This window comes from Micromonospora sp. RTP1Z1, from assembly GCF_033804685.1.
Classification (GTDB): domain Bacteria; phylum Actinomycetota; class Actinomycetes; order Mycobacteriales; family Micromonosporaceae; genus Micromonospora.
The window spans coordinates 1-53,060 of sequence record NZ_JAPFQV010000046.1; the positions used below are offsets into that span (position 1 = coordinate 1).

Genomic DNA, 53,060 nt, shown 5'->3' on the forward strand with positions numbered 1-53,060 from the left:
GATTCGTCCGCGGCATCCCACAACCACCCGCCCTACCCGAACCCGCGTGGATCAACAAGCCCAACGACGAGCCGACTCAGTCAACGAACCCCTGAACCATCCGCCCCGAAAAGGTTGACACCTTCCGGATAGGCCCGACCGCATCCGACCACTCCACGTTACAGCGGGTAGCCAACGAGCCGGGCATCGTGTCACGCATCAAGTGGAGCCGCCGTGTAATGCATCAACCGGAGTACGACAGGCCGGCTGCCGGCGTGTGCTGCCGGTGCCGGCGAAGTTCAAACTTTCTGTACGTCTTCAAGGCGGCCCGCAACGGGCCGCACGCGCCGCCGCCTGGGCGCGCGCCGGCCGCTGCCGCTGTCGCTCCACGCCGGCCACGCAACACGCCCGGTGGCTGGCGCGGAGAGCGGGGAGCCCGGGGCCACCGCAGACAGCAGCGCCGAGAGTGGTTGAGATTCGCGGGCCGGCAGCCGGCCGCGCCGCGCCCGAGCAGCGCGGCGCAGGGAAGGGCACGCCGGGTCCGCGTGGCGGGTCGCGGCGGCAAACCGGTCGCGGTCATTGCGCCTCCGGCGGGGGCGCAACGACCCCAGGATGGCCGGGGCTTCGCTGGCGAGTCGCGGTCCGTGGGTGGTTGCGGAAGGAGCCATCCCACCTGCCACCGACCCGGGCAAGCCGAGCAGACCACCGCCCGACCCGCCAGCGTCCGTACGAGCCGTCAAGGTCCGCATGGATGACGTGGCGGGCCGGGCGGCAGCCCGCTCCCCAGGAGGGCGGGTCGGCGGCAGACAGATGGCAGGTTCATCCGTGACTGCTGGCGCGCTGGCTAAAGCAGAAGATTGCGCAGATGAGCGCTGTCGCTGGCAGACCTGCGTCGTCGGGCCGCTGGCGAACCCGGTTGGGAGCTGGGGATGATGTTGCCACGGGTATCGCGGGGCCCTGTGTCGGTGCTGTGTTCGAGTCGAATAGATGGGGGTCGGGGTTGCCGAGCGACTTGGAGGAGGTGCGGGTATGGCGACTAGGTCTCGCGACGCGGACCTTGGCCGGACTGTTGATCGGCGGCATGGCCGTAGTGGTGGTGATGTTCTTCGTTTGGCAAGCTACTGCGCCCGACGGTGACCTGCTCGCGCCGCTCGCCATCGGGGCGACTTACGGCTTGATGGGATTCGTGATGTGGCGGCGAATATTCCATCCTCGACTGTCTGCAGGTCCGGAAGGACTAATCCTGCGCAGGGAGTGGCGCACGATCCGCGTTCCATGGTCAGCCGTTGTGCAGTGTGATGCGGGCTATTACGGAATTACCATCACCTGTGCTGATGGCAGTCGAGTGGTGGCTCCCGCGCCTCAGAAGTCGAACCTGAGCCGCTGGCTTGGGCGTGCTCCCGCCAGGCCGCCGCTTCGTGTTTCACGAAGGTCACCTGCGTGTCCAATGACCGCTCAGCGGCGAGCATGCGGCCCGTGCCAGAGCCGCGTCGTCGGTGTCGACACCGATGCCGGTCGTCGACAATGCGCCAGCTGCTTTGGTGGCAACCGTTCGTAGGAGCAGCTCGCCCCATCCGCATCCGAGGTCCAGCACGCGAGCACCAGCGGGGATGTCGAGCCGGTGGAGGAGTAGGGCGGCGTGGTCCTCCGACAATGGGGTATTCCAACGCATCCGTGTGTGACGCAGGGCGGTGAAGATCATCGGTTGGCGCCATCGACCGAGTGTGCCGGGTCTTGATCCACCGCGGCATCGGGTTTTCGTTGGTACGGCGGTTAGCCCGTGCTGGGCGCCCCCCATCATCACCAGGGCCGCCCGTCCGGACTCACTCGACAAGTCGGCGCTGGTACCGCACGCCGGGGCGACCGTCGAGGACGATCTCCGCCACCGCGGTGAACCCGGTGCGTCCCAGCACCGCCATGGACGACGGGTTGTCCCGGGTGGTGACCGCGGTGAGCACGCAGAGCCCGTACGTCGTGGCCGCCAGCCGGCAGACCTCCTCGACCGCCGCCGTCGCCACGCCCCGGCCCGAGGCCCGCTCACCGATCCGGTAGCCGAGCTCGGCGGTGCCGTCCTCGACGTCCACGAGGTTGACCCGGCCGATCAGGGCACCCTGGTCGCCCACGACGACGTGAAAGTGAATCAGACCGGCGTCCTGCTCGGCCAGCAGGGCGCGGTGCCGGGCCGCGAAGTCGGCGAAGTACGCGTCTCCGCGATCCGGCACGGAACGGGCGAAGTACTCGCGGTTCTCCCGCTCGAAGGCCAGCAGGGCCTCCGCGTGGTCGGCCCGCAGCCGTACCAACTCGATCACGCCGGACAGCCTACGTAGCGGCGGCGACCCGGGCGGCGGCCGACCCGCCGGACGCATACCGTCCCCAGGATGACACGACTGTTCGGCCACCCCGGGTACGCGCGCTTCTGGGCGGCCGACACGGTCTCCACGTTCGGGACGTACCTGACCACCGTGGCGTTGCCGATCATCGCGATCGTGGCCCTGGACGCGACCGACGCCGAGGTGGGGCTCATCAACGGCGCCCGCTGGACGCCGTACCTGCTGTTCGGACTGTTGGCCGGGGTGGTGGCCGACCGGTACCGGCGGCGGCCGATCCTGGTGGCCACCGATCTCGCCCGCGCGGTGTTGCTGACCCTGATCGCGTCGCTCGCCCTGCTCGGAGCGCTGAGCGTGCCCGCGCTGATGGTCCTCGTCGCCGCGTTCGGCGCGCTGTCGCTGCTCTACGAGGCAGCCCACCAGTCCTACCTGCCCCAACTCGTGCCCACCGTGGCGCTCACCCGGGCGAACGCCCGGATGGAGCAGAGCGCGTCGCTGGCCCAGACCACGGGCCCGTTCCTCGGCGGATCGCTGGTGGCGGCGGTGGGCGCGCCCGTCGCCATGCTGGTCGACGCGGTGTCCTACCTGGTCTCCGGCCTGCTGCTGGCGACCATCCGGCGGGACGAGCCGGCCCCGCACCCGGGTCGCCGTCACCTCGGCCACGAACTGCGCGAAGGGCTGGCCTGGGTGTACCGGCACCGGGTGCTGGCGTCGTACGCGGTCACCATGCACGCGCGTTTCCTCTTCGCCAGCCTGGCGTCGACCGTCCTCACGCTCTTCGTCGTACGCGGCCTCGACCCGGGACTGCCCGAGGACCGGGCGGCGTTCGGGCTCGGCGTGGTGCTGGCCGTCGGCGGTGTCGGCGCGGTGGTCGGCAACTCGCTGTCCGACCTCGCGGGCCGCTGGGGAGCCGGGCGCGCCATCGTGCTGGGGCGGGTGGTCGAGCCGCTGGGCTGGGTCCTGGCGGCCCTCGCCGCCTCCGGAACGGCCGGCTGGGTCATGGTGGGGGCGGCGGAGTTCGTCATCTGGTTCGCCTTGGGCGTCGGCGGACCCATCGAGATGGGCTACCGGCAGGCGATCACGCCGGATCGGCTGCAGGGTCGGATGAACGCCACCATCCGCTCGCTCAACTGGGGGATGCTGACGATCGGCGCCCCGGTCGGCGGGCTGCTGGCCGAGCACCTCGGCTACCGGCCGGCGATCTGGGTCGGCGTAGCCGGCACGGCGGTCGCGGCGGCCGTCGCGGCGTTCTCCCCGCTGCGGACGGCCCGGCACCCCGAGCCGGCGCCGGAGCCGGCGCCGAGCCCGGTGGCCGTGGACTGATCAGCCGCGTACGCCCGATCGCGCCCGCCTGCCGGGCCGTCCGGCGCGATCGCCCGACGGTCAGGGCGCGGTGGGTTCACACTCCGCGGCGTACGTGTCGAAGGCGACGGTGACGGTGCCGTCGGCGTTGACGGTGGTGTGGTTCGTGATCCGGATCGACGCGTCGTTCCCCGGCCCCGGCCCGACGATCCGGAACACCAGTTGCTGGGTGGACGTGATCGGCAGCGACCCGGATCCCTGGTTGTAGACGAAGAGGTTGACCCGGGTGCTGACGTACCGGTCCCCGGTCGTCTCGCCGGTGCCCCGCACGTTCGACTGGGTCTCGACGATGTGGACGTGGAACCCGCCGGCCCCGTCGACGGTCACGTGGTACAGCTCGGAGATCGTGCCGGTGAAGTCGACGACCTCGCCGAGGCCGCCGTTGGCGCAGGGCAGGAAGACGGAGAGGTCCATCGGGGCCCGGAGGATCCGGGTGGTGGTCTCCGCGGCGTACGCCGGCGCCGGCCCGGCCACGAGGACGAGCGGCGGCGCGAGCAGCGTCACCGCCGAGGCGAGGCGGGCCGTACCGGTGGCTCTGATCTTGTTCATGGCGAACGTCCTTCCGCGCGGACGTCCCGGCCGTGACCGACCGGGGATCACCCCGGAATCTGCTCGCGGTGGGTGAGGGTGTCAATACCCTTCGCGTGTCGCGCCGGCACCCGGGCCGGTCGTCCGGGAGTGACCAATCCGGTTGCCACCGGCGACGTCCGTCGATTGGCTTGCCACATGGCCGACGTCGACTCGTACTTCATCTGCGCCACCCCCCGGACGGGCAGCTCGCTGCTCTGCGGCCTGCTCGCCTCCACCGGGGTCGCCGGCCGGCCGGAGGCGTACTTCCGGGTGCCCGACGAACCGCTCTGGGCTGGGCGATGGGGGCTGGAAGCCGGCGGTTGGGGCTATGGCGACTTTGTGGCTGCGGCGCTGGCGGCCGGGCGGACGGGCAACGGGGCCTTCGGCGCGAAGCTGATGTGGGGGACGCTGGACCGGGTCGTCGCGGGGTTGGCGACCGTCCACCCCGAACTGGCCGGCGCGGACGACGCGCTGCTGCGGCGGGCCTTCGGCCGGACCGCCTTCGTGTACCTGCGCCGCGGCGACGTGCTCGCGCAGGCGGTGTCCTGGCTGCGCGCCGAGCAGACGGACCTCTGGTACGTCGGCGACGCCGGCGCCAACCACGAGCCGCCCCGGTACGACCCGGACGGCATCGACGACCTGCTCCGGACCATCGACGCCCACAACGCGGCCTGGGAGGAGTGGTTCGCGCGGTACGACGTCCGCCCGCACCGGGTGCGCTACGAGGACCTGGCCGCCGACCCGACCGGGGTGGCCCGGGGGACCCTCGACGTCCTCGGGCTGGACCTGCCGGCCGACGCGGTGATCCGTCCCCGGCACCGGCGGCGGGCCGACGCGCTCAACCAGGAGTGGATCGCCCGGCACCGGGCCGGGGCCACGACCCGGTCTCCTGGGCGGTCGGCTGACGGTGACGTTCCCCACCCCGCCGCGGGCGTAGGCGTAGGGGCAGGTCATCCGGCATTACCCGGCAGTTAAGGTGGTGGGGCGAAGTCGCTCCCCGACCGGGGTGCGGCTTCGTAGTGCTTCACGGGATCCGTGGAGCCCAGCCGTTCCGACGTTCTCCGGGCCAACCGCTCCGGGACGGCTGCACCCCCTCGCCCGACCGGCATGTCCGGCGGGCCAACCCGGAACGGAGTACGCCACGCCATGAGCGTGACTACGCAGGATCCTGCTGTCCTGGCCGAGCCGACGGAACCCGCCGAACGCGGCCGTCTCGACCGCTTCTTCGAGATCACCCGCCGGGGCTCGACCGTCAAGCGCGAGGTGCTCGCCGGGCTCACCACCTTCGCGACGATGGCCTACATCGTCGTGCTCAACCCGCTCATCATCGGCACCGCGCCGGACGCCGACGGCAACCTGCTCGGCATCGCGCCGGTCGCCGGGGTCACCGCCCTCGTCGCGGCGGTGATGACCATTCTGATGGGCATCGTCGGCCGGGTGCCGTTCGCGGTGGCGACCGGCCTGGGCCTCAACGCCTTCGTCGCGTACGCCGTCGCCTCCCAGATGACCTGGGCTGAGGCGATGGGCCTGGTCGTCATCGAGGGTCTGATCATCACCGTGCTGGTGCTGACCGGCTTCCGGAAGGCCGTGTTCCGCGCCATCCCCGCCGAGCTGAAGGCGGCCATCGCCGCCGGCATCGGCCTGTTCATCGCGCTGATCGGCTTCGTCGACGGCGGCCTCGTCCGGCGGGTGCCGGACGCCGTCGGCACCACCGTGCCGGTGCAGCTCGGCGGCGACGGCACCCTGCGTGGCTGGACCACCGTCGTCTTCCTGGTCGGCCTGCTGGTCACCGGCATCCTGGTCGCCCGCAAGGTGAAGGCCGGCATCCTGATCGGCATCGTGGCGACCACGGTCGTCGCCGTGATCGTCAACGCGCTGGCCCAGCCGGGTCCGGCGTTCGTGAACGGCAAGCCCAACCCGACCGGCTGGCAGCTCAACGTGCCGACCCTGCCCGACCCGCTGATCAAGGCGCCCGACCTGCACCTGGTCGGCAACGTCTCGTTCACCGCGTTCGCGCACGTCGGCGTGATGACCGCCGTGCTGCTGGTCTTCACCCTCGTCCTCGCCGACTTCTTCGACGTGATGGGCACGACCGTGGGCCTGGCCAAGCAGGCCGGCCTGGCCACCGCCGACGGCACCGACATGCCGCGGCTGGGCAAGGTGCTCTTCGTCGACGGTGTCGCCGCGGTCGCCGGTGGCGCCGGCAGCGCCTCCTCGGCCACCACGTACGTGGAGTCGTCCTCGGGCATCGCGGACGGCGGCCGTACCGGCCTGACCAGCGTGGTCACCGGTCTGCTCTTCCTCGGCGCGCTGCTGCTCACCCCGCTGGTGTCGCTGGTCCCCAGCGAGGCCGCCGGTCCGGCGCTGGTCGTCGTCGGCGCCCTGATGATCCGTCAGGTCAAGGACATCGACTTCACCGACGTCGGGGTGGCGGTCCCGGCGTTCCTGACCATGACCCTCATGCCGTTCACGTACTCGATCACCAACGGCATCGGCGCCGGCTTCGTCAGCTGGGTGGCGATCCGGGTGGCGCAGGGCAAGGCCCGGCAGATCCACCCGCTGATGTGGGCGGTCGCCGTCGCGTTCGTGTGCTACTTCGGCATCAACCTGGTCAAGGCCGTCACCGGCGTCAGCTGACCGGACCTCCGCCGCGCCCCCGCCGCCCCTTGGCCCGAGGCAGCGGGGGCGCGGCGTATCCGGATCATGGGTCAGAGTGCCGACGCGCGGACACGCGACCGTCTCGTGCTGCAGCCCTGGCCGGCCGAGGAGGCCGCCGCCGCCGTCGCCGGTGAGCGCCGCCCGCACTGGGCGTCGGGCTTCCCCGGCGAGGCCGACCGCATGATCGCCGGCTTGCTCACCCGCGAGCCGGAGCGGCCGCACGGGCACTACCTGATGATCGAACGGGTGACGCAGGTCGTCGCTACGGTGGACCCGGCCAACGTGCCGTCCGTCGGGGTGCTGGAGAAGGCCGGCCTGCGCCGGGACGGCACCGTGACCTCGGACGAGGGGACGTTGCACCGGTACGCCGCCGGATCGCACCGGCGCACGGGTTCGGGTGCGTCTGTGGTCTCCCCGGCGACGACAGACGCACCCGGAGACGGGCCGCGCCCGCTCCTCGTTGTACCGGGTGGGCGAGGAGACGGGAGGGGCATGAGCTACGCCGACGTCAACGGCGTGCGCCTCTGGTACGAGGTCCACGGGGCCGGCCGGCCGCTGGTGCTGCTGCACGGCGGCTACGGGTCGGTGGAGATGTTCGCCCCGATCCTGCCCGCCCTGGCCACGCGCCGCCGGGTGGTCGCGGTGGACCTGCAGGGCCACGGCCGCACCGCCGACGTGGACCGGCCGCTGCGCTACGAGTCGATGGCCGACGACGTGGCCGCGCTGATCCGGCACCTCGACCTGCCCGAGGCGGACGTGCTCGGCTACTCGCTCGGCGGCGGGGTGGCGCTGCGGACCGCGATCCAGCACCCGGAGCTGGTCCGGCGGCTGGTGCTGGTCTCCACCCCGGGCAAGCGGCAGGGCTGGTACCCGGAGGTGCTGGCCGCGATGGCGACCCAGGACGAGCGGGTCGCCGAGCAGATGCGCGGCACCCCGCCGCACGAGTTGTACGCCCGCGTCGCGCCGCGCCCGGAGGACTGGCCGCAGCTCTGGGTGAAGACCGGTGACCTGCTCCGCCGTGAGTACGACTGGTCGGCGGAGGTGGGCGGCCTCGTCATGCCGGTGCTCCTGGTCTTCGCCGACGCCGACTCGATCCCGGTCACCCACATGGCGGAGCTCTTCGGGCTGCTCGGTGGTGGTCACCGGGACGCCGGCTGGGACGGCTCGGACCGTCCGGCCGCGCGACTGGCGGTGCTGCCCGGCCTGACCCACTACGACATCGTCACCTCACCGACGCTGCCCGCCGCCGTCCTGCCCTTCCTCACCCACCAGGTCCGCCCGCCGACCTGACCGCCTGCCCCGCCGGCTCTCAGCCCAGGCGCTCGGCGAGCCAGGGCAGCAGCGCGTCGCCCTGCGCCCGCTGGAACGCCCGGACCGTCGGGATGCCGAGCGGCGGCGGCTGCCGGGCCGCGTCGAGGAAGTAGCCGGCGAGACCGGCCAGCACCCCGGTCAGCGCGGCCGGATCCACCCCGGCGGTGAGCGGAAGGCCGCGCAGCAGCGCCTCGGTGTCGTGCCCGCCGTGCAGCCGGACGTTGACCAGCAGGAGGACGGTGTCCAACCAGGCCGGCCCGCGGCACGCCCACGGCCAGTCGACCACGCTGACCGCGCCGTCCCGGCCGATCAGCAGGTTGTCGGCGCGGACGTCGAGGTGGCACAGGGTGTCACCGGCCAGCGCGGCCAGCCCCCGCTCGGCCGCGGCGCATAGCTGCGGCAGGCGCGTGCGGGCCCACGGGTCCAGGTCCGCGGGCGGGTCCGCCGCGATCCGTCGCCAGCCGCCGAAGTCGTACGACAGCTGCTCGGCTGCGGTGGGTACGGCCGCGACCGCCGCCGGGGTGAGTGCGGCGGCCATGGTCTCCAGGGCGGTGAGCACCGCGCCCAGTTCGGTGGTCAGCCACGGGGTGGCCGGGTGCCGGCCGTCGACGTCGTCGAAGACCAGCGCCACCCAGTCGCCGTCGTCGTGCGAGCCGAGCAGGCGCGGCGCCGGCGCGTGCGGCGGCAGCGCGGCGGAGATGAGCGCCTCGGCGCGGTGCAGTGCCGGGCTGCGGTCGTTCTGCGCCGGGCTGACCGCCTTGACGAAGGCCCGCCGCCCGTCGGCGGTGCGGACCCGGTCGGCGGTGCCGGGGGAGTAGCCGCCCGGCTGGGACACCGCCTCGACGACCGGGGCGCCGAGGATCTCCTCGACGGACGCCCGGACCCGGTCGGGCAGGTCGACCCAGTCGATCCGGGTCTTCGTCGTGCTCTGCATGGACCCACGGTGCGGGAGGCCGCACCGGCCGGGCAAGCCGATTAGCGTCGGCGGTCGGCCGGCCGGCGGATCGGCGTGGTTTCCGCCCCGGCGTCCCGTCCGGCCGTCGACGGCAGGGCCAGGTATGTCCACCGGCGCAGCGGGAACCCGCCCGGGGACGCACCTGGGGAGGAGCGACGGATGACGGATGGCGCCGCACTGACGATCGGCGTGCTCGGCTCGTACGGGGGCCGCAATCTCGGCGACGAGGCGATCCTCAGCGGGCTCCTGGCCGACCTGCGGCACCAGGAGCCGGAGGCCCGGCTCATCGTCTTCTCCCGCAATCCGGCGCACACCGCGCTTGCCCACCCGGACGTGGAGGCGGTGCCCTGGGAGGGCGTCAGCCGCGCCGACTCGTCCCTCGTCCTGGCCGAGCTGGACCTGCTGATCCTCGGGGGCGGCGGCATCCTCTACGACCGGGAGGCCCGGCGCTACCTGCGGGTGGTCCGGGTCGCCCAGGAGCGCGGCCTGCCCCTGCTCACGTACGCGGTGGGGGTGGGGCCGCTCAGCGATGGGGTGGACACCGGCATGGTCCGGGAGACCCTGGCCGGGGCGGCCGAGGTCACCGTGCGGGACCAGGAGTCCCGGATGGTGCTCGAGGAGGCCGGCCTGGTGAACCCGATCACGGTCACCGCCGACCCGGCGTTCCTCCTCGAACCGGAGGACTTCCCGGAGAGCTGGCTACGCGAGGAGGGGGTCCCGGCGGGCAAGAGGCTCGTCGGGCTGAGCGTCCGCGAGCCGGGCCGGGCCGCGGAACGCCTCGACGTGGACGGCTACCACCGTCTGCTCGCCCAGATCAGTGACTTCCTGGTGCACCGGATCGACGCGTACGTGCTCTTCGTGCCGATGGAACGCGACGACATCCGGCACTCCCACGGCGTCATGTCGCACATGGTCGCCGCCGAGCGGGGTCGGATCCTGCACGCCGACTACTCACCCCGGCAGGTCCTCGGGCTGATGCGGCACTTCGACCTCGCGGTGGGCATGCGGCTGCACTTCCTGATCTTCGCCGCCATGGTGGGCACGCCGTTCCTGCCGCTGCCGTACGCCGGGAAGGTCTTCGACCTGGCCCAGCGGCTCGGGGTGCCGGCGTTGCGCGGCGTGGCACGGGAGGTGGAGGGCCCGCTGCTGGCCGAGGTGGACCGGCTGTGGGACGAACGGGCGGCGCGGGCGGCGGAGACCGCCCGGCGGGTGGCCGAGGTGTGCGAGCAGGCCCACGGCACCTCCCAGGTCACCCGGGGGGTGCTGGAGAGCATCCGCTCCCAGCGAATGACCCGGGTCAACGCGGCCTGAGCCGGCCCGGACCGAGCGGCGGTCGCTCAGACCGCCGGCCCCCGCCAGGTGTAGAGCCACGGCTGGCCCGCCTGGTCGTCCGACTCCAACTCGTAGATCTGCGCCTCGGCCAGCCCCTGCTCGCCGAGGTGATGGTGGGTCAGCGGCGGGCGGCCGTTGCCGTCCAGCTCGACCGTGACGGTCTCGCCATCGGCCGTGCCGCCCACCAGGGGGATCTGCACCGTGGATGCCATGCGCCCATCCTGCACCGAAGATCGTCGGCCCGCAGCGGATAGCGGGGCAGCGGGCGGTCCGCGCCGGGACTGCCAGCTTCACACCTGATCGAGGAGACCGCCCGGCACTCCGGCCCACGCCGACATCCTGCGCGAGCTGAACGACGGCCAGACCGGCGCGATCTGAGCGCTCCCCGGCTCAGTCCCGGGGCAGGAGACCGGCCGGGTACTCCATCCCGTCGTGGGTGCACGCCGCGGCGGCGACCCGGGCCGCGTACCGGGCCGCGTCGAGCGGGGACGCGCCGCGCCGGCGGGCGGCGATCAGACCGGCCGCGAAGGCGTCGCCCGCGCCGTTGGTGTCGACCACCGGGCCGGGCGGGGCCGCCGCGGGCACCCGTACCGATGGAATGTCCGGGGTGTGCAGCGCCGCGCCGGCCTCCCCGCCGGTCACCAGCACGGTCCGGGGCGCCAGCGCGGCCGCGACCTTCCCGGCCCGGTCGCCGAGCCGGACGTCGCTGACGAAGACCAGGTCGGCCGCGTCGGCGAAGGGACGATGGTACGGGTTGTCGCCGTCCCAGTCGTGCAGGTCGGTGGAGAGCACCACCCCGTCGCCGAGACCCGCGCGCAGCGTCGGCAGCGCGTCCCGCGCCCAGTCCATGATCGATACATGCACGTGCGCCGCGTCGGCCAGCAGCGCGGCCAGCTCGGCCGGGGCGAACGGCGGCGGCCCCGCCCAGGGCCGCGGATCGTAGAGGGACATCCGCCGGCCGCCCGAGTCGACCAGGTTGACCGACCGGCGGGTACCGGCCGGGGCGTCGGCGAGCACGGCGTGCACCGAGGTGCGGGCCAGCGCCGCCCGGACCACGTCCCCGGCCGGGTCGGTGCCCAGCACGTCCACCAGGGCCACCCGCAGCCCCAGCGCGTGCGCGGCCAGGGCCACCCCGGCGCCGGTGTTGCCGATCCGGAAGTCGATGGGGGGCACGGTCAGCGAGTCGGCGGCCGGCAGCGGAAGCGCGGGCACCCGGGTCCGCACATCGACCCCGAGGCCGCCGATCACGAGCAGATCGAACATGGCGCCGACAGTAGCCGCCCGGGGCCGCCTATCCTGGCCCCGGGCGTCGACGAGGGGGAGTGCGTGCTGGTCATCCACGGGGCGTGGCTGTCCGCCGTCGGGCTCGCCGTCTGGGCCGAGGACACCACGCTGCCGGCGCGGGCGCCACGCCGGCCCGGTCGGGCCCCGCGCGAACGGCCGCACCCGTTCGCCGCCGGGCACGCCACGCTGGCCGCCACGCTCGGCGACCTCCCGGCCGAGGCCACGTCCGTCCTGCTCACCCTCCCCACCCGGGCCGGTTCGCCGGTCGACTCGCCGGAGCTGGTCCGGACCGCCGTCGCGGAACCGTTCCGCGGGCCGGTCACCCTCGCCGGCTGGCGGGTCCCCGCCCTGACGTACGCCCCGGACGCCGCGTTCGCCCTGCTGCGGGAGATCGACCTGGGCGCCGCCGTGCCGGGGGCGGACCTGCGGCAGCTGGCCGAGCTGGCCGACTTCGCCGCCGACCTGGTCACCCGCGGCCGGGTCCTGCCCGGCGTCGCGTCGCCGGCCGGCGCCGCGCGGACCACCACCGAGGAGCCGGGCACCCGATCGGGCGTCGCGCCGACCGCCACCGCGGGTCGGTGGACCCGGTCCGGTGTCGTGGGCGCCGCCGACAGGGTGACCGCCCGGGCCGTCTGGCGGCCCCTGCTCACCGGCACGGACGCCGGCTGGGCCCGGTCGCTGGCCCTCGCGCTGCCCCCGGCCGCCCGCGCCGCCGCCGCTCCGCCCGCCCTGGTCGAGCCGGGTGCGCTGGTCGCCGACGCGTTGGACGCGCTGACCGACGCCGCGGCCCGGGCCGCCCTCGCGGAGACCGTGCTGACCCGTGGCCTCCGTCCGGGCGGGCCGGTGCCGGCCTGGCTGGCCGCGCTCACCGGCCAGCGCCGCGAGTTCACCGTCGACCCGGCCGGGCTAGACACCCTCCGCGCCGAGCTGGACGCCTGGCAGCGCGACGCCGCCCGAGGGCCGGTGCGGGCCAGCTTCCGGCTGGTCGAGCCCGATCCCGACGAGATCGCGGAGCCACTGCCGGTGGTGCCGGCCGACCCCACGGCCGTGGTGGCGCAGGACGGCCGGTGGCGGGTGGAGTTCGGCCTGCAACCGGCCGACGAGCCGGGGCTGCTGGTCGAGGCGGGTGACGTGTGGCGGTCGCCGGGAAACCTGCCCGGGATCGCCGGGGACGACCCGCAGGAGACCCTCCTCGCCGAGCTGGGCCGGGCCAGCCGGCTCTGGCCGGAGCTGGACGACGCGCTGCGGACCGCCACGCCGGAGGGGATGGAACTCGACCCGCAGGGAGCGCACCGCTTCCTGCGGGAGGGTGCCCCGGTGCTGCACGCGGCCGGCTTCGGGGTGCTCCTGCCGTCCTGGTGGCGGCGGCCGTCGACCCGGCTCGGCGCCCGGCTGCGGGCCCGGAGCCGGACCGCCCCGGGCACGGTGGCCGCCGCCTCCGGCGGGCTGGGGCTGGACGCGCTGGTCGACTACCGGTGGGAGGTCGCCCTCGGCGACCAGCCGCTGACGGCCGAGGAGCTGGCCGCCCTGGCCGAGCTGAAGTCCCCGCTGGTCCGGCTGCGCGGGCGCTGGGTCGAGCTGGACCCGAAGCGGCTCGCCGCCGGCCTCCGGCTGCTCCGCTCGGCCGGGGAGCTGACCGTCGCCGACCTGCTCCGGCTCGGCCTCGCCGAGACCGACCGGCAAGAGGAGCTGCCGGTGCTGGAGGTCACCGCCGACGGCGCGCTCGGCGAGCTGCTCGCCGGGACGGCGGAGCGGCGGATCGCCCCGGCCGACCCGCCACCCGGGTTCCACGGCACGCTGCGGCCGTACCAGCGGCGGGGACTGGCGTGGCTGGCCTTCCTCCAGTCGCTCGGGCTGGGCGGGATCCTCGCCGACGACATGGGGCTGGGCAAGACGGTGCAGCTGCTCGCCCTGCTGGCCGGGGACCCGCCCGAGGCCGGACCGACCCTGCTGGTCTGTCCGATGTCGCTGGTCGGCAACTGGCAGCGGGAGGCGGCCCGGTTCACGCCGGAGCTGCGCGTACACGTGCATCACGGGGCCGAGCGGGCGCGGGGGGCGGAGTTCCGGACGGCCGTGCACGGCGCGGACCTGGTCCTGACCACCTACTCGGTGGCCGCGCGGGACGCGTCCGAGCTGGCCGGCATCGACTGGCACCGGGTGGTGGTGGACGAGGCGCAGGCGATCAAGAACGCCTCGACCCGGCAGGCCGAGGCCGTCCGGTCGCTGCCCGCGCGGCACCGGGTCGCGGTCACCGGTACGCCGGTGGAGAACCGACTGGCCGACCTCTGGTCGATCATGCAGTTCGCGAATCCGGGCCTGCTCGGTCCGGCCGCCACCTTCCGCAAGACGTTCGCCGAGCCGATCGAGCGGCACGGCGACGACGAGGTGGCCGGACGGCTGCGCCGGATCACCGGCCCGTTCGTGCTGCGCCGGCTCAAGACCGACTCGTCGATCATCTCCGACCTGCCGGAGAAGCTGGAGATGGAGGTGCTCTGCAACCTCACCGCCGAGCAGGCCGCGCTCTACCGGGCGGTGGTCGACGACATGATGGCGAAGATCGAGTCCAGCGACGGGATGGAGCGCCGCGGCCTGGTGCTGGCCACCATGACCCGGCTAAAGCAGGTCTGCAACCACCCGGCCCAGCTGCTGCGCGACGGCTCGCCGCTGCCCGGCCGCTCCGGCAAGCTGGAGCGGCTGGAGGAGATCGTCGACGAGGTCCTCGCCGCGGGGGAGAAGGCCCTGCTCTTCACCCAGTACGCCGAGTTCGGCGGCATGCTGCGCGGGCACCTGTCGGCCCGGGTCGGCCGTGAGGTGATCTTCCTGCACGGCGGCGTGGGCAAGGCCGACCGGGACGCCATGGTCACCCGGTTCCAGTCGCCGGACGGACCGCCGCTCTTCGTGCTCTCGCTCAAGGCAGGCGGCACCGGGCTCACCCTCACCGCGGCGAACCATGTGGTGCACGTAGACCGGTGGTGGAACCCGGCCGTCGAGGACCAGGCCACCGACCGGGCGTTCCGGATCGGCCAGCGCCGCCGCGTGCAGGTCCGCAAGTTCGTCTCCGCCGGCACGGTGGAGGAGAAGGTGGCCGCCATGATCGCCGACAAGCGGAGCCTGGCGGGGCGGGTGGTGGGCAGCGGCGAGCAGTGGGTCACCGAGCTCTCCACCGGCGCGCTGCGCGAGCTGTTCGCCCTGGAATCCGGGGCGGTGGTGGAGTGACCACGCCGGACGGGACCGCGACCGGGCGGTTCGCCGAGTTCGGGCCGCCGCGCCGGGTGGAGGGCGGGCTACGGGCGCGCAGCACCCGGGGCGCGATCGGACAGTCCTGGTGGTCCCGGCGGTTCCTGGAGGTGCTGGAGTCCTTCGCCCTCGGCACCCGGCTCACCCGGGGCCGGTCGTACGCGCGCCGCGGCCAGGTGCTCCGGCTGGACATCACGCCCGGGCTGGTCACCGCCGCCGTGCAGGGCTCCCGGCCCGACCCGTACCCGGTGCGGATCGCGTTGCCGGCGTACCCCGCCGAGGTGTGGGCCCGCATCGAGGCGGAACTCGCCGGGCAGGCGTTCTTCAGCGCCCGGCTGCTCGCCGGCGACCTGCCGGCGGAGCTGGAGGAACTGTTCGCCGCGGCGGGCGCGCCACTCTTCCCGTCCATCGTGGACGAGCTGACCCAGCGCTGCGGCTGCCCCGACTTCGCGGTGCCGTGCAAACACCTCGCGGCCACCTTCTACCTGCTCGCCGAGGCGTTCGACGCCGACCCGTTCCAACTGCTGCACTGGCGGGGCCGCAGCCGCGCCGAGCTGCTCGACCGGCTCCGTACGCTGCGGGGCGCCGCCGGGTCGACCGGTACGCCGCCGACGGTGACCGGCGGGGACGACGCGCGCGCGAATGCCGGGTCGGTGACGGCCGGTCGGTCCGCCCCGACGGTCGCCGACGGTCACCCCGGTACGGCCGGGCCCGGATCCGCGCCGACCCGGCAATCGACGGCGGCCGGGGCGGCCCGGGTGCTCGGCGCCCTGCCGTCGCCGACCGACCCGGTCGACCGGTTCTGGGTGGCACCGGTGCCGATGCCCGACCGGCCGCCGACCCTCGCGACCGGGCCCGATCTGCTGCTGCGCCAGCTCGGCCCGCCGGGGCCGGCCATCGGCGGCCCGGGGCTGGCCGAACGGCTGCGCCGGGCGTACCGGGACCTCGGCCGGTCGCGGCCGGATCGGCCCACCACCGCCGGCTCCCCGGCGGCGACGCCCATCGACCGGTCGGGGCCGGCGTGGTCACAGCCAGCGCCGGCGGAACCGCCACATGAGCCCGGCGTTGGCCAGCATCACCACGGCGCAGATCGCGCCGGCCAGCCGCCCGGCCAGCACGGTCATCGCCGGCAGTGAGGCCCACAGGACGATCGTCAACAGCATGAGGTACCGGCCACGGCGGGCGCGGGCCCGGTGGTCGAGCCGGGCGAAGAACTGCGGATCGCTCTCCCGGAGTTGGCGGGTGATCTGCTCGAACCTGCGCTGATCCTCTTTGCTGAGCATGGCGGTGCCTTCCCCTCACGGCTTCAGCGGTTCGGCGGCATACCCGCATCGGAGGCGGGTCACGCGCTGCGCCAGCTGCCACTTTCGCCCGGGGCGGCGAGGTGCCGGAGGCGGCTCGGCGCGGCGGGGCGACTTCCGGTCGGACGACCTCAGCGCAGGCTTATCCGCACCTGAAGTTTGGCTGTGACGCTGAACGACGCGCCAGCGCCAGCACGGGCCAAAACGTTACGGTCCGGCGTTCCGGGTCGATGTCGGCCCTGCTGGGGGGCCCACGCCCGGACGGGGCCGGACCGGCCACCCAGGCGAGGGCATGAGTACCGTCTTAAGTGCCCTCGCGGGCGCCGCCCGGCCGCCGCGACCCCGCACGAGCTGGCCGAGGAGACCTTCCGCTGGCTCCGGGAGGTCGACGCCCGGTTCAGCACCTACCGCGAGGTCACCGACGACGCCCGCCTTCTGCACTCCACCGCCCTGCCCCTGGCCGACTGACCCGGGGCTGCCGCCCCGCCGGACGGGCGGCGGTCAGCGGAGCGGGCGGTGGGTGGTGGCGGGTCGGGAGCCGGGTGGGCGGGGCCGGCCGGGGCGGGTGCCCCACGGGCGGGTGCCGGCCCAGCCGTACGGGCGGCGCTGGGGCCGCGATGGTTCGGTGCCGCCGGTGTGGCGTGCCGCATCGTCCCTGGACATGGTCTACCCCCGCTCACTGGCGTCGGTACGCCGTCAGCTGTTCAACGAGGGCGGGGCCGCCGGGGTCGCTGTCGCGTGGGGGTCGTTCACCCGCCCGGGAGGCGGTCGGTCACGAGCCGCGGCGGGGCAGCGGGAGCTGGCCGGGGAGCAGGTCGGAGGCGAGCGTCACGCCGGCCGCCCGTAACGCGTCGATCAGCGCGTTCTGCACCAGGTACGAGTCGGGTAGCTGCCAGCGGGCCTGTTCGGGGGCGGCGGCCCAGTGCACGACGCCTTCCGGCAGCCGGGTCGGCGGTGCCGGGATCCAGGACCCCGGGCCGTGCCGGACGACGTGGAAGCAGTGCTCCAGCTCGGGCCGGAGCGGGTCGCCGGGGCGGACCAGGAACATCCACCGGCCGGTGGGGGTGACCAGGACCGGCCCGCGCACCCCGAACTCGGCGGGGTGGTTCGCGACGGCGTCCAGCACGGGCCGGCCGAGGTGGGCGGAGACCTCCAGCACGTCGAAGGAGCGCCCGGTGGGGAGCAGCACTCCGTGCGGGCGGCTGCGCCACCAGGTGGCCACCCGGGCCGGGTCGGCGCTCGCGGCCTGGTCCCAGTGCTCCAGGGCCGGGTGGCAGCCGACCGTCGGACAGCCCGCCCGGCCGCAGACGAAGCGGCTGTTGGCGAGGCAGGCGCCGGGGGTGACCTCCCAGCCGTGCCCGGCGTAGCGGACCGCGACCCGGCGCAGTCGGACCCGCTCCAGGGGCGACAGGTGAGCGACGCGCGGTCCGACATTCCCCCACATGTGTGCCATCTCCCTTCGCCCTGCCTGGACTGTCCACATGTCACATGTCGAGCGCCGTCACTGCCGTAACCCACGGTCGTTGAGCTGACGAAACGGCTGATGCAACTTGCACGAAAACTACGAGGACTGGCTGTACGGCTGACGTACAGAGTGTGCGACCAGCGAAAACCTGAATACCGACGGACCGTGAGCGGCGGTCGACCGGGGACGTCGACCGGACGCGGGCAGGGGGAGAGATGGACGAGTTGCCGATAGGCCGTCGGGTGGCGTACTGGCGGGGCCGGCGCAAGATGTCGCAGCAGGTCTTCGCCGACCGGCTGGGCAAGTCCAAGAGCTGGGTGGACAAGGTCGAACGCGGCGTCCGGCGGCTGGACAAGTTCTCCGTCCTCTACGAGATCGCCGACATCCTCCAGGTCGACGTCCAACTGCTGCTCGGCAAGGACCCGGAGCGGCGTACCGACGCGTTGAACTGCATCGACCAGGTCGAGGTCGAGGAGATCCGGGCCGCGCTGGAGCGGTACGACTCGATGAGTGCGTACTTCGACGCCGCGCCGTACCCGCCGCCGCTGGCCGACATGCGCAAGGCCGTCAGCCACGCCTGGCTCACCTACCAGTACGGCCGCTACGGGATGCTCACCCGCGCCCTGCCGAAGCTGCTGCGCGACGCCCAGGCGGCCGACGCCGGCTACGGCGGCGACCAAGCCCGGGAGTCGGCCCACCTGCTCGGGCAGGTGTACCAGATCGCCTCCTCGGTGCTGCGCAAGCTCGGCGAGTGCGACCTGGCCTGGCTGGCCGCGGACCGCTCGATGGCGGTCGCCCAGCGGGCCGACGACCAGCTGCTGGCCGGCATCGCCACCACCCGGGTCTGCAACGCGCTGGTCGCCATGGGCCGGGCCCGGCCGGCGCTCGAACTCAACGTCAACATCGCCAACCGGCTCGCCCCGGGCGGAGACAATGACGCCTCCCCGGCCCGCCTCTCCGTCTACGGCATGCTGCTGCTCCAGGGCGCGATGGCCGCCGCCCGGATCGCCGACTCCGCCACCGTGGACGACCTGCTCACCGGCGCGCACGAGGCGGCGACGCTGCTCGGCGGCGACCACAACCACTACTGGACCTCGTTCGGCCCGACCAACCTGGAGCTGCACCGGGCCGCCGCCGCCGTGGAACTGGGCGACGGCGGGCGGGCGGTGGAGATCCACCATGGCATCGCCGAGGCGGCCTTCAACGCGATGCTGCCCGAGCGGCGGGCGCACCACCTGCTCGACATCGCCCGCGGCTACGCGCAGCTCGGCGACGTGGCGAACGCGGGCGAGATGCTGCTGCGCGGCGACCGGCTCGCGCCGTCCGAGATCCGCTGCCGGCCGATCGCCCACGAGGTGATGTCGGACGTGCTGCGTCGCACACGGGGTACGCCGCCTCCGCCGATTGCGGAGTTGGCTGGGCACATGGGAGTCGGAGTATGAGCGTGGTGCCGGTCGGATGAACGGTCCGCGCATCAGCGACGGGCGCCGCGAGGTGCTCTACGTCATCGCCTGCGGTTCGCCGCTGGCGCGGCACGTGGGTCGGCTGGTCGAGCTGGCCCAGCAGGACGGGTGGGACGTCTGCGTGGTCACCACGCCGGACGGCGCGAAGTTCGTCGACCGGACCGCGCTGGCCCGGCAGACCGGCCATCCGGTCCGCACCCACTACAAGAACCCGGGCGATCCCGACGTGCTGCCGCCAGCGGACGCGATGCTGGTCTGCCCGGCGACGGTCAACACGGTCAACAAGTGGGCGGTCGGGATCACCGACACCCTCGCGCTCGGGTTGTTGATCGAGGGCCAGGGGCTTGGCCTGCCGATCGCTGCGGTGCCGTACACGAACTCGGCGATGGCCGCCCACCCGGCGTTCCGAACCAGCCTGGGCCGGCTGCGGGAGTGGGGGGTGGCGGTGGTCTTCGGCGACCACGTCGTCCCGCTGCACCCGCCGGGGACCGGCGAGCGCCATCAGGACGCCTTCCCGTGGGGGGCCGGCCTGGCGGCGCTGCGCGGCGTGCGCCGCCCGGTCGTCCCGGTCGCCTGAGCCCGATGACCCGGGGGCGCGTCATCGGGTGGTCCGGCGGGGCCCGCCGGCGCGGTGTTTGCTCGTACCGTGGGCGCGTTCCGGCGATCGAGGGCGTGTGTCACGGCCCGCGCCGGTAAGCTGGCCGGCCGTGAGCACAACGGGATCCCCGCCCACGGTGGCCGACGTGGTGGCCGTGCTGGACGGCCGCTACCCGCCCGCCTGGGCCGAGGAATGGGACCGGGTCGGCCTGGTGCTGGGCGAGCCCGGCGCCGGGGTACGCCGGGTCGCCTGCGTGGTGGACGTGGTGCCCGAGACGGTGGACGAGGCGCTCGCCGCCGGGGCCGACATGATCGTCGCCCACCATCCGCTGCTGCTGCGCGGGGTCTCCTCGGTCGCCGCGACGACGTACAAGGGGCGGATCGTCCACCGTTTGATCAAGGCGGACGTGGCGCTGTACGTGGCACACACCAACGCCGACGTGGCCGATCCCGGTGTCTCCGACGCCTTGGCGGCCCGGTTCGGGTTGACCGGGCTGCGCCCGCTGCACCGGCCGCGCCCCGGCTCGCCGGCCGACGGCCCGGGGCGGGGCATCGGCCGGATCGGCGAGCTGCCCACCCCGACGACCCTCGCCGAGCTGACCCGGCACGCCGCCGCCGTGCTGCCCGTCACCGCCTGGGGAGTTCGCGCCGCCGGGGATCCCGGGCGTATGGTTCGTACCCTCGCGGTCAGCGGCGGCTCCGGGGACAGCTTCCTCGCCGAGGCGTCCGCGGCCGGGGTGGACGCGTTCCTCACCGCCGACCTGCGCCACCATCCCGCCGGTGAGCACCTCGCCGCCGGTGGACCCGCCCTGCTGGACGCCGCCCACTGGGCGACCGAACGACCCTGGCTGGACGACCTGGCCGCCCAGCTGCGGGACACGCTGGGCGTCGAGACCGTGGTGTCCGACCTGGACACCGACCCGTGGACCGTGCACGCCGCCGCACCCGACCGGACGACAAGGAGCCCCGCCCGTGAAGGCTGACCCGAAGGTGCAGCGCCGCCTGCTCGACCTGCAGGCGATCGACACCGCCCTCGCCCAGCTCGCCCACCGCCGCCGGTCGCTGCCGGAGCGGGCCGAGCTGGAGGCCCTCGCGCGGGAGCTCTCCGCGCTGGAGGACGAGCGGGTCCGCGCCCAGGTGGCCGTCGACGACCTGGACCGGGACATCGTCCGCCTGGAGAAGGACGTCGAGCAGGTGCGGGCGCGTAAGAGCAAGGACGAGGCCCGGCTCGCCGCCGGCAGCGGGCCGGCCCGGGAGCTGGAGGCGCTGCAGCACGAGCTGGTCTCGCTGAACCGCCGGCAGAGCGACCTGGAGGACGCCGAGCTGGAGTTGATGGAGCAGCGGGAGACCGCGCAGGGGGTGCTCGACGGGATCGACCGGCGGATGGCCGAGGCCCGGGAGCGGCGCGCCGTCACCGAGCAGCGCCGCGACGACAGCCTCGCCGAGATCACCCGCGAGGAGGAGTTCAAGCGCTCCGCCCGCCAGCCGCTCGCCGGTGACCTCCCCGCCGACCTGGTCGGCCTCTACGACAAGATCCGCGCGGACACCGGGCTGGGCGCGGCGCTGCTCACCGTCGGCCGCTGCGGCGGCTGCCGGCTGGATCTCTCCGGCGCCGACCTGGCCCGGATCCGCAAGGCCGCCCCGGACGACGTGGTCCGCTGCGAGGAGTGCCGGCGGATCATGGTGCGCACCAACGAGTCGGGCCTGTAGCCGTCGTGGCGGTGCGCGCGGTCGTCATGGAGGCCGACGGCGGCTCCCGGGGCAATCCCGGTCCCGCCGGCTACGGCGCGGTGGTCCGTGACTCGGAGACCGGCGAGGTGCTCGCCGAGCGCTCCGAGTCGATCGGCACCGCCACCAACAACGTCGCCGAATACCGGAGCCTGATCGCCGGGCTGGAGGCCGCCGCCGAGCTGGGTGCGGCCGAGGTGGACGTGCGGATGGACTCCAAGCTGGTGGTCGAGCAGATGTGCGGCCGCTGGCAGATCAAGAACCCGGGGCTGCGGTCGCTGGCCGCCCAGGCGGCCGGGCTGGTCGCCCGGTTCGCGAGCGTCCGGTTCAGCTGGATCCCCAGGGAGCGCAACAAGCACGCCGACGCCCTCGCGAACGCCGCGATGGACGCCGCCGCCGGGAAGACGCCGGCCCGGGCCACCGTCGCGCCACCCCGGATCGTGGAGCCGCCGCGCGAGCTCGCCGGCCCGGACTCGGCGGCCCGCGCGGCCGCCCGCGAGGTGGCCGCCCGGGCCGCCATCGGACGCGCCACCGGCACCGACCCGGCCACCACGCCGGCCTCGTGGGAGCCGCGTCCCACCGAGACCGCCACCCGGCTCATCTTGGTCCGGCACGGCGAGACCGAGCGGACCGTGCAGAAGCGCTACTCCGGCCGCGGCGACGTGCCGCTGACCGACCGTGGCCGGGCCCAGGCCCGGGCGACGGCCGCCCGGGTGGCCGCGCTCGCCCCGTCCGTCGCGGCCGTGGTCAGCTCGCCGCTGTCCCGGTGTACGGCCACCGCCGAGGCGATCGCCGCGGCCGTCGGCAACCCGCCGGTACGCCCCGACGACGACCTGATCGAGTGCGACTTCGGCGTCTGGGAGGGCCGGACGTTCGCCGAGGTGCGCGAGGGCTGGGCGGGTGAGCTGGACGCCTGGCTGGCCTCGACCCGGGTCGCTCCGCCGCAGGGGGAGTCGTTCACCGAGGTCGCCGAGCGGACCGGTCGGGCGGTGGACCGGCTGCGCGAGGCGTACCCGGGGGAGACCGTCGTGGTGGTCTCCCACGTCTCGCCGATCAAGCTGGTGCTGCGCGACGCCCTCGCGGCTGGTGACGCCTTCCTGCACCGCCTCTACCTGGACACCGCCGGCATCTCGCTGCTCGACCTCTACCCGGACGGCGGCGTCGCCGTCCGCTCGGTCAACGACACCGCGCACCTCTCCGCGTTCTGACCCCTCCGTCATCGGGCCGCCCGCCCGCGCCGTTCGGCGCACGCGGGCGGCCGCTCGGCGCACCGCCGTCGCACCGCCGAACGTGACTGCGCTCACAGGGCCGTAGCCTCCGGCCGTCACATGGCGAGTTACGACTTCCCGGAGGTGTGTCACATGGCAGCACCCGAACCGGAGGCGCCCACCACGGCGCGATCCAGGGCGAAGGACCACAGTCCCTGGAACTGGTTGCTCTTCATACCGATCGTGGTGCCGCTGATTCCGGCCTTCTTCAACGCCGACTCACCCCGGCTGTTCGGCTTCCCGCGGTTCTACTGGCTCCAACTGGCCTGGATCATCCTCGGGGTGGCTACCACCACGCTGGTCTACCAGATGACGAAGAAGCGGGGTGACCGGTGATGTGGCGGGATCATCTGACCGAGATCATCGTCTTCTCGGCGCTCTTCCTGCTGGTCAGCGCGATGGGCTTCGTGGCGGCCCGGTGGCGGGCGCCGCAGGACATGGCACACCTCGACGAGTGGGGGCTGGGCGGGCGCAGCTTCGGCGGCTGGATCACCTGGTTCCTGGTCGGCGGTGACCTCTACACGGCGTACACCTTCGTGGCGGTGCCGGCGCTGATGTTCGGGGCCGGCGCGGCCGGCTTCTTCGCCGTCCCGTACACGATCGTCATCTACCCGCTGGTCTTCCTGGTGCTCTGCCGGCTCTGGTCGGTGTCGCACCGGCACGGCTTCGTCACCCCGGCCGACTTCGTCCGCAACCGGTTCGACTCGCCGGTGCTGGCGCTGCTCATCGCGATCACCGGCATCGTCGCCACGATGCCGTACATCGCGCTGCAGCTGGTCGGCATCGAGGCGGTGCTGAAGACCATGGGCGTGACCGGTGACAACGCGGTGGCCCGGCACCTGCCGATCATCATCGCGTTCGCGATCCTGGCGGCCTACACCTACCAGTCCGGGCTGCGCGCGCCGGCGCTGATCGCCTTCGTCAAGGACACGCTGATCTACATCGTGATCCTGGTGGCGATCGTCTACCTGCCGTACAAGCTGGGCGGCTGGGGCGACATCTTCGCCGCGGCGGACGCCAAGTTCAAGGCATCACCAGCACCCGGGGACGGCATCCTGCTCAACCCCAACAACCAGCTCCAGTACGTCACCCTGGCCTTCGGTTCGGCGCTGGCGCTGTTCCTCTACCCGCACAGCATCACCGGCGTGCTGGCCAGCCGGAACCGGGACGTGATCAAGCGGAACATGTCCGCGCTGCCGGCCTACAGCCTGCTGCTCGGGCTGATCGCGCTGCTCGGCTACATGGCCATCGCGGCAGGGGTGAAGCCGCTGCCGGGCGCCAAGGCGGGCAGCGTGGACAGCAACACCGTGGTGCCGCTCCTGTTCGACCAGCAGTTCCCCAGCTGGTTCGCCGGTGTCGCGTACGCGGCGATCGGCATCGGTGCACTGGTGCCGGCGGCGATCATGTCGATCGCGGCGGCGAACCTGTTCACCCGCAACATCTACAAGGAGTACCTGAAGCGGGACGCCAGCCCGGCGCAGGAGGCGAACGTCTCGAAGATCACCTCGCTGGTGGTGAAGCTCGGGGCGGTGGCCTGCATCATCTTCCTCGACCCGCAGTTCTCCATCGACCTGCAGCTCATCGGTGGCGTGATCATCCTCCAGACGCTGCCGGCGGTGGCGCTGGGCCTCTACACCCGCTGGTTCCACCGCAACGCGCTGATCGCCGGCTGGGTCGCCGGCATGGGCATGGGCCTGTGGATGCTCTACCAGGTCGCTAACCCGACGACCGGGAAGAAGCACTTCGCCGGCTCGGCATTCCCGCTCTCCGAGTTCGGCTTCGACACCAAGAAGACGATCTACGTCGGAATCGTGGCGGTGCTGGTCAACCTGGTGGTGGCAGCGCTGCTCACCCTGGTCCTGCGAGCCGCGAAGGTGGCCGACGGGGTGGACAACACCACCCCGGACGACTACTTCGCCGACGAGGGCGACCCCCGGGTCGTTCCGGGCACCGAGCGCGACGCCGACTCGGCCCGCGAGCCCGTCGCCTGAGATGAGATGAGGGGCCCCCGGTCAACGGCCCGCGCCGTACCGGGGGCCTCTTTCCGTGCGCCTCAGCGGCGGCGGTTGCGGGACTCCAGCGCCTCGTTCAGCCGGCGCAGCATCTCCGCCAGGGTGTCCCGGTCGTCGTCGGTCCAGGCGGCGAGGACGTCGCCATAGAGGCGGGTGCGGGCCCGCTGCACGGCGGCCATCCGTTGCAGGCCGGCCGGGGTGGGGGAGATCACCGTGCCGCGGCCGTCGGCCGGGTCCGGGGTACGGCCGATCAGGCCGTCCCGCTGCATCGCGGAGACCTGGCGGGTGACCGTGGAGCCGTCCAGGTTGAGCTTCGCGGCCAGCGCCGAGACGTTCTGCGGGCCGGCGCTGGCCAGGTGCCGCAGGATCACGTACGCCGCCCGGTCGAGCAGCCGGTGCTCCATCGTGCCGGTGCCCCGCCGGGTGGCCTCGCCGAGGCGCATCAGCAGCGCCACCTCGGTCTCGATCCGACCGAGGGTGACCTCGTCCCGAGCCGTTCCCGTCGTGTGGTCGTCCGTCATAGCTGTATGATACAACAGAACTACCTGTACGATACAGCTATCTCCCCTGGGAGGCGGAGTGGATCGGCGATCCGAACCCAACCGCAGTGCCATCTACGCCACCACCCTGGTGGCCTTCCTCGCCATCGCCGGCATCGCCGTGGTGGACCCGATCCTGCCCGTCATCGGCGAGGCGATCGGGGTCACCGCCTGGCAGGTCGAGCTGCTCTTCACCGCGTACATCGCGGTCATGGCGGTCGGCATGATCCCGGCGACCCTCGCCAGCGGTCGCTTCGGCTTCAAGCCCGTACTGATCACCGGCGTCTCGGTGGTCGGCGTCGCCGCGATCCTCGCGTCGCTCAGCAACAACATCGTGCAGCTCTCCGTGCTACGCGGCGTCTGGGGGCTGGGCAACGCGATGTTCTTCGCCACCGCGATGGTGGTGCTGGTCAGCCTCGCCATCGACCGGGAATGGGTGGTCGGCCTCTTCGAGACCGCGCTCGGCCTCGGCTTCGCCGTCGGCCCGCTGATCGGCGGACTGCTGGGCCACGTGAGCTGGCGGCTGCCGTTCTTCGTCTGCGGCGTCTTCATGGTCCTCGCGCTGGCCGTCGCGTCCCGCAAGCTCCGCGAGCCGACCAACCGGCAGCCACCCGTACGCGTCGGTCAGATCTTCGCCACCTACCGCAAGCCGGCGTTCATCGCGCTCTGCGTGGTCACCGCCGCGTACAACTTCGTCTTCTTCGTGGTGCTCGGCTACACCCCGCTCTTCCTGCACCTCGACGTGGTGCCGCTGGGGCTGGCCTTCACCGCGTGGGGCCTCGGCCTGGCCGCCGGAATCCTGGTGATCGGGCACCGGCTCGCCCACCGGATCGGCGCCGTGCAGACCGTCGGCGTGGCCATCGCCGGCCTGTTGGTCTGCATGGCGCTCTTCGCCACGTCGGGCTCCACCACCGAGTCGCTGGTCGTGTTGGTGCTCGCCGGCCTCTGCATGGGCCTGGCCAACGCCAACCTCACCGACCTGGCGCTCGGTCTCGGCTCCAGCGACCGCCGGGTGGCCACCGGCGCGTTCAACCTGGTCCGCTGGGGCGCCGCCGCGCCCGCCCCGATCATCTCCGGCAAGCTCGCTGAGCACTCGCTCGCCCTGCCGTTCTGGGTCGGCTTCGGGGTGCTCGCCGTGGGTGTGCTGGTCTACCTGGCCTTCGCCCACCTGATGGCGGCCGGCTACGGCGAGCGGGTGCTCTGGTCCCGGTGGAACTCCGCCGCCCGGGACGCCGAGCACGCCCCCGAGGAGCCGGTCGGCGAGGCGTACTGAGCTTTCCTCTCCGCCCCTGGTCGAACCGCCCCGGCGCAGCGTCGCGCCGGGGCGGTTCGGCGTCTCAACGCAGCGCGCGCCACAGCAGGTAGAGACCGATCACCGTGCCGAAGACCACGATCAGGGTCCTCAGCACCACCGGCGGCAGCCGGCGGACCAGCCGGGCGCCCGCGTACCCACCGACCAGCGTGGCCGGCGCGACCACCGCGGCCGCCGCCCAGTTGACCGGGCCGAAGAGCGCGAAGACGACCAGCGTGGTCAGCCCCACCACCGCGGAGAGCAGATTCTTGATCGCCGACACCCGGGCCAGCGTGGCGTCCAGCACCAGGGCCAGACCGGCGACCAGCATCACCCCGAGCGCCGCGCCGAAGTAGCCGCCGTACACCGCGCCGAGCCCCACCATGGCCTGCACCGTGACGGTACGGCGGCGCGGGCTCAGCCCGGCCGGGTGACCGACCAGGCGCCTCAGCGGATCCTGTAAGGCCAGCACGGCGGTCGCGCCCAGCACCAGGAACGGCACCACCAGCTGGAAGTCACGCGCCGGGGTGGCCAGCAGCAGCAGGCAGCCGACCACGGTGCCGGCGATCGTGGTGTGCACCAGCCTGGCCATGCGCCGGGCCGGCGGCAGGTCCGCGCGGCTGCCCGCCACACTCGCCACGTACCCCGGAAAGACCGACACCGAGTTGGTGACGTTCGCCGGCACCGGGGGCAGTCCGACCGCGATCAACGCCGGGAAGGTGATGAGGGAACCGCCCCCGGCCACCGCGTTCACCGTGCCCGCGGCGAGACCGGCGGCGAGCAGGAGCGCGGCGTCGGAGAGGTCCATGGTCCCCAGAGGCTAGTACCCTCCCGTCCGCGCCGCCCAGGCACGGACTCAACCTTTCGCCACCCTGCCGCGTCGTTCCCTGCGACAGGCGACAGGGTCGGCGAGGGGAGTGGGCCGTGCACGGTCGCGGCAGAGAGTTCCTACCGGCTGCTGGTCGAGACCAGCGGCCTGTCGGGCGATCCCGGGCCGGTGCGGCGCTGGAGCGGCCGTATTCCCGGCGGGGACGGCACCGGCGCGGCGCTCGTCGGTCCGGCCTCGGGCATCGGCCCGGCCGTCCTGCAGGTCGGGGCGAGCTACGACGCCCTGGTGGCGGTGGCTCCGCCGGACGACGCCCGGCCCGACGACACGGAGACCCTGGCGGCCAGCCGGACCGACTGGGCGTTGGCGAGCACGGTCGTCGGCGGCTCTCCGGATCTGATCGCGATCCGGGTGCCGACCCGGGCCGGCGGCCACGCGGCCCTCAACCGACCAGCTTCTCGTGGTGCCCCCGAGGGCGCGGCGCGGGTGGAGGCGGTCGGATCCGGCACGGTGAGCTCCTCCGCGGCGGTGACGGACGGCGCGGCGGGGACGGAGCCGGTCGCCTCCGTCCCCGCCGTCCACCCGCCTCCAGGGCGGAAATGAGCGCGGCCGTCGCGTCGTTAAGATGAGGGAGCGACGGACGAGTCGACCGGGCGGTCGCGTCGACGGGCTGCGGCCCGTCGCCGAGGAACGTCCGGACTCCAGAGGGCAGGGTGGTTGCTAACGGCAACCCGGGGTGACCCGCGGGACAGTGCCACAGAAAACAGACCGCCGTTCCTATACGGGGCGGTAAGGGTGAAACGGTGGGGTAAGAGCCCACCAGCATCCCGGGTGACCGGGATGGCTAGGTAAACCCCACCCGGAGCAAGGCCAAGAAAGAGCCGTCACCGCAAGATGACGGCTCGCGCAGACGCTTGAGGGCTGCCCGCCCGATGTCTGCGGGTAGGCCGCTGGAGCCTGCCGGCAACGGCAGGCCGAGATGGATGGCCGCCGCCGACGACGTCCTCCGGGACGGCGTCGGTCACAGAATCCGGCGTACAGGTCGACTCGTCCGTCGCCCACCAGCTCAGAGCTGTGATCAAGGCTCTGAGCTGGTCGTTTATCTGGTGCCGTTGGTTGACCTTGGTCATCGTTGGGTGGCGTTTGACGGCCTGGCCACGGCCTGGGACGGCCTGGAGGGGGCCTGAGCGCTGGGTCAGTTGGCCACACCTCGGTCTGGCGCGCTCTGCCGTCTGAGGGCCCTTTCCCGGCCGGCGCTTGGGGGCCTGAGTCGATGCGGGGGAGGCCCCACGTCCTGGCGGTGGAGCTGGTGCCGCGGCCCGGTGACCCGGTGGCAAGCCAGTCCCGGGGTTGGACTGGCGCGGCAGCCGGAAGCCCCGACGCACGAACAGGTCGACCTGCTGGCTTCCGTAGCGGCCTCCGTGGTCCCATCCGTGGATGGGATGGGACGAGCGCGTGCCGGAGCTGCTGGCGCACCTGGGGGAGATGGGTCTGATCGGGCTCGTCAAGGTTGACGGCGAGCGGGAGCACAAGCCATGGACGGTGGTGATCTCGGGCCAGCGGCTCGATGGTGCGTCGATCAGGCTCGACGGCAACAGCCTCGACTACTGCCTGCGCCATGCGGTCGCCGCGCTTCGTGAGCGCTTCCCGGGCGAACTCGCTCTGGACTGAGCTCCGCTCCGACGTGGGCGGTGTCCCGGCGGCTTTCGGTGGCTCACCGCCCCGGCGCCGTAGGCGGCCGGGGCGGCTTGCCGCCGGCCGGGCTTGCCGCCCCGCACCGCGCGGAGCGCGGTGCCTTGATTTAGAACAGAGCGTTTCGGCAGTACATAGTCGACCTGGGTTGTCGCCCTGTGTGACCGAATTCCCTGTCAAGCGACTACCCGACAGGCAGAGGGTCGCCACGGCTGACAGTTGTGAGTAACATCCGTCACATGTTGTTTCGTCGGTCGTCACCCTGCGTAGCGAAGATTGAGGGACCTGCTCTCTTGCTGGAAGCTGTATGACGACGTACGGCGCTGAGACTGCTGGTGCCGCGCAGACGCGCTTGGAGCAGGTTGCCAGGGTAGCCAGTGATCCGACAGGCACTCATACCTTCGCTCGGTACAGGTGGCAGGCGAAGCAGGCCGCCCTTCAGTGGCTCTCGTGCCTCTCGGAACAAGGCCCCTCTTTTGTTCTTTGCGAGCACGTCGAGGATGTGACACTCGTATACCCCGACCGATTCCGCTTCATCCAGCTCAAGACCCGGGATCGTGGTTCTTGGAGCGCAAAGAACATGTGTAAAAGCGGGTTCGACTCACTTGTCAAGTCTTATATGAAGGTTCGGCAGGCGCGTCTGCATGGAGACTCGAAGTTCGAATTGTGGTTAGAGGGTCCTATTTCGGAAGTGCGCGCAACGGTCAAGTTCGTTGACGACCCGGCAACTGCCGACGCCGATGTCCGGCGCAAGCTGGTTGGCCACGGCCTAAACCGTAGATGGGTGAACGACTTTCTGTCGCGCTTGGTTATCCGTCACAATCAGCCCACGCAGGGTCAGATGGATGCCCATGCACTCTATGAGATGGGAAGCATATGGCCTGACATGTCAATGTCGGAGCTGGAAATCATATATGTGCGATTGCTGGAATCAGCTACGGCGGCACAGGAGGCAGGGAGTCTCCCGCCTACTATCCTCGCGATACTAGCTCAAGCAAAAAGCGCGCTAATCGAACATGGCGAGATCTTGGGCAGCGAGCACATTCCTGCCGATATTTCGCGTCAGACTCTAAGTCGAGAGATGGTAACGGCGTTGACCCCGCCGCTTCCTGGTGAGCCCATTGAGTCCTTGACCCGCAGGCTCTCAACTGGATCTGCCGTTTCCATGCTAGAGCTAAAAATGCGGGCAGGAAGAGCGCGCGAGGAGACGATTCAGGAGGCAAAATACTATCGAGCTGACATGGAGGTGCAGCGGCAGCTCTTAATAGCTCAAAGGGTAGATGCCCATGAGAGTTTGGAGGGGTTGAGTCGTCGAACACTTTCATTGGCTCGCGCTGTGGCAAGCCAAGCTCGAATGAACGCGGCTGTAAATCCCGTGCAGGGACGCCGGGAGGCCGAGGTTATCGCAACAGGTCTTCTATCGCGCTTGGCAGACCTCGGCCATTGCGACCACGAGCAGCTTTTCGGTGGCAATCCGTTTCACGTTTATGGATACCTCGCGCATCTCTCTGATAAATGCAAGTTCCCGTGGCGGGCAGCATGACCGTTATTGCTCAATCACGGTCGGGGACCGCGAGCAGTGGTCTTCCACCGACCGGTCGTGAGTCGCATTCGGCTAGCCGCGCCCGCTACCGTGCTTCTCCGGAGGGCGAAGCACGCATCCTGCTTCTGATTGACCAGTTTAGTAGAACTGCAAGAGGGAAGCCCCGTCATCTTGAGGGTCGCGTTAAGTTGGCAAAGCTTGACTTCTTTCTGAGATATCCGAGACACCTGCGCAGAGTGCTTGAGGCGCACGGCGCGCGGCCCGCCGATCTCACGTCTATTGAAGAGGATGACGCACCGTTAGATGCACGGATGATGCGTTATCGCTATGGGCCCTGGGACCCTTCGTATTACGCCATACTTGGCTCCCTTGTCGGCCGAGGGCTCGTTGAGCTGACGCCCCTTAGTACCGCGAGTGGCCTTGGATTCAGAACCACTCGGCTGGGAGCAAGCCTCGCGGAGACCCTAAGAGAAGACGAGAGCTTCGCCTACATGGCCCAAAGATTGCGCCTTCTCGGCAGATACCTGGATAAGAGTGGCAACACGCTAAAGGGTTACATCTATGAGTTGCCGGAGGTCGCGGATGCTGAATGGAATGAGGAACTAGGATGACGGATCCGGCAGATCTGCCAGAGATCCTCCGTTCGAATGAGCTCCATCCGAACCGTCATCGCCTGGAGCTTATATCCATCGAACTCGTGGGCGGCAACCGACGAGTTGGTTTCTCGCCCGGCCTCAACATTGTTCAAGGCGACATTACCACTGGAAAGACTACTCTAGTAAATCTTATACGTGGGCTGCTTGGAACAGTCCCGCGGAGTCTTCCACCAGAGGTTGAATACGTCCGAGCCCTACGCGGCGAAGTCGTGCTTAATGATCGCGTCTGGCAGATATATCGGCCCCGGACGACTACACGGGACGCGCCGGTCGAAGTAGCAGAAGTGGCTTCCTCCTCGGACAACCTGAGTCGAGCATACCGCCTGCGCGCGACTGGAGTTGAGTCTTCGTACAGCACCTTCATGTTGGATCAGCTAGGCATTCCCGCCATTAGCGTCCCGCAGGCCCGCAGTGAACCGACGGGCGCTCAGACGCCCGTTACTATGACTGACTGGCTTGGATACTGCATCGTCACCGGCGACGAGCTGGACAGCCAACTCTTCGGTCATCAACGTGTCTTCAGGGACGCCAAAAGGCGCTGGGTCTTCGAGGTGACGTATGGGTATTACGACCAGTCAATTGCAGAGCTGAACGCGAAGCTTCGGAGCGTAGAACTCCGTCTTGATGCACTGGATCGAGCTGCGACTGTCCAGAAGCGTTTTCTGGAAGAGACGCCTTTTGCTGATCGGCAGACACTGGTCCAGGAGCTGGAGGTTCTTGCAGAGCATGTAAGCGGTCTCCGCATTGCGCGTGAGAACCTGAGCGAAGCTGCCATAGAAGTGCCGGGAGTTCGTGAGATACGTGAGCAGCTTTTGGCCGCGAGAAATGAGCGAGCGGAGGTTGCGTCGAGGGTTGCTCGAATTCAGGGTCAGATTAAGGATTTGTCGGATCTTCAGCGGCAGCTTTCGAGCCAGTCTGCTCGATTGACGCGAGCAGTCGTTGCTGACGAGTGGCTAGTGGATTTCGACTTTATGGTCTGCCCTAGATGCGGCAGCGATGTGGATGGAGGACGGGCGCCGGTTGAGAAGTGCTACCTATGCTTACAGGATCCTCAGCCGTCAACTTCTCGCGAGCAGTTGCTTGCTGAGCAGGAACGCGTCATTAGCCAAATCGCCGAGACCGGCGAAGTTCTTGCCCTAAGGCGCACCGCTTTGGCGAAGCTCGAAGAATCTGGCGACCACCTTGAGATTTTGGCGCACGCCTTGGCCTCAGAACTGGAAAACCGTACCCGAACCTTCGTGTCGGATAATGCCAGTCGTCTTGAGTATCTTGCCGAAGAGCAGGGGCGTTCCGAGACACGGGTGCGCGCCCTTGAAGAGTATCTGAGGGTTCTAGACCGGCTCGACAATCAAGGGCGCACGCGTTCCGACTTGGAAGTCCAAAGAGAAGAGTTGCTCGGCATAATTGGCAGCTGGGAGCTTACGCAAGGAGACGCGGAGAATAACGTCCTAGCACTTGAATCTCGCATGCTTGAGTACCTGCATGCTCTTAACATACCTGAGCTGGGCCAGGAACTGACTGTGGAGATCAACAGAAACACTTACCTGCCGATCGTCGCCGGGCGCTCCTTTGATGAATTGTCTAGTCAGGGTCTCAAGACTCTGGTCAACATCGCTCATGCGCTCGCCCACCACACAGTGGCGATTGACCGAAACCTACCGCTTCCTGGCCTACTTGTATTAGACGGCCTATCCGCCAATGCCGGGTTTGAGGGCTTCGACCAGGAACGGGTTAGTGACGTGTATCGACTGCTCGCCACGGTTGGGCGGGACTACCAACACTCACTTCAGATTATTGCCTTTGACAATGTCCTGTCCGGTCGGATTCTTCTCGACTATGCTCAGCTGGTCGCGTTGAACTTGACTCAGGAGGATCGCCTGATCCGCCCGCCTGTTAGCGGCGGTGACGCTAACAACGACTAGGGCTGGCTCTCCTGCTGAAGAGCCGAGCACTTCGTCCCGTTCGCATTCCGAACGGGCTGCCGAACTGTCGGCGGCCATCGTGAGGCTGGCAGTCCGCTAAATGGCGACGTAGCCGCCGCACGGTCGCTACGTGCTCCCCGGCGGTGCCCGTGACCCGTTCGGGCCACCTTGAAGAGGTGTTGCAGGCACGCACGGGAATTACTGGCTTGCTCGTTGTAGCCGATATACCCTCGCGACGGCTCTCACGGCTCCATTGATTCGAGTCACGTCCTGTTGCTCGACCAGGGTTGTACCTACCTCGACAGCGAAGAGGGCTGCAAGCTCTGGATCAGCCAGGACCTGGCGCTGCCGTCTTTCAACCTGGGGGCCTTCTTCAGGGCTGTCCTTGTGGGAATGATCTGGATTGGCATAAGTGCCGCGGCCGTGCTCGGTAGCGACCAAACGCTCATCCCGCAAGAGGGCAATGGCCTGGCGGATTGTCCCGCGGCTTGCCCGGAATTCGGCGGTTAGCGCGCTCTCGGTTGGCAGGAGGCTGCCCGGCGGGATGACTGCGTTCGTGATGCGGCGTCTCAGTTCGTCGGCGATGACGCGGTAACGGGGCTGTCCGTAGTGCGGGGTGGGCACCCGCTCACCGTACCTGGCACTTGTCTTACCAAGTGCCAACTAAGTGGCCCGTTTCGACATCTAGACAACTCGTCCACTTGTAGATACGTTTCCTGGTGTGCGGCTGGGGTGACGGTTCGTGTCAGGGGTGGTGCCGTGCCGGCCCTGGTCGCACGTGAGGCGCGGCGTCCTGTCGGACCGGTTGCGGTAGCCGCGCGGACAAGTTGGCTCGGCGATACCCGACCCGTCTGCGTCGGACAGTGCGCCGTGCCTTCATCCGGGCCGGTGGCCGGCTGTATCCCCCGTGGTCGGCCACCGGTCCCCGTCTACCTGTGGAGGCGTAATGCCTGGCTCTCATCGCCGGCGCCACTGGTTGTCGTCCTGGTGGTCCCGAAGCCGCCCGCTCACTCGGAACGCCAGCAACAAGGTCCGACCCGCTCCGCAGTTGACGGCTCTCCCGGCTTCGCCGTGGTGGTCGGTCGGTCCGACGAGGGAAGTGCCAGTGATGCGGTACGCGCCGCTGATGACACTGGCGCAGACCTACCGGGGCAACGGTGGGCGGTGGCCGCAGTGACGCGTCCGGATAACCCGGCTGTCGAGATGACTCATCCCGACTGGTGTGTTCCGGACCGTTGCGGTCACCTGGTCCCGCCAGTGATGACGCACATGGCCCGCCGCCACCGCGGCCCGCTCTACCGATTCGGCGAGGCTCGAACGAGCGGCACTGTCGTCACGTACCTGATCGGTCGCGACGCCCGAACGCCTCTCATCGCTGTCCACGCGACGAGCCGCGCCGGGAACGCCTGGGCCGAACTGTCACTGGCGCAGACCGCTGCGCTCGTCGAACGGCTTCGCAGTCTGCTCGACTTAGCCGCTAACACAGATGGAGGCGACGATGCCTGAGCGCGAGGTCCGGGCCGACGAGGCACGCGGTGCGCAGCCAGCGGCGGACGCGTGCCCGAGATGGTGCCGGGGTTGTGGGCCCGACGATCCGATGCACCGTGGATTCCTGGCCACCATCGGCCGGGAGCGGACCGGCTGGGTCAGCGTTCAGCTGCTGCTTGATCGCTTCGCGCGCCGCGAGCTGGCGGTGAAGCTCGACGCGACCCGCAACGGCGCTACTCAGCCGATCCTGCTCGACCGGATCCAGCTGGACCGGCTCATCTACGAATTGACCTACGCCCGGCTGGTGATGATGGCCAAGGGCCAGTCTCTGGAGGGGTGCGATGGGCGCCACTGACCGACGACTCACCTCACGGGCGGCCTCGGTAGGCAGGCAGCAGCCTCGGCGGACACCGGCTCCCGTCGCTGCCCTGCCGGAGCGGCCCGCCGGCGGGACCACCTGGCAGACGTTGGAACGACTAGGGGGTACGGTGACCGGTGTGCATGGCCGGGACTGGCGCCCTCGCTACCTGCAACTCGCGGAAGAGTTGCGGGCAAAGATCACGCGCGGTGAGCTGGCCCCCGGCACGCTGATGCCCAGCGAGACGGAGTTGGCCGACACCTCGGGCCTATCCCGCACCAGCGTGCGCAACGCCATCCGCCAGCTCCGCGAATGGGGCCTGGTCCGGGCCGAGCAGGGGCGCGGCACCTATGTGCGGGCCCCCCGGCAACGGGTGCGCCGGCGCAACGCCGAGCGGTACCAGTGGGAGAAGGACCGGGCCCTACTCGACGAGGCCGAGCGGATCAAAACCGGCGCCATCGAGCACGACACCGGCCTGACCGTCGACGACCTGAAGTTCCACGCCGAGTACACTCGCGTCGAGGCGGACGAGGATATGGCCGCGGCTCTGCGGGTCGAGTCGGGTACGCCGCTGCTGCGCCGCGTCTACTGGACGTCCTCTCGGCATGAGAACGCGCCGCTGACCATGTCGTACTCCTTCTTGCCTTACGCCTTGGTGGCCGCGAACCCGGATCTGCTCGACGCGGGCAGAGAGCCCTGGCCGGGCGGCACGCAGCACCAGCTCCGCACGCTCGGCATCGAGGTGGACCGGATCGACGACGAGATCCGCGCTCGCCCGCCGTCCCCCGACGAGGCGGAGTTGCTGGACGTCGACCCGGGCGTCTCCGTGCTCACCGTGCGCAAGACCTCGATCGACACCACCGGCCGTGTCGTCGAGGTCGCCGACGTGGTGATGCCGGGCGACCGGACCGAGCTTGTCTACTCCCACAAACTCCAACGGTGGAAAACTTGACGCAGATCGTCTCGGTTGTCACGCCCGTCCACGCGCCCAGCCTCGAGCACCTTGCTGGCGCGTATGAGTCATTGGTCAAGCAGGACATGCCCTCGGGCTGGGACTGGCAATGGCTCGTCCAGGAGGACGGGCAGACCGGCGCCCTGGTCGACGTGCTGCCCGACGATCCGCGAATCAGCCTTGGGACAGGTCGACCCGGCGGGCCAGGTGTTGCCCGGACCCTCGCTCTTTCCCGGGTCTCCGGGCAACTCATCAAGGTCCTTGACGCCGACGACCAACTGACCTCTGGTGCCCTCGCCCGGGACATCGCCGCGTTCGACGAGCACCCGCAGATCGGCTGGACCACCTCCCGCGTGCTCGATCTGCTTCCTGACGGGTCGACTGTCGGGTGGGACAAGGACCCGGCCGGCGGGGTCATCGCCCGAGGCTCGGTGCTGTCCTTCTGGAAGGCCAACGGTTACCGCGCCTCGGTGCACCCGGCGACGCTCTGTCTCCGCCGGGATCTCGTCTTCGCCCTGGGTGGCTGGATGGCCCTGCCGGCTTCCGAGGACACCGGCCTGCTGCTCGCCGCCAACGCGGTCAGCGAGGGCTACTTCACCCGCGAATACGGCCTGCTCTACCGCAAGTGGCCCGGCCAGGTCACCAGCCAGGCCGCCCACCGGGAGCCGGCAGAGTACGAGGGACGGATGAGGATCATCGAGGCCAGAGCCAACGCCCTGGCCTCGATGCTGCCTGACGGACTGTCGCTCATGCCTCCGGCGTAGCTTCATGCCCCGGCATGCCGTGGGTACGGCGCCGCTGCTTCATCTCGGCCTCGTAGATGTGCCGCCGGCCGCCGGCTAGCTTCTCCCGGGCCTCTCGCTCGACCTCTTGGAAGGTCGCGTAGTAGCCGTCGTCGAACTCCTCCATGATCTGGAACGTCCAGCGGCCAGGGAGAATGTTCCGGCCCAGGAGGTCCCGCTCCACGCGGTTGGCCATTTCGCCATGACCCGCTTCGCGCAGCAACTTGACCACGCGGTCCAGGGTCAGATCCGCCCCGCCGACTAACTGATGGGCCGAGTAAAGATGCCCCCGCACCCGGTGAATTGTCTCCAGCGCCTTGCTCAACTCTCCAAGGGCCTCGACGGTAGTGTCGCTTAAATCCGCCGGACGTGAATGCTCCTCGTCCACCGAGGTTCTTTTGTCGATCATGTGCAGGTCCCTTCGAGGATCCATGGGTACTTCAGGTTGCCTCGACCTTCTGTGGCTATGTACCAAATTAGCGCTCGGCTGCGCGGCGCGTCCCTTTTTGCTGCCCGAGCGCTTGAAGGAAATGGTGCATCCCAGAGGAAGGATTGTCGTTCGGGAAGGTGGTGCCGTTCTGCCTGTGGCGCTGTTCTAGGCGTTCAGCTCGGCGAGCTGCCTGCTCGCGTAGTGGCATGTAAGCGCTGGCGTCGATGCTCTTTCCCGCGCGACCATCGAGTTTGCGGCTCATGCTTTCCGCTTCGCCGGTGGTGGCAAACTTGGCAAACTCGCGATGATGCAGGATAAGCCAGAGCTCAAAGCATGGATTCGAAATCACTAGATTGACGCCTTTGGCAAGAGCGAGCTGCCTGGCATTGAATAGGTTTGGGTGGTTCTTCGGCCATTCGACGTCGAAAATGCACCAGCACTCGTCTACTTCCGGATCCTCCAAACGCTCGACTGCCATTTGAACAAGGGTGAGCGGGACGCCTTGCTCGGGGTGTAGCTCAAGATTCAAGGCAGTATTTTCTGCGACTTCGGGCAATTTCTTCAAGCCATTGATGTAATCTGGCTCGGAGTTCTTTCCCTCGCAAAAGACTACGACCGTGCGTAGCTCTGGGCGTTTTTCGATTACTCGTTTGAGCGGCTTCGTTTCCCGGCGGCGTGGTCTCATCGGTCTGTCAGCCGATCAAACCGAGTGCTCGGAGGAACTCTGTTTGGTCGACTTGGGGAAGTGCACCGAACCGGCCGTGCAGGTAGGCGCTCTCTAGGTTTTGCGACTTGCGCACCCGCTCGCCAGCGAACTCGGCGAGCCCACCGAGTCGAGTGGAGCCGTCGAGTCGCTTTTCGGTAAGCCAGACCTCGTCCCGATTGAGGTGGTTGAGCAAACTAGTGTCATGTGAGGTGAAGATGAGTTGAGCCCCGTAAGGGTTGGTGACGGGACTTTGAAAAACTCGTAGCAACTCTGCGGACAGCGTCGGGTGCAGGCTAGCGTCCAACTCGTCAAAGATCACCATCGAGCCTGACTGCAGTGCGGTCAGCACTGGACCAATTAGACCGAACCAGGTCCTCGTTCCTTCCGACTCGACGGAGAAGTCAAGCGGCATGAAGTCGTTGCCAGACGATCGGTGAACAAGGCGCAGGCGACGTTGGGTTCGAGTTTCACCGGTGGTGGAGAAAACCTCCTGTTCGTCGATAACGACGTCTTCGATCCCAAGATCGGCAAGACGCAGCAGTGCTAGGGCCTGCTGCCTTTTGCTCAAAGTCGGCCACTTCTGCCCCTCACCGTGGAGAGAAAACAACGAAGGCTGGTCGATGTCTGGCCCGTCGAACCAGCGAGTCGTGTCTGTCCTTCCGAAGAAGCGCGGCCTCGATCTTCCGAAAAATGTTCCAGGCCGTCCTCGGCGAGGCGTCTGTCCCAGAACTTGGATGCGTAGGATGTCCCTAGCAAAATTTGTGACGAGTGGCTCATCAAAACGACGTGCGCCGGACAGCGCTAACGTTTGCTCCGTCAGCAGCTCCCGAGTTCCGGACAATGCACCGAGACCACGCTGGAGCTTTAACTCGGAGCCTTCCCGCTCAAAGACTCTACGGCGCTTTTTCTCCGGATAGTGAAAGAGTCCTTCGTATATGACGTGATTTGCATCGAGTTCTAGGATGTATTCGAAACGCACCCCATCGACTGTGGTTTCAATCACGAATTCGCTGGACTCCGCTGGCCCTCCACTGAAAGCAAAAGGCTCTAGTGGAATTTCATCCTCCCAGAAGCGGAGAGAGTCTTCGACTGCGTCGCGCAGCCAGGCGAGCGCGCCGACAACGTTCGACTTGCCGGATGCGTTCGGCCCATAGATGGCAGCTCGCGTCAGGAGGCTCTCGCCGAGATGTGGCGCCTCCCGGGCTGCTTCCCGGTTGCGGTCCACCGCCACCATCGAGAGCTCGGCGCCCTCGGCAATCGAGCGGTAGTTACTGGCCTCGAACCTGATAAGCACGTACGTACGCTACCCCACACTCGGGCGCAGGTACTGCAAGTGTTTCGTCAAGATTTGACGAAAATGGCCGTTTCCCTGCGGCGAGAGCGTGGACATCGGCGTGAGTTGCTGTGCGTCCTGCGTTAGCGACCGCAGGCTTCCTCGGTGAGGTAGGCGTCGGCGACGTCTGGGGCCTGTCGAGGTGGTGCGAGCCGGGAGTTCGCCTGACGCTGCTTGCTGCTGTCGCGCGAACTTGTTGACTTGTCTGCCAAGTGCCGTCTACCTTGGACGCCACTTGGCAGACAAGTTAACAAGTTGGAGGTTGAGCGATGGCTCTGCGAGGCGGAACGCGGTTCGCCGTGCGGTTCGAGGACGTGTTCCCGGCCGGGTGCGCGTTGGTGCCCGAGTCGATGGGTGAGGTCGAGGACTACGACGAGAAGACCGGCCGGCGGACCCCGGCCAAGGACAAGGTGACCGGCCAGCGGGTGTGGCAGGTCCGGGTGATGGACCTCGACCCGGAGCTCGGGAAGCGGTCCCGGGAGACGACGGTCAAGATCTCCGCCGACTACCAGCCGGTGCCGCCGACGGGTGCGCCGTTCGAGGCGGTGGAGTTCGACGGCATGACGGTCACGCCGTACGTGACCAACAACAACCGGATGGCGTACTCGCTGCGCGCGACTGGGCTGCGGGCGCCGGCGGGCGTGGCCAAGAAGGCGGCGGCGTAGCCGCATCAGGTGGGGGCGGGGCTGTCAGGTCTTGGCGGACGGCAGCCCCGCCCTTTGTCTCTTCCCCCTGCTCTGGCGAGAGAGGTAGTGACATGTCCAAGGGTATGCCCGCCTTCGGGCGGGTGCTGGTGGCGGTCGTGCGGGGTGCGCGATGATCCGCCGGCCGCGTGGTGAGGTCGTGATGACCACGGCCGGGGACCTGATGGTGATCCGGCCACGTCGGCTGGAGCTGCCGGTCTGGCTGATCGTGCTCGGCCTGGTGCTGCGGTGGCTGTGGCGCGGCCTGTGGTGGTGCGTCCGTCACCCGGTTTCCGTCGGTCTGGTGGTGGCCGCGGTGCTGCTCTATCGGGAGTTCGGCCGCTCGGGGCTGATCGTGCCGCTGGTCCTGGCCGGGCTGGTGTCGGCGGTGTGGCGGTGGAAGCACGAGGCGTCCTGGTGGGCCTGGTGCGCCGGCCCGCTGCTGGGTCGGGTCCGTCAGGTGTCCGTCTACCGGCGGGCGTGGCGGGAGGCCATGACGCTGTGCGGGCTGACCCGTACGTATGACCATCGGGTCGTTCTGCCGCAGTTGCTGCGGGTGCGTTCGGATCAGGCGCTCGACGTGCTGACCATCCGTATGGTTCGGGGCCAGACGCCGGAGGAGTTCCAGCGGGTCACCGCGAACCTGGCGTACGCGTTCGGCCGCCGGCACGCCCGGGTCTACTCCGAGCGTCCGGGGGAGCCACCGGTGCGTACCGGTTACTGGTCGCTGGTGCTCGGCTGGGTGGACCGGCTGCGGTACCGGGACCGGCCGTCGCTGGTGTACCTGGTGGTGGTCCGCACGGATGCGTTGCGGACGGTGGTGAAGCCGTTCGACGTGCCGTCGCTGCCGGACTTCACCGCGCTGCCGCTGGCCCGGCGCGAGGATCTGCGGCACTGGCGCCTGCACCTGCTCGCCACCCACGTCCTGATCGGCGGCGCCACCCGCTCCGGCAAAGGCTCGGTGCTGTGGTCCCTGGTGCGGGCCCTCGCCGGTGGGATCACCTCCGGGCTGGTGCGGCTGTGGGTGATCGACCCCAAGGGCGGCATGGAGTTCGCCATGGGTCGGCCGCTGTTCGCCCGGTTCGCCTGCAAGTCCTTCGAGGCGATGGCGGACCTGCTCGACGAGGCCGTGGCGGTGATGCGGGAGCGGCAGACCCGGCTGGCCGGCGCGGTGCGGGTGCACACTCCGACCGAGGCTGACCCCCTGGTCGTGGTCGTCATCGACGAGATGGCGGCGCTGACCGCGTACCTGCAGGACGTTGACCTGCGCAAGCGCATCGCGTCCTCGCTGGGGCTGCTGCTGTCGCAGGGTGCCGGGGTCGGCGTGCTGGTGGTGGCCGCGTTGCAGGACCCCCGCAAGGAGGTGCTGCCGTTCCGGGACCTGTTCCCGACCAGGATCGCGCTCGGCCTGACCGAGGCGGCTCAGGTCGACTTGGTGTTGGGCGACGGCGCCCGTAACCGGGGTGCCCTGGCCGACCAGATGCCCCGGTGGGCCAAGGGCGTCGGGTACGTGATCCTCGACGGCATCCCGGAACCGGCCCGGGTGCGGTTTTCGTACATCTCCGACGACCACATCCGCGAGCTGGCCACCGGGTACGCGGCCCCGGCCGACGCGGCGGACATCCTCGCCCAGGTCGGCCGGGAGACCGCCGACGAACCGACCCGGCCGCCGTTGCCTCGGCCGCGTCGGGGGCCGCTGCTGCCGGACTCGCTGCTGACCTTCCTCGACCGCGACGCCGACGGAGGTGAGCCGCGGTGACCGCCCCGACCTTCTACCGGCTGCGTGCCCCGAACCCGGATGGCGCGAGCAGCACCGCCGTGTCCGTGCGCGTCGACCCGGAACGGCCCGATCCGTACCCGGTCTATCTCGCCGTCGGCGGCGGCCGGCGCCGCATGCACCTGACCCCCGACGAGGCGTGGGCGCTGTGGCGCTGCCTCTCCGAAGCGGTCGCCTCCCTCGGCGAACCGCCCGAGCACATCCGTACCCGCGTCGCCCCGGCCCGGAGGTAACCGATGTCCCTCAAGCGCTTCTTCCTCGGCACCCACCGCATCAAGCCGCTGCACATCGAGCTCAACGACTCCCCGGACCGGCTCGCCGCCGCCCTGCACGGCCTGGCCCACTTCGTCGACCACCGCCGCGACCTGCACGGGCAGCGCATCCACATCACCCTGACCATCCGCGACCACGGGAGCCGCCGATGATGCGCGCCGAGCCGGCCGCCCGGCTGCTGATCCTGCTCACCGTCGGCATCATGGCCGGCGCCGCCGCCTTCACCCACGTCCACGACCTGACCGTCGCCCACGGCCAGCCCGACTGGATCGGCTGGGCCAACGCCGTGGCCGTCGAGCTGATGGCCATCTACCTCGGCCTGGAGATCCGCGCCCGGCGCCGCGCCGGTCGCCCGGTCGGCATGGTCGGCGTGCTCCTGGTCGCGTTCGCCCTGCTGTCCCTCGCCGCCCAGGTCGCGGAAGCCGAACCGTCCGTGTGGGGCTGGATCGTCGCCGCCGTGCCGTCGCTGGCGTTCCTCGCCCTGGTCAAGGTCGTCCTGTCCAGCGCACCCGCCGTACCGCCGGCACCCGAACCGGACCAGCCGCAAGCCGACTGGTACGACGAACCGCAGCACGTCGAGCCCGCCCCGCCGGCTCCGGTGATGCCGCCGGCATCGGCCGCGGTGCTGCCCCCGCTCGGCGTCGTCCAGCCCAACCGGCCCCAGGTCGTGGGGATCATCCGATGACCGCCCCGACCCTGCCCGGCCTCGCCCCCGCCGCCCCGACCCCGGCTGCTCCTCGGCCGGGGTCACGGGCGGCCCGCATGGCGCTTCCCCGCTCGGTCGACGTGCTCAAACAGATCGCGATCGAGTACGGCGTCTGCGTCCGCCCCCTGGCCATGCGCCGCACCGACCTCGACACCGGCCTGACCGAGGTCATCGACCTTCCCTGCGGCGCGACCCGCGAGGACAAGTGCCCGCCGTGCGCCAAGAAGAACCGCCGGCTGCGGCAGGCCCAGATCCGCGAGGGCTGGCACCGCGACGACGAACCCCTACCCGGCCCCGAACCCGCGACCGAGGCGCAGAAGTCCCTGATCCTCTTCCGGGCACACCTGGAGTTCTCCCGTGACGAGTCCGTGCGCGCCGCCCAGTGGGACCAGGTGACCGACCTCGACGAGGCGATCCGCGAGGTAGAGGAAGCCATCGCGGCGGAGGGCCTGCGTGGGCGCGTCGGCCCACCCCATGCGGGCGTCGACGAGGACCAGGACGAGGAGTCCGGCCCTCGGCGTAAGCGCTCCACCCGCCGGCGCCAGGACGCACCCGACCTGCCTCGTCGCAAGGTCGAACGGCGCACCGTCGGCAAGACCTACACCGCTCGGGACGGCTCGACCTTCCGCCCGTCGATGTGGCTCACGCTCACCCTCGACTCCTACGGCCCTGTCCGCCCCGACGGCACCCCGGTCAACCCCGGCCGGTACGACTACCGCCGAGCCGCCTGGGACGCGGTCCACTTCCCGCGGCTGCTCGACCGGTTCTGGCAAAACCTGCGGCGCTGCGAGGGCTGGAACGTCCAGTACGCCGGCTGCGTCGAGCCGCAACGCCGACTCGCCCCACACGCCCACTTCGCCATCCGGGGCACCATCCCCCGGGACGTGCTGCGCACCGTGGCGGCGGCCACCTATCACCAGGTGTGGTGGCCTGCGGTCGACCTCCAGCGCTACACCCTCGACCGGCTCCCCGTCTGGGACGATCAGGCGGCGGCGTGGGTCGACCCCGACACCCGGGAGCCGCTGACCACCTGGACGGAAGCACTCGACGCCATCGACGACGATCCGGACGCTGAGGCGGTGCACGTCGTCCGCTTCGGCACCCAGGTGGACGCCCGCGGCGTCATGCCCGGCACCGAGGATGCCGAGCGCACCATCCGGTACGTCACCAAGTACATCACCAAGCACACCGGCGACTGCCACAAGGCGACCACCGAGCGGCAACGAGCCCACCTCGACCGGCTTTGGCATGAACTCCGGATCACCCCGTGCACTGATCGGTGCGCCAACTGGCTGCTCTACGGTGTCCAGCCGAAGAAGGCACACGCCAAGCTCAAGCCCGGCCGCTGCAAGGGCAAGGTCCACCAGCGCGACACCCTCGGCATCGGCGGCCGCCGCATCCTCATCTCCCGCGACTGGTCCGGCAAGACCCTCGCCGACCACAAGCATGACGTACGCGCCTGGGTCCGGGCACTGCTCGGTGTCACCACCGACAGCGCCACCACCGGGCAGCTCGTCGACGACCAGGGCGCCGCCGTCGAACGGGTCCGGCACGCCTGGGAACTCGCCCGGCCCGACGACCCGGACGTAGGGCCGATGGCCCACCGGCTCATGCGGTCCATCAGCGAACGCGCCCGGTGGCGTTCCGAACTGCTCGCCGCCAAAGACCGGGCCGCCCAGCCGCCGCCGGACGGATCGACGACGCGAACAGACGGCACGACGGGGGAGGGGCTGTGACGGTGGCAAACGACGAACTCTGGACCATCCGGGATGTGGCGGGGTACCTGCGGGTGCCGACCGAGACGCTGTATCGCTGGCGCAAGGTCAAGTACGGTCCGCCGGCGGCTCGGGTCGGTCGACACCTGCGGTACGAGCGGGAAGCGGTCCGGGCGTGGGTACGTGAGCAGGCGGCAGCCTGATGGGACACGTAGAAGACCGTTGGTACAAGGTGATCCGGCATCCCGGCGGCCGGAAGGAGCGGGTCAAGTCGGACCTGTTCGGCAAGGGGCTGCGCTACCGAGTCCGGTACATCGGCCCCGACGGCCGGGAACGTAGCCAGTCCTTCCCCGACCGGGCCAAGCGCGAAGCTGACGCCTTCCTCGTCTCCACCGAGACGGACAAGCTACGAGGCTCTTACGTCGACCCTTCCGCCGGCCGGATCACCTTCGCCGAGTACGCCGATAGCTGGTTGCGGACGCGCTCCTTCGACGAATCGACCCGGGAGAGCACGGAGTTCCGGGTGCGCAAGCACCTGCTGCCGTTCTTTGGTTATCGGCAACTGGCCTCGATCAAGCCGGGTCACGTCCGGGAGTGGGACGCCGGGATGGTCGGCAAGCTGGCTCCGGCGACCCGCGCCGTGGTCTTCGCTCACCTGCGGACCATCCTCGGTGCGGCCGTCGACGACGAGCGCATCGCCAAGAACCCGTGCTCGGCGGCCTCCGTCAAACCGCCCCGGCCGGTACAACGTCGCGTCGTCCCCTGGCGGGCCGACGAGGTCTCGGCAATCCGCGGCGGCCTCGCTGAGCGGTACCGCCCGATGGTCGACCTGGGCGCCGGCTGCGGATTGCGGCAGGGGGAAATCTTCGGGCTCGGCGTCGACGATGTCGACTTCGAGTCGGGCTGGGTTCACGTCGTTCGGCAAGTCAAGGTGGTCCGTTCCCGGCTGGTCTTCGGCCTGCCGAAGAACGACCGGGACCGTCGGGTGCCGCTGCCCGACTCGGTGGCTCAGTCGCTCAAGGAGCACGCCGACAAGTACGCCCCGCTGTCGATCACGTTGCCGTGGGAAGACCCGTTCAGCGACGAGCGGGTGAGGGTGCCACTGATCTTCACGACCACCCGGCGGGGTGCGATCAAGCGGGCCACCTTCGACGGAAAGAGCTGGCGTCCTGCTGTCGAGACGGCTGGCATCGTGCCGTCCAGGGCGACTGGGATGCATGCCCTACGCCACTTCTACGCATCTGCGTTGCTCGACGCTGGGGAGAGCATCAAGGCCCTTGCCTCGTACCTCGGGCACTCTGACCCAGGCTTCACGCTCCGGGTCTATACCCACCTGATGCCGGCCAGCGAGGAACGCACCCGCCGGGCCATCGATGACCTCTTCACGACGGCTCACCAACCAGCAGTTAGTTGATCAATAAGCTACGTCGAGTCGCAGCAGCGCGACGTGGATCCGATGAGGTACACAGTCGGCTGAAGCAGCGGCGCCGCCCGGAGCGGACCGGGCCGCACGACGGGTGAGAGAGGCTGGCAAGTGGGCGAGCGCGGCGAGTCCGTTCGGTACGCGTACTGGTCTGATCGACGAGTGCGCTCTATTGCCGACGACGACGGAATCAATATCGATCCGCGCTGGAAGACGAAGATTTCCCTCTTCAAGATTCCAGTTGTGCAGACGGGGTTCGATCTTGAACGAGAGCCGCGCACTCTTCATCGGAGGGAAATAGCAAGCCGCATCGAGCGTGCTATTGGGGATCTCGCCGTTGAGGACTTCGTGACGCCACCTCCGGTGCGTTACGCAAAAGGAATTGGACGGATCGAATTTTCCCACTTCGTCAACGAAGAGCAGAAGCGAGTTGTCCTGGGTGTACGCTCCATCGCTTCCGACGGCACTCGTGTGGCCGTCTGCCTCTTCGGCAGTCGCGACAATGTCGCCGGCTTCATGGGTCCTCTCGACCCTGTGGCAAGCGGCTGGAGTTCTTCTGCGATGTGGTCGGTCAGCGAGTGGTTGGCGGCGGGATGCGGGGAGAGTTCATTGCTGCACGATGACCAGCAGTCGATTTCGGTAGAGGCCATGAAGATCGCTTTCGAGCAGGGCTTCACGCAGGAGTCGCGCAATGCCTCCGACCGGCCGTGGACTCGGGGTTACACATTTGCTGATGCCACTGACTCAGAGTGGTTCGCGGAGATCTATAGCGACGTGGTGCTTGATAAGGACCGATGGAGCCTGGATGAGCCTGTGGATCGGATCCTCGTCGGAGCGCCGCTATGGGTACGGACTCCGCGGGCTGCTGCACGGCGATACCGCGACTTCCGTAGAGGCATGAACGTCAGGCGGTACGAGTAGCTCGTCTCGGGTTGGCGATGGCTAGACCCGACGTCTTGTGAGACACCCTGACGGCCTGGCGGCGGCCTGCAGCGGCTGTCGTCAGGCTCCGCCCCTGGCCAGCGGGGTTGCAATGATCTTAATCCGGCGTACAGGTCGACTCGTCCGTCGCCCACCAGGTCACCGCCTTGATCAAGGCGGTGACCTTGACGTATATCCGGCAGTCGATGGCCGTTGATGGTCAACATTGGTTGGCGTTTGACGCCCCACTCGCGCCCTGAGGCGCCCTGGAAGCGCCCTGCCATTCCGACCTGGCCTCGATCCACCCGCGTGCCGGCACCGTCAGTTTGGAAGGACGAAGATCATCGCCGGCAAGGACCTGGTGAGCCAGGTCAAGGCAGGAAGTGCGTGACCGCTCGTGCCCCCTGGCGACCGTCCGGTGAACCGGCTACTGGCGCGTGGATGGCCGGCGACCTGCATTACGGGACCCGCCCGCGCCACAGCTCGCCCGGCGCTCTGTGTGAAGGAGGCTTGTACGGCAGCCGCCTCAGCCACGCTCCTTGATCTCGTCGCTCAGGCGGTACGGCGGCCGTGTCTATCCTGCCCGCATGCTGATCTCAGATGAGAAGGTGGCTGTTGCGGCAGCGCAAGCGGGAGCTGCTGTCGTGCGGGCAATGTACGGGGCCTCTCTGACGCGCTTCGAGAAGTCTGGGGGTGACTTCGCCACTGCTGGGGATATCGAAGCGGAGAAGGCCATCCTCGACGTTCTTCGCTTCACGCGCCCGGAGGATGCCGTGACGGGTGAGGAGAGTGGACGCACGGGTGCTGGCGCCGCGGAGCGTATGTGGCTGGTCGATCCGCTCTGCGGCACGCTGAACTATGCCGTGCGGAACATGCTGGTCGCGGTGAACGTCGCGCTGCGGACGGGTTCGATAGTCACCGTGGCGGCCTCAGCCGACCCGTTCGCCGATGAGGTGTTCTGGACTGACGGCATTCGCGCGTACGTGCGCCGCGACGGTGTGGACGAGCAGCTCAGGCCGTCGGCCGAGTCGGGGTTGGTGGATGTCAACCTCGATCCGCCGTTTCCGAACGCTCCCCGGTTCCGGGCTGTGCGACTGCTCGCCGACACGGGGTTCGTCGAGCGGTTCCGCCCACGCGTGGTCTCCACCAGCCTGGCGGTGGCCTGGGTGGCAGCCGGCCGACGAGCCGCATACGTGACCGATGGCGACCTGCGGGACAGCGTGCACTTCGCCAGTGGAATCGCCTTGTGCCAGGCCGCGGGATGCGTGGTGACTGGTATCCAGGGGCAACCGCTGCACACCGGCGCGGGCGGGCTCATCGTGGCGGCAGATGATCAGACGCATGCCGCCTTGCTGGCACTTGTCGGGAACCAGCTCTCACCTGGTTGTTGATCAGCCGTTTTCCATCCCGGCAGGTAGGCAGCGCTGGACCGGTACGAGCGCGTATCACCCTGCCGTGGGAAGACCCGGCCGGCGCCGAGACGCAGACCGTCGCCCTGTGGTTGACACGATCCGGCGTACATGTCGAAACGGCCGTCGCCCACCAGGTCGGCCGCTGCCACATGGCGGCCGACCTGCCGTGTCTCCGGGCGCTGTGGGCGCCTGACCGGGATCAGCCCGACCAGCTCACCTCGCGGCGGACCCGCTCGTACTCGCGGGCCAGTTCGGCGTCGATCCGCGCCATCCGCTCCTCGGTCAGCTCCACCGTCGGCTCGTGCGACGGCCGGCCCGCCAGCATCCGCTGCCGCAGCCCGGCGGGCGGATGGGTGGCGAAGAGCGACGTCTCCTGCCGTATCGACAACTGCCGCAGCAGCGGCAGCCGGGCCGCCGCGGTGGCCCGGGATTCGGCGACCGCCGCCCGCCACCGGTCCGGCCCGTGCCCGGCCCGCGACTCCCGGCGGACGGCGAGGGCGATCGACTCGTCGGCGAGAAAGGCGTCGAGCATGCCGGTCGTCGCCGCCGAACCGGCGATCCGCGCCGCCAGCTCGTCGGCCAGGTACTCGGCGCGCTGGCTGTCCCGCAGCGCGATGCTGACCAGCACCAGGTGCGCGCCGAAGAGCAGCCGCGCCAGCACCCACTGGACGGTGTTCGCCAGGGCCGTGCCGACCAGCTCGGCGATGCCGCCGCCGGAGACGGTGCGCACCGGACGCACCAGGTCGGCGGCGGAGCCGAGCATGGTGACGGCGGGCTGGACCAGCAGCGTCCGGCGTGGGTCGCCGTTGACGAAGTGGCCCAGCTCGTGGCCGAGCAGCGCCACCCGCTCCTGCGCCGGCAGCGATCCCCACAGCGGCAGCCCCAGGCAGAGCACCCGCCGTCGGCGCACCCCGACGGCGCCGGCGTACGCGTTGATGTCGCCGTCCACCCCGACGATCTGCGGCGCCGGCGCGCCGATCGCCGCGGCCACCTCGTCGACGAGGGCGAACAGCTCGGGCGCCCGGTCCCGGGAGAGCACCGCCAGGTCCTCGTCCAGGCGGCCGAATCGGGGCCGCAGCGCGTACGCCAGGCCGAGCAGGGCGACGCCGAGCACCACCGACGGGTTCGGGAAGGAGAAGGCGACGATCAGCCACACCCCGGTGACCGCGAGGGTGAGCGCGCCGCCGAGCAGCAGCAGCGAGGCCACCGCGGTGACCACCCGCGCGGTGGCCGGCCCCGCGTGGTCCAGCGGTCGCCCGACCAGCCGGTCGAACTGTCGCGTGGTCATCCGGTACGCCAACCGGTACATCCACCGGTCCACCCAGGCCCAGCCGAACTCGCTCGCCTGCCGACCCCGGTCGTACGCGTCGAGGTTCCACTCGCAGCCGGCGCACCACGGCGTCGCGTCCCGCAGCGATACCGTCGTCGCCGCGCAGCGGGGGCAGGTGGCCACCCCGGTTGTCGTGTCGATCATGACGACCGATCCTGCCGAGTGGCCGTGGCCGGCGGAACCGGCCGTTCAGCCGACCGGGTCGGCCGGTGGCCGGACCGGGGACGGGCTTCGCCGGCCGGCGTCAGCCCGGGCACGGCAGCCGCTCCATCGGCGCCGGGGTGGCGGCCGGTTGCACGACCTGGCCGAAACAGGCCCCCATGTTCGCCCGCTGCCAGCCGAAGACCGAGGCGGCGGTCTTCGCCACCCGGACCCGGAAGACCAGCCGGACACCGGGGCCGCTGCCGTCGACCGTCAGCACCTCGACCCCGTCGACGGCGTCGGCGGCGTCGCGCAGGGCCGGCTCGGACGCCGACGGCGCGGCCAGCAGCGCGGCCCGGGTCCGCTGCGCCGTGGCCGTCACCTCCCAGTCGGCGCGCCGTTCCAACCGATGCTGGGACCGGTCCCGCAGCAGTGGCACCGCCGCCAGCACCCCGGCCGCGGCGAGCGCCGCGAGCACCGCGGCGGCCAGGAGGCGGCGCCGCATCCGTGCCGATGTTCCTTCCCCGTACCGCACCCGGGGATTGTGCGTCACCGACCCGGTGCGCGGCTGCCCCGTTCTTCGCCGTTCCGGCCTCCGGCGACCGGAAGCACGTCTACTGTGGAGGACATCGGCGACTATTTGCGGCGATCCGGTGGCGGCCGGACGCTTCGCGGTGCACAGTGATCTCATGAGCGACAGCGGAAGTGGTGGACGGTACTACTGGTGTACGCGACACCACCGGGTCGAGACCGATGCCGACGTGTGCCCTGCGAAGCACGTTCTCGGACCGTACGCCTCAGCCGCCGACGCGGAGAACGCCCTGCAGAAGGTGCAGGAGCGTAACGAAGCGTGGGAGGCCGAGGACGCCCGTTGGGCCGGGGAGGGCAGGTAGACGGCGCGGGACGGCCCGCGTCGAGGAACTCCGTGCTCCGCGAGGAGCCAGGCGAGAGCACGTCCCCAAGGAGGAACCGAGATGGCCGAAGCACAAAAGGCCACCACCCGCCCGGCCGCCACACGTACGACCGCGAAGAAGACCGCCGCGACGCGGCGGTCCACGGGGGCCGCCACGGCCCGGACGGCGACGGTCACCAAGGCGTCGCCGAACGCCTCGGGCGCCGGCGCCGGTCGGGTGCCGGCGAAGCAGGCCGTCGCGAAGAAGGCGGCCGCCAAGAAGGTCGTGGCGGCGGCGCGCAAGGCGCCCGCGAAGAAGGCCCCGGCCACCAAGACCACGGCGAAGAAGGCGCCGGCCACGAAGACCGCCGCGAAGAAGACCGCCGCGAAGAAGGCACCCGCCAGGAAGACCACCACAGCGGCGAAGAAGGCTCCCGCGCGGAAGGCGGCGGCCAAGACCACGGCGGCGGCCAAGACCACGGCGGCGGCCAAGACCACGGCGGCGGCCAAGACCACGGCGGCGGCCAAGACCACGGCGGCGGCCAAGACCACGGCGGCGAAGAAGGCCCCCGCCAGGACCACAGCCGCGGCGAAGAAGGCGCCCGCGAAGACCACCGCGGCGGTGAAGAAGGCCGGCCCCGCGCCGAAGAAGACCGCCGCGAAGAAGACCACGACCGCAGCGAAGAAGGCCCCGGCGAAGAAGACCACCGCCGCGAAGGCCACCTCGACCCGCCCGACCGGGGGCGCCCGCAAGGCGGCGGCGAAGAAGGCTCCGGCGAGGAAGGCCACCGCCGCCTCCTCGACCACCACGCGCAAGGCGGCGGCCAGGAAGGCGACCTCCGCAGCGTCGTCCGTAGGCCCCGTCGAGGCCATGACGAGCACCTCGACCGGCACCCACAAACGGACCACCGCCGCCCGGAAGCCCGCCGGCACGAGGGTCGTCGCCGGCCGTTCGACGATCAAGCCGGCGAGCGCCCGGAAAGCGGCTGGCTGACGCCCGAAGGCCGCCGCTGACCGGTCGTACGCCGTGCCGGTGAGCGGATCACGCGCCGCACTGTCAGGATTGACCCCGTGGTGATCCGACGCGTACTGGCGCCCCGCATCGACTTCGGCGCGCTGCGCCGTGAGCTGGGACTGCCCGAGGTCTTCCCGGCCGCGGCGCAGCGCGAGGCGGAGGAGGCGGCCGCCGCGCCGCTGCCGGCCACCGCCGACCGCACCGACATCCCGTTCGTCACGGTCGACCCGGCGACCTCACGCGACCTCGACCAGGCGATGCACCTCAGCCGCCGGCCCGGTGGCGGTTTCCGGGTCCGGTACGCGATCGCCGACGTCGCCACGCACGTGCGCCCCGGCGGACCGCTGGAGGAGGAGACCTGGCGCCGCGGCCAGACCGTCTACCTGCCCGACGGCAACGTGCCGCTGCACCCGCACACGCTCAGCGAGGGGGCGGCCAGCCTGCTGCCCGACGCCGACCGGGCGGCGGTGCTCTGGACCATCGACCTCGACGCCGAGGGCGACACCGTCGCCGTCGCGCTGGAACGCGCCCGGGTCCGCAGCCGGGCCAAGCTCGACTACGTCGGCGTGCAGCGGGACGCCGACGCCGGCCGGCTGCCCGAGCCGATCGCCCTGCTGCCCGAGATCGGCGCGCTGCTCACCGCCCGGGGGCTGCGCCGGGGCGCGATCAACCTGCCCCTGCCCGAGCAGGACGTCGAACCGGACGGCGACGGCTGGCGGCTGGTGCTGCGCGGGCCGGTGCCGATGGAGGACCACAACGCCCAGATCTCCCTGCTGACCGGGATGGCCGCCGCCGAGCTCATGCTCGCCGGCCGGATCGGCCTGCTGCGCACCATGCCGCCGTCGAAGCCGGAGGCGGTCGACCGGCTGCGCCTCGCAGCCGCCCCGCTCGGAGTGGACTGGCCGGCGGACCTCAGCGTCGGTGAGGTGCTCGCCGGGCTGGATGCCTCTCAGCCGCGGGCCGCCGCCTTCGTCGACCAGGCCGCGGAGCTGATGCGCGGCGCGGCGTACACCGCCTTCGACGGGGAGTTGCCGGAGCAGCCGGAGCACGGCGGGGTGGCGGCCGCGTACGCCCACGTCACGGCGCCGCTGCGCCGACTGGCCGACCGGTACGCGACCGAGGTCTGCCTGGCCCTGCACGAGGGCCGGGAGGTGCCCGACTGGGCGCGCGCCGCGCTGTCGAAGCTGCCGGAGGTGATGGCGACGACCGACCGGACGGCGTCGGCGGCCACCCGCGGCGCGGTCGAGCTGGCCGAAGCGGTGCTGCTGGAACACCGGGTGGGGGAGACCTTCTCCGCGGCCGTGCTGGACGTGGACGCGCCGCCGAACGTCAACTCGAAGCCGGGCCGGCAGCCCGGCGGCTCGTCCAGGGCCACCGTGCCGCCGGTCCGCGCCCGCTGCACCGG

50 protein-coding genes and 1 other RNA gene are annotated in these 53,060 nt (G+C 70.5%); 36 read left to right on the forward strand and 15 right to left on the reverse strand.

The annotated features are described in order from the left end of the window. The first annotated feature begins 1,168 nt into the window (after positions 1 to 1,168). Positions 1,169 to 1,537 carry a PH domain-containing protein gene (locus tag SLP03_RS31695; protein WP_413644645.1) on the forward strand — a complete coding sequence of 123 codons (369 nt, stop codon included), beginning with the start codon at positions 1,169 to 1,171 and terminating at the stop codon, positions 1,535 to 1,537. Positions 1,538 to 1,802: 265 nt separating this feature from the next. Here SLP03_RS31695 and SLP03_RS21550 read toward each other — a convergent pair whose 3' ends face one another. Next, entirely contained in the window at positions 1,803 to 2,288 is a 486-nt protein-coding gene (locus SLP03_RS21550) for a GNAT family N-acetyltransferase (RefSeq protein WP_319462433.1), read from the reverse strand. Positions 2,289 to 2,357: 69 nt separating this feature from the next. Between SLP03_RS21550 and SLP03_RS21555 the strand changes: the two genes are divergently transcribed. Further along, a complete protein-coding gene (locus SLP03_RS21555) occupies positions 2,358 to 3,629 on the forward strand; it encodes an MFS transporter (protein WP_319462434.1) in 1,272 nt (423 codons plus the stop codon). A gap of 60 nt (positions 3,630 to 3,689) precedes the next feature. Here the strand turns inward: SLP03_RS21555 and SLP03_RS21560 are convergent, their stop codons facing one another. Beyond that, positions 3,690 to 4,217, reverse strand: a complete 528-nt coding sequence (locus tag SLP03_RS21560) for a hypothetical protein (protein ID WP_319462435.1) — start codon at positions 4,215 to 4,217, stop codon at positions 3,690 to 3,692. A 177-nt stretch (positions 4,218 to 4,394) separates the two neighbouring features. Between SLP03_RS21560 and SLP03_RS21565 the strand changes: the two genes are divergently transcribed. The 3 genes from SLP03_RS21565 (at position 4,395) to SLP03_RS21575 (ending at position 8,186) form a co-directional block, all read left to right on the forward strand. Next, entirely contained in the window at positions 4,395 to 5,213 is an 819-nt protein-coding gene (locus SLP03_RS21565) for a Stf0 family sulfotransferase (RefSeq protein ID WP_319462436.1), read from the forward strand. A 171-nt stretch (positions 5,214 to 5,384) separates the two neighbouring features. Beyond that, the gene (locus SLP03_RS21570; RefSeq protein WP_319462437.1) at positions 5,385 to 6,875 is read left to right on the forward strand and encodes an NCS2 family permease; all 1,491 of its coding nucleotides are present in this window, start codon (positions 5,385 to 5,387) and stop codon (positions 6,873 to 6,875) included. Positions 6,876 to 7,388: 513 nt separating this feature from the next. Continuing rightward, positions 7,389 to 8,186: an alpha/beta hydrolase gene (locus SLP03_RS21575; RefSeq protein ID WP_319462479.1), complete on the forward strand. Its 798-nt coding sequence runs from the start codon at positions 7,389 to 7,391 to the stop codon at positions 8,184 to 8,186. A 19-nt stretch (positions 8,187 to 8,205) separates the two neighbouring features. Here SLP03_RS21575 and SLP03_RS21580 read toward each other — a convergent pair whose 3' ends face one another. After that, positions 8,206 to 9,141, reverse strand: coding sequence for a phosphotransferase (locus SLP03_RS21580; RefSeq protein WP_319462438.1), 936 nt, complete (start codon positions 9,139 to 9,141; stop codon positions 8,206 to 8,208). A 180-nt stretch (positions 9,142 to 9,321) separates the two neighbouring features. Here SLP03_RS21580 and SLP03_RS21585 point away from each other — a divergent pair, with 180 nt between their 5' ends. Then, on the forward strand, positions 9,322 to 10,473 hold the full coding sequence (locus SLP03_RS21585; RefSeq protein WP_319462439.1) for a polysaccharide pyruvyl transferase family protein: 1,152 nt from the start codon (positions 9,322 to 9,324) through the stop codon (positions 10,471 to 10,473). Positions 10,474 to 10,499: 26 nt separating this feature from the next. On the opposite strand, the gene SLP03_RS21590 is transcribed toward SLP03_RS21585, so the two are convergent. Together SLP03_RS21590 and SLP03_RS21595 are read right to left on the reverse strand one after the other, a co-directional pair. Further along, on the reverse strand, positions 10,500 to 10,706 hold the full coding sequence (locus SLP03_RS21590) for a hypothetical protein (RefSeq protein ID WP_319462440.1): 207 nt from the start codon (positions 10,704 to 10,706) through the stop codon (positions 10,500 to 10,502). 178 nt (positions 10,707 to 10,884) lie between these two features. Continuing rightward, on the reverse strand, positions 10,885 to 11,757 hold the full coding sequence (locus SLP03_RS21595) for a carbohydrate kinase family protein (RefSeq protein WP_319462441.1): 873 nt from the start codon (positions 11,755 to 11,757) through the stop codon (positions 10,885 to 10,887). A 63-nt stretch (positions 11,758 to 11,820) separates the two neighbouring features. Here SLP03_RS21595 and SLP03_RS21600 point away from each other — a divergent pair, with 63 nt between their 5' ends. Continuing rightward, positions 11,821 to 14,994, forward strand: coding sequence for a DEAD/DEAH box helicase (locus tag SLP03_RS21600; RefSeq protein WP_319462442.1), 3,174 nt, complete (start codon positions 11,821 to 11,823; stop codon positions 14,992 to 14,994). Further along, positions 14,991 to 16,151, forward strand: coding sequence for an SWIM zinc finger family protein (locus SLP03_RS21605; protein WP_413644638.1), 1,161 nt, complete (start codon positions 14,991 to 14,993; stop codon positions 16,149 to 16,151). The genes SLP03_RS21600 and SLP03_RS21605 overlap by 4 nt, the downstream gene beginning before the upstream one ends. Here SLP03_RS21605 and SLP03_RS21610 read toward each other — a convergent pair. Both SLP03_RS21610 and SLP03_RS21615 read right to left on the reverse strand, forming a co-directional pair. Further along, positions 16,041 to 16,298, reverse strand: a complete 258-nt coding sequence (locus SLP03_RS21610) for a DUF3040 domain-containing protein (protein WP_319462443.1) — start codon at positions 16,296 to 16,298, stop codon at positions 16,041 to 16,043. The genes SLP03_RS21605 and SLP03_RS21610 overlap by 111 nt on opposite strands. 790 nt (positions 16,299 to 17,088) lie before the next feature. Beyond that, positions 17,089 to 17,760: a bifunctional DNA primase/polymerase gene (locus tag SLP03_RS21615; protein ID WP_319462444.1), complete on the reverse strand. Its 672-nt coding sequence runs from the start codon at positions 17,758 to 17,760 to the stop codon at positions 17,089 to 17,091. Between the two features lie 236 nt (positions 17,761 to 17,996). Between SLP03_RS21615 and SLP03_RS21620 the strand changes: the two genes are divergently transcribed. The 7 genes from SLP03_RS21620 to mctP all read left to right on the forward strand — a co-directional run bounded on the left by SLP03_RS21620 (position 17,997) and on the right by mctP (position 24,828). After that, positions 17,997 to 19,223: a helix-turn-helix domain-containing protein gene (locus tag SLP03_RS21620; RefSeq protein WP_319462445.1), complete on the forward strand. Its 1,227-nt coding sequence runs from the start codon at positions 17,997 to 17,999 to the stop codon at positions 19,221 to 19,223. A gap of 16 nt (positions 19,224 to 19,239) precedes the next feature. Then, the gene (locus tag SLP03_RS21625; protein WP_319462446.1) at positions 19,240 to 19,821 is read left to right on the forward strand and encodes a flavoprotein; all 582 of its coding nucleotides are present in this window, start codon (positions 19,240 to 19,242) and stop codon (positions 19,819 to 19,821) included. Between the two features lie 130 nt (positions 19,822 to 19,951). Beyond that, on the forward strand, positions 19,952 to 20,824 hold the full coding sequence (locus SLP03_RS21630; RefSeq protein ID WP_319462447.1) for a Nif3-like dinuclear metal center hexameric protein: 873 nt from the start codon (positions 19,952 to 19,954) through the stop codon (positions 20,822 to 20,824). Then, positions 20,814 to 21,551 carry a zinc ribbon domain-containing protein gene (locus tag SLP03_RS21635; RefSeq protein WP_319462448.1) on the forward strand — a complete coding sequence of 246 codons (738 nt, stop codon included), beginning with the start codon at positions 20,814 to 20,816 and terminating at the stop codon, positions 21,549 to 21,551. Before SLP03_RS21630 ends, SLP03_RS21635 begins: the two co-directional genes overlap by 11 nt. Before the next feature lie 5 nt (positions 21,552 to 21,556). Further along, the gene (locus tag SLP03_RS21640) at positions 21,557 to 22,777 is read left to right on the forward strand and encodes a bifunctional RNase H/acid phosphatase (RefSeq protein ID WP_319462449.1); all 1,221 of its coding nucleotides are present in this window, start codon (positions 21,557 to 21,559) and stop codon (positions 22,775 to 22,777) included. Between the two features lie 153 nt (positions 22,778 to 22,930). Further along, positions 22,931 to 23,173, forward strand: a complete 243-nt coding sequence (locus SLP03_RS21645; protein WP_262282281.1) for a DUF3311 domain-containing protein — start codon at positions 22,931 to 22,933, stop codon at positions 23,171 to 23,173. Beyond that, entirely contained in the window at positions 23,173 to 24,828 is a 1,656-nt protein-coding gene (gene mctP, locus SLP03_RS21650; protein ID WP_319462450.1) for a monocarboxylate uptake permease MctP, read from the forward strand. Before SLP03_RS21645 ends, mctP begins: the two co-directional genes overlap by 1 nt. 62 nt (positions 24,829 to 24,890) lie before the next feature. Here the strand turns inward: mctP and SLP03_RS21655 are convergent, their stop codons facing one another. Continuing rightward, complete coding sequence (locus SLP03_RS21655; protein ID WP_319462451.1) at positions 24,891 to 25,370, reverse strand: MarR family winged helix-turn-helix transcriptional regulator; 480 nt, start codon at positions 25,368 to 25,370, stop codon at positions 24,891 to 24,893. Positions 25,371 to 25,428: 58 nt separating this feature from the next. Between SLP03_RS21655 and SLP03_RS21660 the strand changes: the two genes are divergently transcribed. After that, a complete protein-coding gene (locus SLP03_RS21660; protein ID WP_319462452.1) occupies positions 25,429 to 26,661 on the forward strand; it encodes an MFS transporter in 1,233 nt (410 codons plus the stop codon). A gap of 64 nt (positions 26,662 to 26,725) precedes the next feature. Here SLP03_RS21660 and SLP03_RS21665 read toward each other — a convergent pair whose 3' ends face one another. Continuing rightward, the gene (locus SLP03_RS21665; protein ID WP_319462453.1) at positions 26,726 to 27,487 is read right to left on the reverse strand and encodes a sulfite exporter TauE/SafE family protein; all 762 of its coding nucleotides are present in this window, start codon (positions 27,485 to 27,487) and stop codon (positions 26,726 to 26,728) included. Positions 27,488 to 27,676: 189 nt separating this feature from the next. Here SLP03_RS21665 and SLP03_RS21670 point away from each other — a divergent pair, with 189 nt between their 5' ends. From SLP03_RS21670 to SLP03_RS21690, 5 genes are all read left to right on the forward strand, one after another. Then, on the forward strand, positions 27,677 to 28,108 hold the full coding sequence (locus SLP03_RS21670) for a hypothetical protein (protein ID WP_319462454.1): 432 nt from the start codon (positions 27,677 to 27,679) through the stop codon (positions 28,106 to 28,108). A 38-nt stretch (positions 28,109 to 28,146) separates the two neighbouring features. Continuing rightward, positions 28,147 to 28,559, forward strand: an RNA gene (rnpB, locus tag SLP03_RS21675) — RNase P RNA component class A. A gap of 383 nt (positions 28,560 to 28,942) precedes the next feature. Next, complete coding sequence (locus SLP03_RS21680; protein ID WP_319462455.1) at positions 28,943 to 29,176, forward strand: hypothetical protein; 234 nt, start codon at positions 28,943 to 28,945, stop codon at positions 29,174 to 29,176. A 328-nt stretch (positions 29,177 to 29,504) separates the two neighbouring features. After that, entirely contained in the window at positions 29,505 to 30,740 is a 1,236-nt protein-coding gene (locus SLP03_RS21685; RefSeq protein ID WP_319462456.1) for a dsDNA nuclease domain-containing protein, read from the forward strand. A 1,018-nt stretch (positions 30,741 to 31,758) separates the two neighbouring features. Then, complete coding sequence (locus SLP03_RS21690; RefSeq protein WP_319462457.1) at positions 31,759 to 33,318, forward strand: hypothetical protein; 1,560 nt, start codon at positions 31,759 to 31,761, stop codon at positions 33,316 to 33,318. Positions 33,319 to 33,516: 198 nt separating this feature from the next. Here the strand turns inward: SLP03_RS21690 and SLP03_RS21695 are convergent, their stop codons facing one another. Then, on the reverse strand, positions 33,517 to 33,942 hold the full coding sequence (locus SLP03_RS21695) for a GntR family transcriptional regulator (RefSeq protein WP_319462458.1): 426 nt from the start codon (positions 33,940 to 33,942) through the stop codon (positions 33,517 to 33,519). An 874-nt stretch (positions 33,943 to 34,816) separates the two neighbouring features. Here SLP03_RS21695 and SLP03_RS21700 point away from each other — a divergent pair. The 3 genes from SLP03_RS21700 to SLP03_RS21710 all read left to right on the forward strand — a co-directional run bounded on the left by SLP03_RS21700 (position 34,817) and on the right by SLP03_RS21710 (position 36,880). Next, positions 34,817 to 35,161, forward strand: a complete 345-nt coding sequence (locus SLP03_RS21700) for a hypothetical protein (RefSeq protein ID WP_319462459.1) — start codon at positions 34,817 to 34,819, stop codon at positions 35,159 to 35,161. Between the two features lie 133 nt (positions 35,162 to 35,294). Continuing rightward, positions 35,295 to 36,116, forward strand: coding sequence for a GntR family transcriptional regulator (locus tag SLP03_RS21705; RefSeq protein WP_319462460.1), 822 nt, complete (start codon positions 35,295 to 35,297; stop codon positions 36,114 to 36,116). Next, complete coding sequence (locus tag SLP03_RS21710; RefSeq protein WP_319462461.1) at positions 36,104 to 36,880, forward strand: glycosyltransferase family 2 protein; 777 nt, start codon at positions 36,104 to 36,106, stop codon at positions 36,878 to 36,880. Before SLP03_RS21705 ends, SLP03_RS21710 begins: the two co-directional genes overlap by 13 nt. On the opposite strand, the gene SLP03_RS21715 is transcribed toward SLP03_RS21710, so the two are convergent. From SLP03_RS21715 to SLP03_RS21725, 3 genes are all read right to left on the reverse strand, one after another. Continuing rightward, on the reverse strand, positions 36,864 to 37,307 hold the full coding sequence (locus SLP03_RS21715; protein WP_319462462.1) for a hypothetical protein: 444 nt from the start codon (positions 37,305 to 37,307) through the stop codon (positions 36,864 to 36,866). The genes SLP03_RS21710 and SLP03_RS21715 overlap by 17 nt on opposite strands. Before the next feature lie 67 nt (positions 37,308 to 37,374). Continuing rightward, a complete protein-coding gene (locus tag SLP03_RS21720; RefSeq protein WP_319462463.1) occupies positions 37,375 to 38,013 on the reverse strand; it encodes an RloB family protein in 639 nt (212 codons plus the stop codon). Between the two features lie 7 nt (positions 38,014 to 38,020). Further along, positions 38,021 to 39,328 (reverse strand): ATP-binding protein, encoded by a 1,308-nt coding sequence (locus SLP03_RS21725; protein WP_319462464.1) that lies wholly within the window; start codon positions 39,326 to 39,328, stop codon positions 38,021 to 38,023. 308 nt (positions 39,329 to 39,636) lie between these two features. On the opposite strand from SLP03_RS21725, the gene SLP03_RS21730 reads away from it, so the two are divergent. The 10 genes from SLP03_RS21730 (at position 39,637) to SLP03_RS21775 (ending at position 48,256) form a co-directional block, all read left to right on the forward strand. Further along, positions 39,637 to 40,032: a transcriptional regulator gene (locus SLP03_RS21730; RefSeq protein ID WP_319462465.1), complete on the forward strand. Its 396-nt coding sequence runs from the start codon at positions 39,637 to 39,639 to the stop codon at positions 40,030 to 40,032. Positions 40,033 to 40,213: 181 nt separating this feature from the next. Then, the gene (locus SLP03_RS21735) at positions 40,214 to 41,809 is read left to right on the forward strand and encodes an FtsK/SpoIIIE domain-containing protein (protein ID WP_319462466.1); all 1,596 of its coding nucleotides are present in this window, start codon (positions 40,214 to 40,216) and stop codon (positions 41,807 to 41,809) included. After that, positions 41,806 to 42,060 (forward strand): hypothetical protein, encoded by a 255-nt coding sequence (locus SLP03_RS21740; RefSeq protein ID WP_319462467.1) that lies wholly within the window; start codon positions 41,806 to 41,808, stop codon positions 42,058 to 42,060. Before SLP03_RS21735 ends, SLP03_RS21740 begins: the two co-directional genes overlap by 4 nt. Before the next feature lie 3 nt (positions 42,061 to 42,063). Continuing rightward, positions 42,064 to 42,252: a hypothetical protein gene (locus tag SLP03_RS21745; protein WP_319462468.1), complete on the forward strand. Its 189-nt coding sequence runs from the start codon at positions 42,064 to 42,066 to the stop codon at positions 42,250 to 42,252. Then, complete coding sequence (locus SLP03_RS21750; protein WP_319462469.1) at positions 42,249 to 42,785, forward strand: DUF2637 domain-containing protein; 537 nt, start codon at positions 42,249 to 42,251, stop codon at positions 42,783 to 42,785. The genes SLP03_RS21745 and SLP03_RS21750 overlap by 4 nt, the downstream gene beginning before the upstream one ends. Then, positions 42,782 to 44,542: a replication initiator gene (locus SLP03_RS21755; protein WP_319462470.1), complete on the forward strand. Its 1,761-nt coding sequence runs from the start codon at positions 42,782 to 42,784 to the stop codon at positions 44,540 to 44,542. The genes SLP03_RS21750 and SLP03_RS21755 overlap by 4 nt, the downstream gene beginning before the upstream one ends. Before the next feature lie 2 nt (positions 44,543 to 44,544). Continuing rightward, entirely contained in the window at positions 44,545 to 44,724 is a 180-nt protein-coding gene (locus tag SLP03_RS21760) for a helix-turn-helix domain-containing protein (RefSeq protein ID WP_319462471.1), read from the forward strand. Then, the gene (locus SLP03_RS21765; RefSeq protein ID WP_319462472.1) at positions 44,724 to 45,935 is read left to right on the forward strand and encodes a site-specific integrase; all 1,212 of its coding nucleotides are present in this window, start codon (positions 44,724 to 44,726) and stop codon (positions 45,933 to 45,935) included. Before SLP03_RS21760 ends, SLP03_RS21765 begins: the two co-directional genes overlap by 1 nt. Before the next feature lie 171 nt (positions 45,936 to 46,106). Next, positions 46,107 to 46,865 carry a hypothetical protein gene (locus tag SLP03_RS21770; RefSeq protein ID WP_319462473.1) on the forward strand — a complete coding sequence of 253 codons (759 nt, stop codon included), beginning with the start codon at positions 46,107 to 46,109 and terminating at the stop codon, positions 46,863 to 46,865. A 587-nt stretch (positions 46,866 to 47,452) separates the two neighbouring features. After that, complete coding sequence (locus SLP03_RS21775) at positions 47,453 to 48,256, forward strand: inositol monophosphatase family protein (RefSeq protein WP_319462474.1); 804 nt, start codon at positions 47,453 to 47,455, stop codon at positions 48,254 to 48,256. Between the two features lie 220 nt (positions 48,257 to 48,476). Here the strand turns inward: SLP03_RS21775 and SLP03_RS21780 are convergent, their stop codons facing one another. Further along, entirely contained in the window at positions 48,477 to 49,751 is a 1,275-nt protein-coding gene (locus SLP03_RS21780) for a M48 family metallopeptidase (protein ID WP_319462475.1), read from the reverse strand. A gap of 100 nt (positions 49,752 to 49,851) precedes the next feature. Further along, positions 49,852 to 50,253: a hypothetical protein gene (locus SLP03_RS21785; RefSeq protein WP_319462476.1), complete on the reverse strand. Its 402-nt coding sequence runs from the start codon at positions 50,251 to 50,253 to the stop codon at positions 49,852 to 49,854. A gap of 469 nt (positions 50,254 to 50,722) precedes the next feature. Here SLP03_RS21785 and SLP03_RS21790 point away from each other — a divergent pair, with 469 nt between their 5' ends. Further along, a complete protein-coding gene (locus tag SLP03_RS21790; RefSeq protein ID WP_319462477.1) occupies positions 50,723 to 51,634 on the forward strand; it encodes a histone in 912 nt (303 codons plus the stop codon). A gap of 77 nt (positions 51,635 to 51,711) precedes the next feature. Further along, a partial coding sequence (locus SLP03_RS21795) for a ribonuclease catalytic domain-containing protein (protein ID WP_319462478.1) occupies positions 51,712 to 53,060 on the forward strand: 1,349 nt, incomplete at its 3' end.

What these genes read in the sequence shown, in the direction of transcription:
- SLP03_RS21780 (WP_319462475.1), bottom strand. Translation starts at nt 49,751, where the DNA reads ATGATCGACACGACAACCGGGGTGGCCACCTGCCCCCGCTGCGCGGCG.
- SLP03_RS21735 (WP_319462466.1), top strand. Translation starts at nt 40,214, where the DNA reads ATGACCACGGCCGGGGACCTGATGGTGATCCGGCCACGTCGGCTGGAG.
- SLP03_RS31695 (WP_413644645.1), top strand. Translation starts at nt 1,169, where the DNA reads ATGTGGCGGCGAATATTCCATCCTCGACTGTCTGCAGGTCCGGAAGGA.
- SLP03_RS21690 (WP_319462457.1), top strand. Translation starts at nt 31,759, where the DNA reads ATGTTGGATCAGCTAGGCATTCCCGCCATTAGCGTCCCGCAGGCCCGC.
- SLP03_RS21645 (WP_262282281.1), top strand. Translation starts at nt 22,931, where the DNA reads ATGGCAGCACCCGAACCGGAGGCGCCCACCACGGCGCGATCCAGGGCG.
- SLP03_RS21680 (WP_319462455.1), top strand. Translation starts at nt 28,943, where the DNA reads ATGGGATGGGACGAGCGCGTGCCGGAGCTGCTGGCGCACCTGGGGGAG.
- SLP03_RS21610 (WP_319462443.1), bottom strand. Translation starts at nt 16,298, where the DNA reads ATGCTCAGCAAAGAGGATCAGCGCAGGTTCGAGCAGATCACCCGCCAA.
- SLP03_RS21565 (WP_319462436.1), top strand. Translation starts at nt 4,395, where the DNA reads ATGGCCGACGTCGACTCGTACTTCATCTGCGCCACCCCCCGGACGGGC.
- SLP03_RS21665 (WP_319462453.1), bottom strand. Translation starts at nt 27,487, where the DNA reads ATGGACCTCTCCGACGCCGCGCTCCTGCTCGCCGCCGGTCTCGCCGCG.
- SLP03_RS21750 (WP_319462469.1), top strand. Translation starts at nt 42,249, where the DNA reads ATGATGCGCGCCGAGCCGGCCGCCCGGCTGCTGATCCTGCTCACCGTC.
- SLP03_RS21720 (WP_319462463.1), bottom strand. Translation starts at nt 38,013, where the DNA reads ATGAGACCACGCCGCCGGGAAACGAAGCCGCTCAAACGAGTAATCGAA.
- SLP03_RS21615 (WP_319462444.1), bottom strand. Translation starts at nt 17,760, where the DNA reads ATGTGGGGGAATGTCGGACCGCGCGTCGCTCACCTGTCGCCCCTGGAG.
- SLP03_RS21555 (WP_319462434.1), top strand. Translation starts at nt 2,358, where the DNA reads ATGACACGACTGTTCGGCCACCCCGGGTACGCGCGCTTCTGGGCGGCC.
- SLP03_RS21575 (WP_319462479.1), top strand. Translation starts at nt 7,389, where the DNA reads ATGAGCTACGCCGACGTCAACGGCGTGCGCCTCTGGTACGAGGTCCAC.
- SLP03_RS21585 (WP_319462439.1), top strand. Translation starts at nt 9,322, where the DNA reads ATGACGGATGGCGCCGCACTGACGATCGGCGTGCTCGGCTCGTACGGG.
- SLP03_RS21595 (WP_319462441.1), bottom strand. Translation starts at nt 11,757, where the DNA reads ATGTTCGATCTGCTCGTGATCGGCGGCCTCGGGGTCGATGTGCGGACC.
- SLP03_RS21700 (WP_319462459.1), top strand. Translation starts at nt 34,817, where the DNA reads ATGCCTGAGCGCGAGGTCCGGGCCGACGAGGCACGCGGTGCGCAGCCA.
- SLP03_RS21620 (WP_319462445.1), top strand. Translation starts at nt 17,997, where the DNA reads ATGGACGAGTTGCCGATAGGCCGTCGGGTGGCGTACTGGCGGGGCCGG.
- SLP03_RS21745 (WP_319462468.1), top strand. Translation starts at nt 42,064, where the DNA reads ATGTCCCTCAAGCGCTTCTTCCTCGGCACCCACCGCATCAAGCCGCTG.
- SLP03_RS21790 (WP_319462477.1), top strand. Translation starts at nt 50,723, where the DNA reads ATGGCCGAAGCACAAAAGGCCACCACCCGCCCGGCCGCCACACGTACG.
- SLP03_RS21580 (WP_319462438.1), bottom strand. Translation starts at nt 9,141, where the DNA reads ATGCAGAGCACGACGAAGACCCGGATCGACTGGGTCGACCTGCCCGAC.
- SLP03_RS21625 (WP_319462446.1), top strand. Translation starts at nt 19,240, where the DNA reads ATGAACGGTCCGCGCATCAGCGACGGGCGCCGCGAGGTGCTCTACGTC.
- SLP03_RS21685 (WP_319462456.1), top strand. Translation starts at nt 29,505, where the DNA reads ATGACGACGTACGGCGCTGAGACTGCTGGTGCCGCGCAGACGCGCTTG.
- SLP03_RS21765 (WP_319462472.1), top strand. Translation starts at nt 44,724, where the DNA reads ATGGGACACGTAGAAGACCGTTGGTACAAGGTGATCCGGCATCCCGGC.
- SLP03_RS21785 (WP_319462476.1), bottom strand. Translation starts at nt 50,253, where the DNA reads ATGCGGCGCCGCCTCCTGGCCGCCGCGGTGCTCGCGGCGCTCGCCGCG.
- SLP03_RS21655 (WP_319462451.1), bottom strand. Translation starts at nt 25,370, where the DNA reads ATGACGGACGACCACACGACGGGAACGGCTCGGGACGAGGTCACCCTC.
- SLP03_RS21755 (WP_319462470.1), top strand. Translation starts at nt 42,782, where the DNA reads ATGACCGCCCCGACCCTGCCCGGCCTCGCCCCCGCCGCCCCGACCCCG.
- SLP03_RS21730 (WP_319462465.1), top strand. Translation starts at nt 39,637, where the DNA reads ATGGCTCTGCGAGGCGGAACGCGGTTCGCCGTGCGGTTCGAGGACGTG.
- mctP (WP_319462450.1), top strand. Translation starts at nt 23,173, where the DNA reads ATGTGGCGGGATCATCTGACCGAGATCATCGTCTTCTCGGCGCTCTTC.
- SLP03_RS21775 (WP_319462474.1), top strand. Translation starts at nt 47,453, where the DNA reads ATGCTGATCTCAGATGAGAAGGTGGCTGTTGCGGCAGCGCAAGCGGGA.
- SLP03_RS21560 (WP_319462435.1), bottom strand. Translation starts at nt 4,217, where the DNA reads ATGAACAAGATCAGAGCCACCGGTACGGCCCGCCTCGCCTCGGCGGTG.
- SLP03_RS21715 (WP_319462462.1), bottom strand. Translation starts at nt 37,307, where the DNA reads ATGATCGACAAAAGAACCTCGGTGGACGAGGAGCATTCACGTCCGGCG.
- SLP03_RS21570 (WP_319462437.1), top strand. Translation starts at nt 5,385, where the DNA reads ATGAGCGTGACTACGCAGGATCCTGCTGTCCTGGCCGAGCCGACGGAA.
- SLP03_RS21590 (WP_319462440.1), bottom strand. Translation starts at nt 10,706, where the DNA reads ATGGCATCCACGGTGCAGATCCCCCTGGTGGGCGGCACGGCCGATGGC.